We start from the raw sequence: 57,671 nt of genomic DNA on the forward strand, positions 1-57,671 counted from the left end.
GAACGCCGCCACAGCGCCCTGCGAGGTCACCCACCCGTCAGCCGACTGCAACCAACCTGATGGCTGGGTACACCTAGCGGGGCTGCCAGCCGGTGCGCTCGGCCCACGCGTTCGCCCGCTGCCACGCGCCCTCGAACCACGGTTCCTTGGCCACGACGTAGTCGGCGCTCGAGTCGTGCTGGGCCAGCAGCCTCCGCTTCTCTGCCGCGTAGGCGTCCCGCTCGGCCGGCTCGTGGCGCAGCCAGTCGCGGAAGAGCAGGGCGAACCGCCAGCCCGCAGAGCCGTGCTCGCGGACGTGGACGTGCACGTGGTTGCCCGGGTCGCACCCCCCGAGGAAGCGCTTGACCCAGTCGGACGCGGGCGCGCCCTGCGGGTGCGGCGTGTCGGAGTGGTTGCCGTGCGAGAACACGTAGCCGGCGTCGACGAGCGCCGCACGCACGTCCGGGCGGTCCACGTCGGCGAGCGCGCGCACCCCGACCTGCACGTCGATGACGTCCTTGGCGAGGAGCCCCGGCACCGACGTCGACCCGATGTGCGACACCTCGGTGACGACGCCGGTGGCTGCGAGGGCGGCGGCGAGCCGGGCGACGACGCGCTCGGCCCTGGCCTCCCAGTCCGCACGCGGCTCGACGACGCAGTCGCTCGCCCGGTCCGGGCGGCGGGAGCGGGCGCCGCGTGCGAGGTTGGCGGCATACGGCTGGAGGCGGTCGTGCCACAGTGCGTCGACCGCCCGCACGAGGTCGTTCGGGGTGCCGGCATTGTCCAGCACGACGTCTGCGGCGGCACGCCGCTGCTCGTCGGTGGCCTGCGCCGCGATGCGGTGGCGGACGTCGTCCTCACCGAGGCCGCGCTGCTCGACGAGCCGGCGCACCCGGGTCTCCACGTCGGTCTCGACGACGACCGCCAGGTGCTCGTGCACCCACAGGCTGCGCTCGACCAGCAGCGGCATGTCGTAGACCGAGACGCCGTCCCGGGGGACGGTGGCCCGCCGCTGCGCCACCCGCTCGGCGATCGCCGGCCCGGTGATGGCGTCGAGGGCGGCCAGGGCCTGCGGGTCGGGGAACACGACGGCAGCGAGCGCCGCGCGGTCGAGGCTGCCGTCCTGACGGATCACCGTGTCGCCGAAGCGCTCCCGGATCCGCCCGAGGGTCGGCTCCCCCGGCTCGACCACCTCGCGGGCCACGGCGTCGGCGTCCACGACGTGCGCCCCGAGCTCGCCCAGGCGGCGCGAGACGGTCGACTTGCCGGAGCCGATGCCGCCGGTGACCCCGATGCGCAGCACGCGCGTCAGGCCAGGCGGGCCGGGAAGCCGCCCCGGGCGACAGGGCCCCAGCGGGTCGGGGTGACGCGCAGCAGCGACTTGCCCTGGTCGACCATCGCCCGGCGGTACTCGTCCCAGTCGGGGTGCTCGCCGGAGATGGCCCGGAAGTAGTCGACGAGGGGCTCCACGGACTCGGGCAGGTCGATGACCTCGCAGTCGCCGTCGACCTGCACCCACTCGCCCCCGAAGTCGTCCGAGAGGACCAGGACGCTGACCTGCGGCCGGCGGCGGGCGTTCGTCGTCTTGGCGCGCTCGGGATAGGTCGAGATGACGATGCGCCCCTGCTCGTCCACACCACCGGTCACGGGCGACGCCTGCGGGCGGCCGTCGGAGCGCTGGGTGATGAGCACCATGGAGTGGCGCGGACTCACGAACTCGAGCAGGGCGTCACGGTCGACGTCGGTGTTGGTCGCGATCTGGCGGGGCATCGTCAGTCCTCCTCGGTTCCGGTGCTGGCGCGGTCGAAGATCGACACGAGCGCCTCGGCCAGCCAAGCGGCATACATCCGGTGTGTCCAGCCGCAGCGGCGCACAAAGCGGTCGTAGATCTCCGGGGCGGTCACGGTCCAGACGATGTCGATGAAGCGCTCGCGGTCCAGCCGGGGCGGCAGCCCGTGCGCCGCCTCGAGGGCGTCGAGCGCGTTGGTGTTGCCGACGCGGCGCTCGCGGTCGATGGTGGCGAGGAACTCCTGGAGGCCGGCGTCGCCGCCCCCGCCCTGGGCCAGCAGGACACCGAGCAACGGGCCGACCCGCTCGTAGATCGTGGCGCAGAGGGCGGCATACGCCCGCATGAAGGACTCTCGGTCGCCGGCCTGGGACATGGCACGGAACTCGGGGCGGTCCTGCATCGGGACGGGCGCGTCGTCCCCGACCAGCATGACGTCGTAGACGGCCTTGACCACGGCCGCCTTGCCACCGACGGCGTTGTAGACGGTCTGCGCGCTCACTCCCGCCGTCCGCGCGAGCTCACCGACGGACATGGCGTGGTAGCCGTCTCGGAGGAGCATCTCGCGGGCGGCGTCGATGATCCGGGCCCGGCGCTGGAGCGCGGCCTGCTCCCGTGAGGTGTTGTCGTACGAGCGGCCTGTTGACATCTGAGCCCTTCAAACGCATCATGAGTTCGCTGGAACGTGGTTCCAGCGAATGGGTGGGGTTCAGGGGTCCCCACCCATCTGTTGCACCCGGGCGGCAGGGCCGACCTCGACGTGTCCGACCCTGGTTCCGGACTCGCTCGTGTCGGCCCGCCGGCCGGTCTGTCGTTGCGCCCGAGTGTGCCACGGGCGGCTGCGGGCCCGACCGGGTGGGGCGGTCCGTGGCACCAGCGGCACCAATGGCACCAATGGCCCCGCGTGGCACCGGGCCGGTGCGCCGGCGCTCAGCTCCCGACCGGCGAGGACAGCGCCACCGCGCGGTCGGGGTAGTCCGACACCAGTCCGTCGACGCCCGCGGCGAGGAGCTCACTCATGCGCTCCGGGTCGTTGACCGTCCACGGCAGCACGGCGAGCCCCAGGCCATGGGCCCGCTCGACGAAGGCGGCGTCGACGAGGGCGTGCTGGGGCGAGATGACCTGGGCGCCCACCGCCGCAGCCCCCGCGCACACGTCGTCGTGCGACCCGTCGACCTGCACACTGCCGGTGAAGGGGCTTCCGGGGACCCAGGTCCGGGAAGGCTCCACCAGCGCCGAACGGGCGACGTCGGGGGCCAGCTGCGCCGACAGCTCCAGCACGGTCCAGTCGAACGAGTGCACGAAGCACTGCCGCTCCACCCCTGCCTCGTGCACGCCGGCCAGGACGCCCTCGAGGAGCTGCCGCCGACCCGCGGACTCCCCCTCGTGGAGCGGGTCGACCTTGAGCTCTATCGTCCACCACACGTCGGGAGCCCGCTCGCGCCCGTGGGCGAGCACCTCGTCCAAGGTCGAGATCCGGGCGCCGGGCGACGGGCGCTGGTCCGGGTAACCCGCCAGCGTCTGGCTGCCGACGTCGACGGTGCGCAGCTGCTCCAGGGTCAGCTCCTCGAGCCGGGCCCCGACGACGTCGGGGCCGGTGGCGAGGCACTTCTCCGGCAGCAGCACCGCGTCGTGCCACACCACGACCTGCCCGTCTGCCGTCAACCGGACGTCGAGCTCGACGCCCGTCGCGCCGGCGTCGAACGCCGCGGCGAAGCTCGCCAGCGTGTTCTCGACGACGAGGCCCTTGGCGCCTCGGTGTCCCTCGACGTCGAACCGGCCCGAGGCCCAGGGCCCGGGCGGTGCACCCACCTCAGGCCTCGATCCGGGCGCCCGACGCCGCGTCGAAGACGTGCACCTCACCGTGGTCGGGCTCGACGTGCACGAGGTCTCCCACCGTCAGGTGCGTGCGCCTGTCGAGGCGCACGGTGACCCGCTCGCCGCTCTCGCCGGAGCCGACCGGGCGGCCGTAGACGAACGACTCGGCCCCCAGCGACTCGACGAGGTCGACCTTGAGCGCGAGCGAGGTGCCGTGCGAGGAGCTCGAGCCGTTCTCTCCGGCCGGCCGCGGGTCGGGCGTCGCCACCACGTGCCAGGACTCGGGACGCAGGCCCACGACGACCTTCTCCCCCGCCCGTGCGGCGACGGCCCGGTCGAGGGGCACCGGGACCCCGTGGACCCGGGCGATGCCCTCCCGGACCTCGGACTCGACGAGCGTGATGGCGGGCGAGCCGATGAAGGAGGCGACGAAGGTGTTGACGGGGCGGTCGTAGAGCCGCTCCGGGGTGTCGACCTGCTGGAGCCTGCCGTCGCGCAGCACCGCGACGCGATGGCCCATCGTCATCGCCTCGACCTGGTCGTGCGTGACGTAGACGGTCGTGATGCCGAGGCGGCGCTGCAGCCCGGCGATCTGCGAGCGGGTCGAGACGCGCAGCTTGGCGTCGAGGTTGGACAGCGGCTCGTCCATGCAGAAGACCTTGGGGTTGCGCACGATGGCCCGGCCCATCGCCACGCGCTGGCGCTGTCCGCCCGACATCTGGCCCGGCTTGCGGTCGAGCAGCTGCTCGAGCTCGAGGATCTTGGCGGCCTCGGCGACCCGCTGCTTCGTCTCCGCCTTGCTCACCCTGGCGTTGTCGAGGGCGAAGGCCATGTTCTGGGCCGCCGTCATGTTCGGGTAGAGCGCATAGCTCTGGAACACCATGGCGATGTCGCGGTCGCGCGGCCGCACGCCGTTCTGGTCGTGGCCGTCCACGAGGACGCGGCCGCCGTCGACCGGTTCGAGACCGGCGAGCATCCGCAAGGTCGTCGACTTCCCGCAGCCGGACGGGCCGACGAGGACGAGGAACTCGCCGTCGGCGATGTCGAGGGTGATCCCGTCGACCGCCGGGGCCTCGTCCTTGGAGAACCGACGAGTCGCCTCGTCGAAGTACACGGTGGCCATGGCCGCCTCTCGGGTCGTTTCGTTCGGTGGGCTGGGGCCGGGGACGTGGGAGGCGCGAGCGTGCCCCGCCACCTCCCACGTCGGCCCGGTATGCCGTCCGCTCGCCCCCTGGGGACGGCGCGGACGGCATACGGCCGGGTCTGGCAGCGCGTCAGGCGCCGAGCTTGCTCTTGATCTGCGACGCGAAGACCTGCTTGCTCTGGTCGTCGAGGCTCTTGAAGACCGTCGCGACGTCCTGGCCGGAGACGATCTGGTCGAGCCCCTTGCCGATGCGGGCGCCGCCGCCGGGCAGCAGGACGCGCGCGTTGTCCTGCGAGCGCGTCTTCGGCAGCTGCTCGATGGCAGTCTTCGCGTTGGGGTTCTTCTCGAGGAACGCCTTCTCCTCGGGCAGGTCGACCGCCGACTTGCGCACCGGCATGTAGCCGGTGGCCTGCGTGAAGGTGACCGTGCTCTTGGCGTCGGTGAGGAACTGGACGAACTTGACGGCGTTCTTCTTCCGCGCGTCGGAGATGCTCGCCGGGATCCCGACGCCGGCTCCACCGGTCGGGCAGTTGCCCTCGCCGGGCAGGAAGGCGGTGCCGAAGGGGAACTTCGCGTCCTTGGCGACGCCGCCGAGGGAGCCGGTCGACATCATCGTGCAGGCCACGATCCCGGCCGTGAAGTCGGGAGCCGGGTCCTTGGACAGCTTGAGGAAGCCGTTCTTGGCGAGGTTCTGCAGGTAGGTGCCCGCCTTGATCGTGTTGGGGTCGGAGAAGGTGGGCGTCCACTCCTTGGAGTAGGCGCCGCCGTAGCCCCAGACCATGTTCTGGAACACCCAGTCGAGGTAGTTCGAGCCGTCCGGGAGCTCCATGACGATCTTGTCGGAGCCGGCGGCGGCCTTGAGCTTCGGCGCCCACGTCAGGAACTCGTCCCAGTCCTTGGGGCCACGGTCCTCGAGGCCGGCCGCCTTCCAGAGGTCCTTGTTGTAGTAGAAGAGCGGTGTCGACCGGGAGTAGGGCACCGCGTAGTGCTTGTCCTTGAGGTTGTAGTCGTTGTAGAGCGCGTCGACGTAGTCGGCGGTGTCGACCTTCGCCGCCGAGAGCAGGTCGTCGAGAGGCGCCAGCTGCTTGTTGAGGGCGAAGTTGAACCACGTGACGTCGGAGACGACGACGACGTCGGGGAGCTGGCCGCCGGCGAGGGAGGCGTTGAGCTTCTGCGCCACCTCCTCGTAGTTCTTGCCGGCGTCGACGAGCTTGACCTTCAGGCCCGGGTTGGCCGTCTCGAAGGCCTTGATCAGCGCCTGCTCGGTCGGCTTGCTGTTGCCCGGGTGGTTGCTCCAGAACTCGATGGTGTTGCTGGAGCCGCCCGCGTCGCCGGACGTGGCGGACGTGCCGGTGCCCGCGCAGGCCGCGAGGCTCGCCATGCCGGCAGCGCCGGCGAGGCCGAGGAAGCCGCGGCGTGAGAACTCGTTCATGGATGGTGCCTTCCCTGTGTCGTGTGTGGAGTCGTGGAGAGACGCGAATGAACCTGTCGCCGTTGGCTTCTCAGCTCTTGACGGCACCTGCGGTGAGGCCCTTGATCATCTGGCGCTGGAGGACGAGGAAGAGGACGAGGATCGGCAGCATCGCTAGCACCGTGCCCGCCATGACCGGCCCCCAGTTCGTCACGCCGTCGTTGTTCTGCAGGAAAGTCAGGCCGACGGGCAGCGGGGCGGTGGACTCGTCGTCGGACATCAGGAACGGCCAGAGGTACTCGTTCCACTCGTTGACGACCGTGATGAGCGCGAAGGCCACCAGCGTCGGCCAGGACATCGGCATGACGACCCGCCACAGCAGCTTCATCGGGCCGGCGCCGTCGAGGCGCGCGGCCTCGATGATCTCGCCGGGCAGGTTGAGGAACTGGTTGCGCATGAGGAAGGTGCCGAAGGCGACACCGGCCAGCGGGATGATGATGCCCTGGTAGGTGTTGCGCCAGTCGAGCTGCGCGACGAGGGCGTAGTTGCTGATGACGGTGATCTGGTTGGGCACCATGAGGGCCGCGATGACGACGAGGAAGACCACCGAACGGCCCGGGAAGCGCAGCAGCGACAGGGCGTACGCGCTCATGACGCCGAGGACGATCTTGGCGATGGAGGTGGCCGAGGTGATGATCAGCGAGTTGCGGACGTAGTCGAAGAACGGGATGCGGGTGGTCAGCTCGCTGTAGTTCTGGCCGGTCGCGGGGTCGGGCCACCACTTGGCGGGGCGGACGTAGATGTCGCCCCGCTCCTTGAAGGAGGTGATGAGGATCCAGAAGAGCGGGACCGCGACGACGAGGACGACCAGGACCATGCCGGCGTAGCCGGCTGCCGTCCAGACGGGCCCGCGGTGGTGGTCGGAGGCCTCCACGTTGTGGGCAACGCGGCGCCGCCGCCGCCCGGGCGCGGCAGGACCCGGCTGCGTCTCGTCGTCCCGGGCCTGGCCGAGCCGGCCCGCGCCGCCGACGGTGGTCGAGGTGGTCATGCCTGCTTCCCCCTGTCCATGAACCGCACCTGCACCACCGTCACGGCGAGCAGGATCACGAACATGACCGTGGCGACGGTGGCGCCGTAGCCGGCGCGCTGGTTGACGAAGGTCTCCTGGTAGACCTGGTAGACGAGCGTGGTGGTGCCGTTGCCCTGCGGACCACCGCGGGTCATGACGTTGATGATGTCGAACACCTGCACGGAGCTGAGCAGCACGGTGATGGACAGGAAGAACGTCGTCGGCCGCAGCTGCGGCATGAGGACCCGGCGGAACCGCGTCCACGCCGAGGCGCCGTCGATCTCGGCGGCCTCGTCGAGGTCGGCGCGCCTGCCCTGCAGGGCGGCGAGGTAGATGACGAAGGTGTAGCCGAGGTTCTTCCAGATGTAGGTGAAGGTCACCATGAACAGCGCCCAGCCCGGCTGCTGGTAGAAGTCCGGCGACTGCACGCCGATGCGGGCGAGCAGGTCGTTGACCAGGCCGAAGCGCGGGTCGAACACGAACTGGAAGGCGATGCCGATCGCCGCCCCGGAGATGACGAACGGCGCGAAGACGACCGACCGAACGAGGTTGCGGCCCTTGAGCTTCTGGTCGAGAAGCAGCGCGAGCGCCAGCCCCAGCGCCATCGAGATGCCCACGGTCGCCACCGTGAAGACCACGGTGTTGCGGACGATGACCCGCGTGTCGTCGCGCCCGAACCACTCGATGTAGTTGGAGAGGCCGACGGGGTTGGCGATGGGCGAGCTGATGTTCCAGTCCGTGAACGACAGCCGGATGTTGTCGAGCAGCGGCCGGTAGGTGAACACCACGAGCAGGACCAGGTTCGGCAGGAGGAGCAGGGCTGCCAGGGACCACTCCCAGGCCCGGCCGCTCGAACGGCGGGGAGCTGGCCCCACCTCCGGGGGCGGCCCGCCGGATCCCGGTGTGGCGCTGCGGTGTTCGGTCAGCGATGACTGCACCCGGCAAACCTAGCGGCGCAAATGCACCGAATGCGGCTTTGGAGCAGCGCGCTTTCGACGTGTCTCTGAACGGAGGATGAAGGCGCCCCCGGCTGCCACGACGCCCGCCGGAGCGCGTACGGCGCCTGCCGGGAAGACGGAAGAGCCCCGGACCCAACGGGTCCGGGGCTCCTCCGGGCGATCAGCCCTGAGCGTCGGGGCTCAGTTGCCGGTCAGCTTCTCGCGAAGCGCGGCGAGCGCCTCGTCGGAAGCCAGGGTGCCCTCGGCCGGGGCCGGGGCGTTGCGCGAACCGCGGTCGCCGCGGTCGGTGTCGCCCGCGTCGGCGACGTCACCGGTCGCGGACGAGTAGGACGTCGCGGAGCCGGCGCCCGCCGCAGCCTCGGCGTCGGCCTTCGTCGCGGCCTCGACCTGCGCCTTGTGGGCCTCCCAGCGAGCGTGGGCCTCGGCGTACTGACGCTCCCACTTCTCGCGCTGAGCCTCGAAGCCCTCGAGCCACTCGTTCGTCTCCGGGTCGAAGCCCTCGGGGTACTTGTAGTTGCCCTGCTCGTCGTACTCGGCGGCCATGCCGTAGAGGGTCGGGTCGAACTCCGACACCGGCACGGACGCGTCGTTGGCCTGCTTGAGCGACAGCGAGATGCGGCGACGCTCGAGGTCGATGTCGATGACCTTGACGAAGATCTCGTCACCGACGTTGACGACCTGCTCCGGCAGCTCCACGTGGCGCTCGGCCAGCTCGGAGATGTGCACGAGGCCCTCGATGCCGTCCTCGACGCGCACGAACGCACCGAAGGGGACGAGCTTGGTGACCTTGCCCGGGACGACCTGGCCGATGGCGTGGGTGCGGGCGAAGTGCTGCCACGGGTCCTCCTGGGTCGCCTTCAGCGACAGGGAGACACGCTCGCGGTCCATGTCGACGTCGAGCACCTCGACGGTGACCTCGGTGCCGACCTCGACGACCTCCGACGGGTGGTCGATGTGCTTCCACGACAGCTCGGAGACGTGGACGAGACCGTCGACGCCGCCGAGGTCCACGAACGCACCGAAGTTGACGATGGAGGACACGACGCCCGAACGGACCTGGCCCTTCTGGAGCTCCTTGAGGAACGTCGTGCGCACCTCGGACTGCGTCTGCTCGAGCCAGGCACGGCGCGACAGGACCACGTTGTTGCGGTTCTTGTCGAGCTCGATGATCTTGGCCTCGATCTCCTTGCCGACGTAGGGCTGGAGGTCACGGACACGACGCATCTCGACGAGCGAGGCGGGAAGGAAGCCGCGCAGGCCGATGTCGAGGATGAGGCCACCCTTGACGACCTCGATGACGGTGCCGGTGACGACGCCGTCCTCCTCCTTGATCTTCTCGATCGTGCCCCAGGCGCGCTCGTACTGCGCACGCTTCTTGGACAGGATCAGACGGCCTTCCTTGTCCTCCTTCTGGAGGACGAGGGCCTCGACCTCGTCACCGACCTTGACGATCTCGCCCGGGTCGACGTCGTGCTTGATGGACAGCTCTCGCGAGGGGATGACGCCCTCGGTCTTGTAGCCGATGTCGAGCAGGACCTCGTCCCGGTCGACCTTGACGATGCGACCCTCGACGATGTCGCCGTCGTTGAAGTCCTTGATGGTGGCGTCGATCGCCGCAAGGATGTCTTCCTGAGAGCCGATGTCGTTGATGGCGATCTCAGGCGCGGTCTTCTCGACCGTGTTGGCAGTCATGTAGTAGGAACTCCGATTGTGGACAGTTAGGTTGGGGACCTCGCGGCGGTGGACCTGACGGTCGGCGCCCCGATGCCTTGTGGACGGGTTCAACAGTGTTCGCGCACACGGATGTGCCCGGCAATCCTATCCGCGCCGTTCACACCCGGTCAAAAGAGATGACGTATGCCGTGAGCACGCCCCGTGAAGCCGTCCGCCGCCCCGCTCCCGCCACCGAGACGGCCACCGCCAACCGGACCTGGTGGGACGCCGAGGCCGACTCGTACTACCTCGAGCACGGCGCGTTCCTCGGCGACACCGACTTCGTCTGGGGTCCCGAGCGGCTGCGCGAGGCCGACGCGGGGCTGCTCGGTGACCCCCGTGGGCAGGTGGTCCTCGAGATCGGGGCCGGCTCCGGCCAGTGCTCGCGGTGGCTGGCCGGTCGCGGGGCCACCGTGGTGGCCACCGACCTGTCCGCCGGCATGGTGCGGACCGGCGTGGCCGTCAACCGGGCGCTGGAGGACGCGTCGGACCAGGCCGGGGACGCGGTCCGCGTGCCGTTCGTGCAGTGCGACGGACGGGCCCTCCCCTTCGCCGACGCCTCCTTCGACACGATCTTCACGGCATACGGCGTGGTGCCGTTCGTCGCCGACTCCGACGTCGTGATGGCCGAGGCCGCGCGCGTGCTGCGACCCGGGGGCCGCTTCGTCTTCTCGACGACCCATCCCATCCGGTGGGCCTTCCCGGACGACCCGGGGCCCGGTGGGCTCGAGGCGCGCCACTCGTACTTCGACCGCACCCCCTACGTGGAGCAGGACGGCGCGGGCCGGGCGGTCTACGTCGAGCACCACCGCACCGTCGGCGACCGGGTGCGCGAGATCTCCGCCGCAGGCCTCGTGCTCGTGGACCTCGTCGAGCCGGAGTGGCCCGAGGGGCACGAGGAGCCGTGGGGCGGCTGGTCGCCCCTGCGCGGCCGTCTGATCCCGGGCACGGCGATCTTCGTCTGCCGCAAGCCGGCCTGACACGAGCCGCCCGGCTCCGCGGACGACGACGGCCACGGACCCGTCGGGTCCGTGGCCGTCGCGCCCCGTCGGTCTCAGAGGAGGCGTCGTCGCAGGAGGACGGCACCTCCCGCCAGGCCGAAGACGCCGGCCGCTGCAGCCGTACGACCCAGGTTCGCCGAGCCCTGGCCGTCGACACCCGCGAGCTCGAAGGAGTACGCCGTGGCGCCGTCCGCCCCCTTCGGAGCGCCGTAGGCCATGCCCTCGGTCTTGGCGCGCTGGGCGCCGACCTCGATGAGGGCGTACTTCTCGCCGTAGTCGGCAGCCGTCGCCTTGCCGGCCGCGACGAGCTTCTTCGTGCCTTCGTCCGAGAGCTTCTGCGCCCCGTCGCGCAGCTGCGGAGCACCCGACGCCGCGTCGGTGAGGCCGGCCGAGATCTGACTCGCACCCGAGGCGGCGTCGCCCAGGCCGTCCGAGAGCTGGTCCGCGCCGTCCTTCAGCCTGCCCGCGCCGTCGTCGAGCTGCCCAGCGCCTGCCGCGAGCTGGCCGACACCGCTGTCGAGCTGGCCGGCGCCCGTCGCGAGGTCGCTGGACCCGGTCGCGAGCTTGTCGGCGCCTGCACCGAGGTCCTTGGCCCCGGCGGCGACCTGCCCGGTTCCCGCCTGGAGCTGAGCACTGCCCACGGCCAAGGCCTTCGTGCCGTCGTTCAGCGCCATGGCGCCGTCCGAGAGCTGACCCAGACCATCAAGCAGGTCCAGGCCTCCGGTGGTGAGCTGGTCGACACCTCCTTGCAGGGCGTGCACCCCACCTCGCAGGGTCCCGTCCTCGAGCTTGTCGGCGTCGCCTCCGATGCCCTTGATGACGCCGTTCGTCAGCGCGTCGAACCCGGCCATGATCCCGGGCTGGCCTCCCGCGCCCGCCAAGGCCTCCTTGAGCCCGGGCTTCCTCGGGTCGCAGGTCGCGAGCGAGGTCGCACTCAGTCCGCACTCGATCTTGGTGAGACCAGGGACCGCGCGTTCGAGGAGGCGGCCTCGAAGGTAGGCGAGGCCCTGTTGCAGCGTGGCATCGCCGGGCAGCGGGGCATCGAGGTCGGGACTCGTGCTACTGGGGTCGGCCAGCTTTGCCCGACCCGCCCCGAGCTCCTTGGCCAGCTCCGCGAGGACTGCCTTGTGATAGGGGTCGGTCGTGGGTGCGAGCGGCGGACGCACTCCGCCGGTGGCGGCGTAGCAGGGATCGGCGCCAGGTGTCGCGCCACCGTTGAGGTCGTTGATCACCTTGACGGCGCAGCCGAGCTGCTCATAGGCGCTCTTGCCCTGGGTGCCGTAGACGCCGGCCTCCATGGTGTCGATGCCCGGACCTGCGGCCTTCAGCTGCTGACGGAGCTGGTCCACTCCCCCGATGAGGGAGGCGTCGTTGTCCGTGCTTCCGAGGCCGGCAAGCATGGCGGCGAGTCCGCCACGGATCCGGGCGACGTCAGGACCGCCGACGGTCGACGACATCTTCGCCAGGCCCTTGTCGACATCCTCCAAGCCGCCGGCAACCTTCTCCAGGCCGACCAGGAGGGCCGGGGCCCGGCTGCCGGCTTCGAGCAGGCCGTCGGACAGCATGGTCGCTCCCGCGTTCACCTGACCGGCACCCTGGGCGAGTCGCCCCGCGCCATCGTGGACCTGTGTGGCACCACCACTCAGTCTGCCGGCACCGGCGTCGAGCTGGCCGGCGCCGGTCGCGAGCTGGCTGGCTCCTCCGGCGACCTTGGCGGACCCGTCCTTGGCCGCGCCTGCCCCCTCACTGAGTTTCGTCGTGCCGTCCTTGAGTTGACCGGCTCCGGTCGCGAGCTGGTGCGCCCCGGGCAGTGCCTGGGCGCCGAGGCCCGCGTCCAGCTTCTTCGCACCGTCGCGCAGCTGGATCAGGCCGGCGAGAAGGGTGCCCGCCCCGTCGCGGAGCTTGAGCAGGTTCGCGTCGATCTCCGTGGCGCCCGCCGTGAGCGTCGCGCCGGTCGTCGCGCCGCCCTGGTAGCTGGCCGCACCACCCTTGAAGGACGGGCTGTCCAGCGGGCTGACGGGCAGGGCCGAGACGTTGGCCCTGGGCACCGTGCCGTCGACGATGTCGGCGGCGTAGCCGAAGGTGGCCGTCGGGGTGCCGATGGGGCCGAAGAGCGTCATCGTGAAGGTCAGCTTCGTCCCGCCGTGGCCGTCGCCGGCGAGGGCGGCTTCCTTGGACCCGACGTTCGTGAAGGTGTCGGGCAGCGTGGTGGTGAGGGACCCGACCATGGGGATCACGACGCTCTGCGTCACGGACTGCTGTGCCCGGTGCCGTCGTCGAACGAGACGACCTGAGGTCGGCCGGTGACGTTCGCGACGGTGTAGCGGACCTCGAGGTGACCGCTGCGGCCGAGGACGTCGGCGGGTGCGACGGGCCTCCCGTCGAGCGTGTAGGTCACCGAGACCTCGAGCGGCAGCTTCTTCGTGTAGTCGCTGACCTGCGGAGGCGCTGCTCGCCGTCGACGGCGAAGGTCCCGACCATCTCGCCGTTCCGGACCTCGAACCCGCCGAAGCCGTCGAGGTTGCGCAGCCCCTTGGTCTCGACGGGGTTGCGGAGGTCGACCGTGCCGCGGCCCTTCATCGCGACCTGCTCGTAGACCCGGGCGACGTCGACCTTCCCCGAGGCGTCGAGGTACGCCTGGACCGTCTCGGTGTCGGAGACCTGCACCGCGCTGTCGGTGGCCGCGGAAGCGGGGCCGGCGGCGAGCACCAGGAGGGTCGGCATCGCCGCGAGGCCCGCGACGACGGTGGCCAGGGTTCGTGTGCTCACTGGGCTGCTCCGGTCACGAGGTCGTCGAGGTTGGTGGGCATGGTGGATCGCTTCGTCGGCTCCTCGCCCACCGCGGCGCGGCGCGGCCGACGCGAGCCGGCTGCCGCCGGGTCACCCTGCGGCGCAACGAGACTCGCTGCCAGGTAGCCGAGTCCGACGGCGAGGAGCACGGTGGTCGCTGCGGCCGGGGAGTCGCTGAGGAACTGCGACGGCGCGCTGGTGTAGACCGACTCGTAGGAGCCCACGATGGAGGCGGCTCCGACGAGGCCGCTCCACAACGGCAGCCGTCCGCCGCTCAGTGCCGCGACGACCGCGATGAGGGCGACGACGAGGAAGGCAGCGACCGCTCTGCCGCCGGACGAGTCCGGGAGCCAGGCGGCGCGCAGCGCGAACCCGAGCCAGGCGAGCAGGAACCCCGCGAGGAAGCCGACCGGCTTGCCCCACGCGGGACGGTGTGGGACGAGGCCCAGGACCCCGCCGAGAGCTGCGCCGACGAGGGCGACGTGCTCGAGGTCGAGACCGAGCAGGTTGCTCAGTCCGATGATGACCGCCGCGAAGACGGCGAGACACAGACCTGTGACCAGGCTTCTGACCATGTCCACCTCACAGTAAAAGCACCCGTCTCCGTCGACGGGTGCAAGTTACTGGTCAGTATGCGGTTGCTCGAGGCACACGTCAGGCAAACCGGACAAGCGACACGGTCGTTGCCGAACCGTGACCAACCGGGCAGGCGCCGTGGGTGTGCCTTCGACCCCTCAGTGGGCGGCGTCGTGCCACGAGCCGCCGACGCCGACATTGATGTCCAGGGGCACGTCGAGCTCGGCAGCGTGACCCATCTCGTGGCGGACGAGCTTGTCGAGGTCGTCACGCTCTCCGGGCGCCACCTCGAGCACGAGCTCGTCGTGGACCTGGAGCAGGATGCGCGACCTGGCGCCGGCAGCGGTGAGGGCGCGGTCGACTCCGATCATCGCCACCTTCATGATGTCGGCCGCCGAGCCCTGGATGGGGGCGTTGAGCGCCATGCGCTCGGCCATCTCGCGACGCTGGCGGTTGTCCGAGGTGAGGTCGGGCAGGTAGCGCCGGCGGCCGAACATCGTCGCCGTGTAGCCGGTGCCACGGGCCTCGGCGACGACCTCCTTGAGGTAGTCGCTGACGCCGCCGAAGCGCTCGAAGTACCCCTCCATCAGGCCCCGCGCCTCCTCGGTGCTGATGGTCAGCTGCTTGGAGAGGCCGAACGCCGACAGCCCGTAGGCAAGGCCGTAGGACATCGCCTTGACCTTGGACCGCATCGCCGGGGTCACCTGCTCCGGCTCGACACCGAAGACCTTGGAACCGACGAAGCTGTGGAGGTCCTCACCGGTGCGGAACGCCTCGATGAGGCCCTCGTCGCCGGACAGGTGAGCCATGACGCGCATCTCGATCTGGGAGTAGTCCGCGGACATGAGCGCCTCGTAGCCGTCGCCCACGACGAAGAGCTCGCGGATGCGACGCCCCTCCTCGGTGCGGATGGGGACGTTCTGCAGGTTGGGCTCGGTGGAGCTGAGGCGTCCCGTCGCGGCGATGGTCTGCAGGTAGGTGGTGTGGATGCGGCCGTCGTCGGCCACCGACTTCTGCAGCCCCTCCACGGTGACGCGCAAGCGGGCGGAGTCGCGGTGGCGCAGCAGCGCCTCGAGGAACGGGTGCTCCGTCTTGGTGAACAGGTCGCCCAGCGCGTCGGCGTCGGTCGTCCAGCCGGTCTTCGTCTTCTTGGTCTTCGGCATGCTGAGGGTGCCGAACAGCACCTCCTGCAGCTGCTTCGGAGAGCCGAGGTTGATCTGCTCGCCGCCGATCGCGTCCCAGGCGTCCTGCTGCGCCTGCGCCACCTTGGCCGCGAAGTCGCCCTCGAGCCGGTCGAGGCCCTCGACGTCGACGGCGATGCCGGTGCGCTCCATCCGGGCCAGCACGTCGACGAGCGGGATCTCGACCTCGGCCAGCAGCTGCTCGCCGCCCGTCGCGGCCACCTGCTCGTCGAGGACGTCGGCGAGGTCACGCACGGCGGTCGCGCGCACCATCTCCTTGTGGGCAGCCTGCTCATCGGCGTCGCCGCCGAAGTCGAGCATGCCCTGGCCGTCTGTCGGTGCAGCCCCGCTCAGCTCACGGCGCAGGTTGCGCAGCACGAGGTCGTCGAGGTGGTAGGTGCGCTGGTCGGGCTTGACGAGGTAGGCCGCGAGCTGCGTGTCGCTCGTCAGCCCACGCAGCCACCAGCCCCGCGCTCCGATCGCCTCGATCGGCCCCTTCGCGTCGTGCATGGCCTTGGGGCGTGAAGGGTCCTCGAGCCAGGCCCCGACGGCTGCCTCGGCCTCCGGCGTCAGGCTCTGCAGGTCGATCCAGGCAGCGCTGCCGTCGCCGGCCGCCACCGCGAGGGCCGTGGCGTCACCGGTGCCGCGAGCCCAGGTGCCCATGACGGACAGGCCGACGCGCTGGTCGGAGACGAGGTGCTCGGCGACCCAGGCGGGAACCTGCTCCGGCGTCAGCACCGCGCCGTCGACGTCGAAGCCCTCCTCGGCCTCGGGGGCGGCAGCCTCGACGGTGGCGAAGAGCCGGTCGCGCAGCACGCGGAACTCGAGCCCGTCGAAGACGGTGTGCACCTCCTCGCGGCTCCACTGCGTGCGGCGGAGGTCGTCGATCTCGAGCCCGACCGGGCTGTCCTTGACGAGCTGGTTGAGGCGGCGGTTGCGCAGCACCTGGTCGAGGTGGTCGCGCAGGGCCTGGCCGGCCTTGCCGGTGATCTTGTCGATGCTCGCCACGATGCCGTCGAGGTCGCCGTACTGGGTGATCCACTTCGCGGCCGTCTTGGGTCCCACGCCCGGCACGCCCGGCAGGTTGTCGGACGACTCCCCCACCATCGCCGCGAGGTCGCTGTAACGGACGGGCGGCACGCCGTACTTCTCCTGCACCTCGGCGGGGCCCATCCGCCACACCTCGGACACGCCGCGCACCGGGTAGAGGATCCTGACCCGGTCGGACACGAGCTGGAAGGTGTCGCGGTCGCCGGAGCAGATGAGCACGTCCACTCCCGCCGCCTCCGCCTGCGTTGCGATCGTGGCGATGATGTCGTCGGCCTCGTAGCCGTCGAGCTCGAGGTGCTTGATGCGCAGCGCGTCGAGCACCTCCTTGACCAAGGGGATCTGGCCCGCGAACTCGTCCGGCGTGCGGGCACGTCCCGCCTTGTACTCGGAGTACTCCTCTGTGCGGAAGGACTGGCGGGCCTTGTCGAAGGCCACGGCCACGTGCGTCGGCTCCTCGTCGCGCAGCATGTTGATCAGCATCGAGGTGAAGCCGTAGACCGCGTTGGTGTGCTGGCCGGTGCTGGTCGAGAAGTTCTCGGCAGGCAGGGCGAAGAAGGCGCGGTACGCCAGCGAGTGTCCGTCGAGGAGGAGAAGTCGGCTCACACCGGAAGCCTAGTGGCGCCCACGGACAGGCCCGACAGCCGAACACCCTGCCGGCCCGGCGGCATACGATCGCGGGCATGACTGACTCTTCGACGCAGACGTCCGGGCAGACTCTCGAGGGCATGCGCTCGATGGCGGAGGGAACCCTCATCGAGCGGATGGACATCCAGATCACCGAGGTCTCCCCCGAGCGTCTCGTGGCGACGATGCCGGTGGCCGGAAACACCCAGCCCTACGGCCTGCTCCACGGCGGCGCCAGCGTCGTGCTGGCGGAGACGCTCGGCTCCATCGGCGCGCAGCTGCACGCCGGACCGGGGCGCGTGGCGGTCGGCCTCGACATCAACGCGACGCACCACCGCGCGGCGCGCAGCGGCATCGTCACGGGGACCGCCACGCTGCTCAACGCCGGGCGCACGCTCGTCAGCTACGACATCGTGGTGACCGACGAGAACGGCAGGCGCATCTGCACCTCGCGGATCACCTGCCTGCTGCGCGACGCCGCTCCCGGCGCCTGACCCCAGGCCGCGGCACGTCTCAAGGGCGCACGAAGGGCCCGGGCCGCAGGCCCGGGGCAGTCGTCAGCCGGCGATCTTCGGGTCGTGCCGAGGTGTGCGGGCCCTCAGGTCGCGGCGCCGCTGGAGCAGGTCGAGCGAGACCCGCTGGGAGCGGGGCTCGCCCGCGAGCTTGCGCTGGAGGGTGGGGGCGGAGGCCACGCGGCGCACGGTCTCGGGCGCGAACCCCAGTCGGGCGAAGAAGCGGTTGGCGTCGCGGTCGCCTGCGGGAACCGCACTCGCCAGGTGCTCGCAGCCCTGACGGTCCGCGTAACGGCACGCGGCCGTGAGTAGGGCCCGACCGACGCCCTGACGACGCAGGTCGGAGTGGACGAAGAGCATGTCGATCGACACGCAGGGCGAGTCGACGAGAAGGCTTCGTGTGGAGTCCGCGAGGACGACATAGCCTGCAGGGCGATCGTCGACGAATGCCATGAACGCGCAGATGTCGTTGCGGCACAGGGCATTTCGCAACGTGCCGTCAAGCGCCAGACGCTGTGCCGCCTCGGGGGTCGTACCACCCTCGACCCGGTGCGCGATCCACAGCTCGATGAACTGCGGGTGCAGGCTCTCCTCGACCCGCTGCACCGACACCACTGCTCGACCCATCATCCCTCCTGTTCCAGCCCCGAGGTCACCCGGGGAACACTACGACCATAGAGGCCCGGGCGGAAGGGGAACCAACAGGTCTCCCCGACGAAGACGGGGCGCCTCGACACCGTCGAGACGCCCCACCTTCGGATTCCGAATGCCGGTGCCCTGCGCCGGCACCGACCCGGGTCCTACACGTCACCACCGAGGTAGGCGGCCTTGACGGCGGGGTCGGCGGCGAGCTCCTTGCCGGTGCCCTCCCGGACGATCTCGCCCGTTTCGAGGATGTACGCCCGGTGCGAGCGCTTGAGCGCCTGCGCGGCGTTCTGCTCGACGAGCAGCACCGTGGTGCCCTGGCTGTTGATCTCCGTGACGATGTCGAAGATCTGCTGGATCAACTTGGGGGCAAGCCCCATGGACGGCTCGTCGAGCAGCAGGAGCCTCGGCTTGGCCATCAGCGCCCGGCCCATCGCCAGCATCTGCTGCTCGCCGCCCGACATGGACCCGGCGGCCTGGTTGCTGCGCTCCTTCAGGCGCGGGAAGAGCTCGAAGACGCGCTCCAGGTCGTCCTTGACCGCCTTGGTCTTGCGGTCTGGACGCGCGTAGGTGCCCATCTCGAGGTTCTCCATCACCGTCATGCCGACGAAGCAGCCACGCCCTTCCGGCGACTGCGAGATGCCGAGGACGGGTCGCTCGTGCGACGGGGTGTGCGTGATGTCCTTGCCGTTGAACCTCACCGAGCCGGCTCGCACCGGGCGAAGGCCCGAGACCGTCTTCATCGTCGTGGTCTTGCCGGCCCCGTTGGCCCCGATGAGCGTGACGATCTCACCCTCCTCGACCGTGAAGCTGATGTCGCGGATGGCCTCGATGCGCCCGTAGTTCACGCACAGGCCGTTGACCTCAAGAAGCATCTTCCTCATCAACTCCCAGGTAGGCGGCGACGACCGCCGGGTTGTCGCGGATCTCGGCAGGCGAGCCCTCGGCGATCTTGCGGCCGAACTCGAGGACGACGATCCGGTCTGTCACGCCCATGACGAGCTTCATGTCGTGCTCGATGAGCAGGACGGTGTAGCCCTGGTCGCGGATGGTGCGGATGAGCTCCATCAGCTTGGCCTTCTCGGCCGGGTTGAACCCGGCTGCCGGCTCGTCGAGGCAGAGCAGCTGCGGGCTGGTGGCCAGGGCGCGCGCGATCTCGAGACGGCGCTGGTCACCGTAGGGCAGGTTGCGCGCCAGCTCGTCGGCCTTGCGGTCCAGACCCATGAAGGTGAGCAGCTCCATGGCCCGCTGGTAGCCCTGCGCCTCCTCGCGCCGGTGCTTGGGCAGGCGGAACATGGCCGACCCGACGCCGGTCGAGTGGTGCGCGTCGGCACCCACGAGGACGTTCTCGAGCGCCGTCATGTTGGCGAAGAGACGGATGTTCTGGAAGGTGCGGGCGATCCCGAGCTTGGTGATCTCGAACTTCTTGCGCTTGCCCAGCGGCTCGCCGAGGTAGCGCACGGCGCCCGACGTCGGCTGGTAGACGCCCGTCATCACGTTGAAGCAGGTCGTCTTGCCGGCGCCGTTGGGTCCGATCAGGCCGAGGATCTCGCCCTTGTTGATGTGGAAGCTCACCTCGTTGAGGGCGACCACACCGCCGAAGCGGAGCGTCACGTCGTCGACCTCGAGGAGGCGCTCCCCCGCCGGCACGACCGGCACGCCGATGTCGGCGGGCGCGATGTCGACGTCCGGGTTGATCTCGGTGGCCTCGTCGGCCTGCAGCGGCTGGCCGGGCTGCGTGGTGCGGATCGGCTCAGACATTGGCTTCTCCTTCCTCGAGGACGGCCTCGGTGGCATCCGCGCGCTTCGCACGGACGGTGCGACGCGGCGGCAACAGCCCCTGCGGCCGGAAGATCGCGAGCAGCATCAGGGCCAGACCGAAGACCAGCACCCGGAAGTCGGCGAACTCGCGGAAGCGCTCCGGGAAGTAGGCGACGACGATCGCGCCCACGATGACGCCCCACCGGTTGCCGGCGCCACCGACGACGACGGCGGCCAGGAACAGGATGGACAGGAGCAGGATGAAGCTGTCGGGCGAGATGAACCCGGACTTGGTGGCGAAGAGGGCTCCGGAGAGCCCACCGATCGCGGCACCGAGCGCGAAGGCGAGCAGCTTGAACCGGAACGTCGGCACGCCCATCAGCTCCGCCGCGTCCTCGTCCTCTCGCGTCGCCTCCCAGGCGCGCCCGACCCGGCTGTTCTTGACGAGGATGTCGAAGAGCAGGACGAGGGCGATCACGATCAGGGCGAGCCAGTAGTAGGGGACGAAGTCGCTGATCCCGAACTTCAGGAACGTCGACGTGGTGTCGAGGTCGACGACCGGGACACCGTTGCTCCAGTCGAGGCTCGGCACGCTGAAGACGATGACGCTCGGCGGCTTGGGGATGTCGGAGATGCCCTGCGCCCCACCGAGCCACTGCGAGTTGACGAGGCAGAGGCGCACGATCTCGCCGAAGCCGAGGGTGACGATGGCGAGGTAGTCACCGCGCACGCGAAGGGTCGGCGCGCCGAGGATGACGCCCGAGACCATCGCCGCCGCGATGGCGATGGGCAGGACCACGAGCCACGACAGGTTCGCGTGCTGCGAGCTCAGCACACCGACGGTGTAGGCGCCGATCGCGTAGAAGCCGACGTACCCGAGGTCGAGCAGGCCGGCATACCCGACGACGATGTTGAGGCCGAGCGCCACGAGGACGTACGTCGCGACGGTGAACAGCACACCGCCGAAGTCGGAGCCCTCGGTGGTGATCACCGGGATGTTGAGCATCGGCAGCAGGAACAGGAAGATCGCGAACAGCACCCAGAGGATGATCTTGGCGGCCCGGGGCAGCGAGTCCACACGCTGCTTGAAGCCAGGACGGCGGGTCTTGGCGGCGCCGGCTGCAGGGGTCGTGGCGGTGCTCATGCGCGGGCCTTTCCGAGGGACTCACCGAGCAGGCCGGTGGGCCGGAAGAGCAGGATGAGCACGAGCAGGACGAACGCGACGACGTCCTTCCACTGCGTGCCCACGAGGGCGGAGCCGTAGTTCTCGGCCAGACCCAGGACGAAGCCACCGAGCAGGGCGCCGCGCAGGTTGCCGATGCCGCCGAGGACGGCCGCCGTGAAGGCCTTGACGCCGAGGATGAAGCCGACGTCGAAGCGCGTGATGCCGATCTTCAGCATGTAGAAGACGGCTGCCGCGCCGGCCATGAGACCGCCGACGAGGAAGGTCACCTGGATGACGCGGTCGCGGTTGACGCCCATGAGCGCCGCGGCCTCGGGGTCCATCGCGACGGCGCGGATGCCGCGGCCGAGGCGGGAGCGACGCACGAACTGGTCGAGCAGGACCATGATCGCGACCGCACCGACGATGACGAAGATGTCGACGTTCGTCACCTGGTAGTCGAAGAGCGTGAAGACGGGCTGCGGCGAGACGACCTCGGGCATGCCGGTGTTGTTGCGCGAGTTGGCGACGTACGGGCGGACCGAGGCCTCGAAGCCCAGCAGCTGCGCGATCTTCTGGCGCAGGCCCATCAGCTCGGAGAGCACGAAGGAGGCGCCGATGGCGGAGATGAGGGCGATGAGCGGTGGCGCGTTGCGCTTGCGCAGTGGCCGGTACGCGAAGCGCTCGAGCAGCACCGCGATGAGCCCGGACATGGCCATCGCCGCCACGAACATCATGGCTATCCAGAAGATCACCTGCCCGACGCTCCCGCCACCCTTGGCGCCGAAGAGGGTGATGACCCACAACGCCGCGAAGGTGCCGTACATGAACACCTCGGAGTGCGCGAAGTTGATGAGGCGCAGCACGCCGTAGACGAGGGTGTAGCCGAGGGCGACGAGGGCGTAGATCGCACCGAGGGTCAGGCCGGTGACGGTCAGCGAGAAGAAGTTGTCGATCAGGTACTGCATCCAAGACCTCCTGGGCCGGGTGCGGTGGGCGGGATCAGGTCGACGGTGTCACTCGAACAGGGGCGGCCGGAGCATGGTGCTCCGACCGCCCCTGACGAAGACGCCGAACTACTTGATCTCGCCGACGGACACGAACTTGCCGTCCTCGACCTTGTAGGCGAAGACCTTGATGTCCGAGGACTCGCCCTTCGCGTCGAACTTCAGCTGCTTCGTGACGCCCTTCTTGTCGTAGGACTTGACGAAGTCGACCATGCTCGCGCGGTCCTTGCCGGCGGCGATGCCGTCGAGCAGGATCGTCGCGGCGTCGTAGCCCTCACCCGAGTAGGTGTTGGGGTCCTGGTTGTACTTGGCCTTGTACGCCTTGGCGAACTCGGGTGCGATGTCGGCCGGCACACAGGGGCAGGTCACGACGGCACCGACGGCCGCGGGGCCGGCGTTGTCGATGAACGACTGGTCCTTGACGCCGTCGGCAGCCACGAACGTGCCCTTCCAGCCGGCGTCGCGCAGCTGCTTGACCAGCGGCGCCGCCTCGGGGGCGTAGCCGCCGTAGAAGAGTGCGTCGGCGCCGGAGGCCTTCACCTTCGTGACGGAGGCGCTGAAGTCGGTCTGCTTCTGCTGCACCGTGTCGTTGCCGACCACGGCCGAGCCGAGGTCCTGACGCACGATGTCGGCCAGGCCCTTGCCGTACTCGGAGGCGTCGTCGATGACGAACGGCTTCGTCGCCTTGACGGTGTCCTTGATGTACTTCGCGGCGGCCGGGCCCTGCGTGGCGTCGTTGCCGAGGACGCGGAAGAAGGTCTTCCAGCCGTTGTCCGCGAGCTTGGGGTTGGTGGCCGACGGCGTGATCGTGACGAGGCCGGCCTCGTTGAAGGCCGGGTCGGCGGCCTTGGACTCACCGGAGAACGCGGGGCCGACGATGCCGACGACCTTCTTGTCGTCGATGGCCTTCTTCGCCAGCGCGGGCGCCTGGGTCGGGTCACCCTGCGAGTCGTAGTTCTCGAGGGTCACCTTGCAGTCGGCGTGCTTCTTGTTGTAGTCGTCGAGGGCGAGGTTCACGCCGTTCTGGATGTAGATGCCCAGGTTGGCGTTCGGACCGGTGAGGGCACCGAACATGCCGATCTTCTGGTCGCAGGCCTTCGCCCCGCCGCCGGAGCTGCCGGCCGTGGAGGTGTCGCCGCCCTTGGTGCCGCAGGCACCGAGTGCAAGTGCCGCGACCACGATCGGCACAGCGAGCTTGAGGGTAGAACGCACGGATGTCCTCCTGATGTCACACGTCCCTCGGATGAGGATTGAGACGGAGACTAGGCCGAAACTCGCACCATGGTCATCAGATACGCGGATCGGTGACCGTGTCGTGACCTGCGGGGGCCGCGGTCGCCGCAGGGCTCGGCCGCAGCCGGGGTCAGGACGCCGGGAAGCCGTTGATGACGGCCTCGGCGACCTCCTTCATCCCGAGGCGGCGGTCCATCGCGGTCTTCTGGATCCATCGGAAGGCGTCGGCCTCGGTGAGCTTGAGCTGGCTCATCAGCACGCCCTTGGCGCGGTCGACGAGCTTGCGCGTCTCGAGGCGCTCCCCGAGGTCGGCGATCTCCGCCTCGAGGGCCTTGAGCTCCTGCCAGCGCGACGTCGCGATGTCGATCGCGGGTCGCAGGTCGTCCGCCGTGAAGGGCTTGACGATGTAGGCCATGACACCGGCGTCACGGGCGCGCTCGACGAGCTCGGTCTGCGAGAAGGCGGTCAGCATGATCACGGGGCACAGCTTGGCCTCGTGCAGCTGCTCGGCCGCGGAGAGGCCGTCGAGCACCGGCATCTTGACGTCCATGATCACGAGGTCGGGCTTGACCTCCTTGGCGAGCTCGACGGCCTGCTCACCGTTGCTGGCCTGGCCGACGACGTCATAGCCCTGCTCGCCGAGCATCTCGACGAGGTCGAGGCGGATCAGGGTCTCGTCCTCGGCGACGAGGATCCGGGTGCCTCCCGACGCCGGGGCGCCGGCACCGGTCGGAGCGGGCTGCGGCGCTGCGGTGGCGGCGGAGGCCGCGGCGGCCGCGCTGGCGGGGGTCGGCTTCGGCGTGGTTCCTGCGTCGGTGCTCTCGTCGGTGCTCACGGGCAAAGCCTAGCCGGGGCCGCGTTTCCGGCGCGTTTCGGGATCGTCGATGCGGAACGCGGACGGGAGGGGGACGGGGCGAGCAGCGATCAGCCCTGCTGCTGGTGCCGAGGGCGGGACTCGAACCCGCACGACCTTGCGGCCAGAGCATTTTGAGTGCCCCGTGTCTGCCATTCCACCACCCCGGCAGGAGTGCCGCGCCAGCATACCTGCGCGCGCCGCCGCGGTCGGTCGGCCCCCGCCCTGCCCACGCCACCGGCAGGGGTATGCCGCCGGCCCCGGCCCGGCGGCATACGCACGCTCGTCGTTCGCTCGACTCCGACGAGCCTCAGCCGGTGACCTCCTCCGGCCGGTAGGCCGGGGCGGCACGGTTGACGGCGTCACCCACACGGTGGACGCGCAGCGCGTTGGTCGAGCCCGGGATGCCGGGAGGGGACCCCGCGACGATGACCACACGCTCGCCCTCGGTCACCCGGCCCTCCGGGATCAGCTTGAGGTCGACCTGCATCGCGAACTGGTCGGTGTGGTGCATGCGCGGAACGAGGTAGGTCTCGACGCCCCAGACGAGGGCCAGCCGGGAGCGGACGCGCGGCTCCGAGGTGAACGCCAGCATCGGCAGGCGGGGTCGGATGCGGGCCATGCGGGTGGCCGAGCCACCCGTCTCGGTGAAGGTGATGAGGAACCGGGCCCCCACGACCTCACCGATCTCGACGGCCGCCTTGGTGACCGCTCCCCCGACGGTCTTGGGGTTGGTGGGCATCGGCGCGATCTTGTCGTAGCCGTGCTCCTCGGTGGACTCGATGATCCGCGCCATCGTGCGCACCGCGTCGATGGGCCAGGCGCCGACCGACGTCTCGCCGGAGAGCATGAGGGCGTCGGCGCCGTCGAGGACGGCGTTGGCGGCGTCGGAGGCCTCTGCACGGGTGGGCCGGGGGTTCTCGATCATCGACTCGAGCACCTGGGTCGCAACGATGACCGGCTTGGCCTCGCGGCGCGACAGCTCGATGGCACGCTTCTGCACGAGCGGCACGTCCTCGAGCGGCATCTCGACGCCGAGGTCACCACGCGCCACCATGATGCCGTCGAAGGCCCGGACGATGCCCTCGAGGTTCTCGACCGCCTGCGGCTTCTCGACCTTGGCGATGACGGGGATGCGCTCGCCGAACTCGTCCATGATCTCGTGCACGTCGACGATGTCCTCGGCCGAGCGGACGAAGGACAGCGCGATCATGTCGACGCCGAGGCGCATCGCGAACCGCAGGTCCTCGCGGTCCTTGTCGGACAGGGCCGGCACGCTGACTGCGACACCGGGCAGGTTGATGCCCTTGTTGTTGCTGACCTGACCGCCGATGACGGTCTCGGTGAGCACGTCGGTGTCGGTGACCTCGACGGCGCGGAGCATGACCTTGCCGTCGTCGATGAGCAGGACGTCGCCGGGGCTGACGTCGCCCGGCAGGCCGGCATACGTGGTCCCGACGATCGTGTCGTCGCCGTCGACGTCGCGCGTGGTGATGGTGAAGCGCTGCCCGGGGCTCAGGGTCACCGGGCCGGACGAGAACCGCCCGGTGCGGATCTTGGGGCCCTGCAGGTCGACGAGGATGCCGACGGCGCGGCCGGAGGCGTCACCCGCGGCACGGATGTCGCGGTAGACCTGCTCGTGCACGGAGTGGTCACCGTGGGAGAGGTTGAGCCGGGCGACGTCCATCCCGGCGTCGACGAGGGCGCGCAGCTGGGAGGGTGAGGAGGTCTTGGGTCCGATGGTGCAGACGATCTTGGCGCGACGCATGCTTCAACCTTATGGGTGCTGTGACGTGGGTCACCACGCGGGTTCGCCCTCTGGGACGAGTGGGTTCGTACCGGGACGAGTTCGCTTGTCTCCGTGGGGAAATCATGGCCGTATGCCGTGTCGCCCAGGTGACGACACGGCATACGGCAGGTGCTGCGTGGGGTCTCAGGCGGTGAGCGGCCGGTCGGTGGGCGCGATCGGACGCGGCAGCGAGCTGCTGCCCGTCAGCCACGCATCCACCCCCGCTGCCGCGGCGCGGCCCTCGGCGATGGCCCACACGATGAGGGACTGCCCGCGGCCGGCGTCGCCGGCCACGAAGACGCCCGGGACGGAGCTCATGAACGTCTTGTCGCGCTCCACGTTGCCGCGCCCGTCGAGGGCGACCCCCAGCTGCTCGACGACGCCCGAGCGCTGCGGGCCGAGGAAGCCCATCGCGAAGAGCACGAGCTGGGCGGGGATCTCCCGCTCGGTGCCCGGCTTGGCGGTGGGCCTGCCGTCGACCATCTCGACCTCGGTGAGGCGCAGCGCAGCGACGTTGCCCTCGTCGTCGCCGACGAACTCGGTGGTGCTGACGGCGTAGATCCGCTCGCCGCCCTCCTCGTGCGCGCTCGCGACGCGGTAGAGCATCGGGTAGGTCGGCCACGGCTGGCCGGCGGGGCGGTCCTCACCCGGCTGCGGCATGATCTCGAGGCTCGTGACCGAGGCGGCGCCCTGGCGGTGCGCGGTACCGATGCAGTCGGCGCCGGTGTCGCCACCACCGATGACGACGACGTGCTTGCCGGTGGCGAGAATCTGGTCCTCGACCTGCTCGCCGAGCGCTGCCCGGTTGCCCTGCGGGAGGTAGTCCATCGCCTGGTGGATGCCGCCCAGCTTCCGACCCGGGACGTCGAGGTCGCGCGGGACCGTGGCGCCGAGCGCGAGGACGACGGCGTCGTAGCGGTCGCGCAGCTGGCGGCCGGTGATGTCGGCGCCGACGTCGACCCCGTTGCGGAAGCGGGTGCCCTCGGCGCCCATCTGCTCGAGGCGGCGGTCGAGGACCGACTTCTCCATCTTGAACTCGGGGATCCCGTAGCGCAGCAGGCCGCCCGGCTTGTCGGCCCGCTCGAAGACGGCCACGGTGTGACCGGCCCGCGTGAGCTGCTGCGCGGCAGCCAGTCCTGCGGGGCCCGAGCCGACGACCGCGACGGTCTTGCCGGAGAGGCGCTCCGGCGGCAGCGGCGTCACGAGCCCCTCGTCGAAGGCCCGCTCGATCGTCGTCACCTCGACCTGCTTGATCGTCACGGCCGGCTGGTTGATGCCGAGCACACAGGCCGTCTCGCAGGGCGCCGGGCACAGCCGTCCGGTGAACTCCGGGAAGTTGTTCGTCGCGTGGAGGCGCTCGATCGCGTCGGCCCAGTCGCCCTTCCAGGCGAAGTTGTTCCACTCGGGGATGAGGTTGCCGAGCGGGCAGCCGGAGTGGCAGAAGGGGATGCCGCAGTCCATGCAGCGGCCGGCCTGGCGCTGGAGCTGCCCGAGCTGCTGCTCCTCGTAGACCTCCTTCCAGTCCCGGATGCGCACGGGCACGGGTCGGCGGGCCGGGAGCTCGCGCTCGCGGGTGGTGAGAAAGCCCTGGGGGTCAGCCACGGGAAGCCTCCATGATCCGGTTCCACACGTCGGGTCCGTCGAGGTCGAGGCCCTGTTGCTCCGCCTGCGCCCGCACGTCGAGCACACGCTGGTAGTCGCGCGGCAGCACGAGCGTGAACCGCTCGCGCGCGCTCGCCCAGTCGTCGAGCAGCTTGCGGGCCACCGGCGACTCGGTCCACCGCACGTGGGCCTCGAGAAGGCCCCGCAGCGGCTCGTCGTCCTCCTCACGCAGCGGGAGGAGGTCGACCATCTCGGGGTTGACGAGGCGCGGGTCGAGGTCGAGGACGTACGCCACACCGCCGGACATGCCGGCGGCGAAGTTGCGCCCGGTCTGGCCGAGGACGACCGCGACGCCGCCGGTCATGTACTCGCAGCCGTGGTCGCCCACTCCCTCGACGACGGCCTCGGCGCCGGAGTTGCGCACGCAGAAGCGCTCGCCCACCACGCCGCGCAGGAAGAGCTGGCCGGTCGTGGCTCCGTAGGCGATGACGTTGCCGCCGATGACGTTCTCCTCGGCCACGAGCGCGGCGTCACGGTGGGGCCGCACGACGACCCGCCCACCGGAGAGGCCCTTGCCGACGTAGTCGTTGGCGTCGCCGAAGAGCTGCATCGTCACACCGGCCGGCAGGAACGCCCCGAAGGACTGCCCGCCCGAGCCGGTCATCGTCAGCTCGATGGTGTTGTCGGCCAGCCCGTGCGGGTGCGACTTGGTGACGTGGTGCCCGAGCATCGTGCCGACGGTGCGGTTGACGTTGCGCACGGCGATCTGGGTGCGCACCTGCTCCCCCGTCTCGATGGCCGGCAGCGCGCGGCTCAGCAGCTCGTTGTCGAGTGCCTTGTCCAGGGCGTGGTCCTGGGCGGCCGACTGGTGGAGGGTGCCGCCGGTCGGGTTGTCGGCGACGGCGAGGATCGGGCTGAGGTCGAGGCCGGAGGCCTTCCAGTGCGCGATCGCCTTGTCGAGGTCGAGGCTGCTGACCTGCCCGACGGCCTCCTCGATGGAGCGGAAGCCGAGGTAGGCGAGGTGCTCGCGGACCTCCTGGGCGATGTACTCGAAGAAGGTCTCGACGAACTCGGGCTTGCCGGAGAAGCGGGCGCGCAGCTCGGGGTTCTGGGTGGCGATGCCGACCGGACAGGTGTCGAGGTGGCAGACGCGCATCATGATGCAGCCCGAGACGACGAGCGGTGCGGTGGCGAAACCGAACTCCTCGGCGCCGAGGAGCGCCGCGATGACGACGTCGCGTCCCGTCTTGAGCTGGCCGTCGACCTGGACGACGATCCGGTCGCGCAGGCCGTTGAGGACGAGCGTCTGCTGGGCCTCGGCGAGGCCGAGCTCCCACGGGGCGCCGGCGTGCTTGAGCGAGGTGAGCGGGCTGGCACCGGTGCCGCCGTCGTGGCCCGAGACGAGCACGACGTCGGCGTGCGCCTTGGACACCCCGGCCGCGACGGTGCCCACGCCGATCTCGGAGACGAGCTTGACGTGGATGCGGGCGCCCGGGTTGGCGTTCTTGAGGTCGTGGATCAGCTGCGCCAGGTCCTCGATCGAGTAGATGTCGTGGTGCGGCGGCGGAGAGATGAGGCCGACGCCCGGGGTCGAGTGCCGGGTCTTGGCCACCCACGGGTAGACCTTGTGGCCGGGCAGCTGCCCGCCCTCGCCGGGCTTGGCCCCCTGGGCCATCTTGATCTGGATGTCGTCGGCGTGCGTCAGGTAGAGGCTCGTCACGCCGAAGCGGCCCGAGGCCACCTGCTTGACGGCCGAGCGGCGCTCGGGGTCGAGGAGGCGCTCGACGTCCTCGCCGCCCTCGCCGGTGTTGGAGCGGCCGCCGAGGCGGTTCATCGCGACGGCGAGCGTCTCGTGCGCCTCCTGCGAGATGGAGCCGTAGCTCATGGCACCGGTGTTGAAGCGCTTGACGATCTCGCTGACCGGCTCGACCTCCTCGATCGGCACGGGCAGGCGCCCGGTGACGCCGGTGGGCTTGAAGCCCATCAGGCCACGCAGCGTCATCAGCCGCGAGCTCTGGTCGTCGACGCGGTCGGTGTACTGCTTGAAGATGTCGTAGCGGCGCTGGCGGGTCGAGTGCTGCAGTCGGAAGACGGTCTCGGGGTCGAAGAGGTGCGGCTCGCCCTCGCGACGCCACTGGTACTCGCCGCCGACCTCGAGGGTGCGGTGCGGCTGGTGGACGCCGTCCAGGGGGTAGGCCCGGGCGTGGCGCTCGGCCGTCTCGCGGGCGATGACGTCGAGCCCGACACCGCCGAGCTGCGACACCGTGCCGGTGAAGTAGCGGTCGACGAGCGCCTGCGACAGGCCGATGGCCTCGAAGACCTGGGCGCCGCGGTAGGAGGCGACCGTGGAGATGCCCATCTTCGACATCACCTTCAGGACGCCCTTGCCGAGGGCCTTGATGAGGTTGGCGACGGCCTTCTCGGCCGTCACGCCCTCGATCTCGCCGGCGCGGACGAGGTCCTCGACGGTCTCCATGGCGAGGTACGGGTTGACCGCGGCCGCGCCGTAGCCGATGAGCAGCGCGACGTGGTGCACCTCGCGGACGTCGCCGGCCTCGACGAGCAGGCCCACCTGGGTGCGGGTCTTCTCGCGGATGAGGTGGTGGTGCACGGCTGCCGTCAGCAGCAGCGACGGGATGGGCGCGAGGTCGCGGCCCGAGTCGCGGTCGGACAGGACCACGAACCGCGCGCCGCGCGAGATCGCCTGGGACACCTCGGCGAAGATCTCCTCGAGGCGGTCGCGCATCGCGGCCGCGCCGCCGGAGACGTCGTAGAGGCCGCGCACGACGTGCGTCGCGTAGCCGGGGAGGTCACCGTCGGCGTTGATGTGCACGATCTTGGCGAGCTCGTCGTTGTCGATGACCGGGAAGTCGAGGACGAGCTGGCGGGCGTGGCTCGGCGAGGCCGACAGGGCGTTGCCCTCGGGGCCCATGTAGGTGCCGAGCGAGGTGACGAGCTCCTCGCGGATCGCGTCGAGGGGCGGGTTGGTCACCTGGGCGAAGAGCTGGGTGAAGTAGTCGAAGAGCAGCCGCGGCCGCGACGACAGGACGGCGATCGGGGTGTCGGTGCCCATCGAGCCGAGGGCCTCGCCGCCGGACTTCGCCATCGGCGTCAGCAGGATGCGCAGCTCCTCGGTGGTGTAGCCGAAGGTCTGCTGGCGACGGGCCACGGAGGCGGCGGTGTGCACGATGTGCTCGCGCTCGGGCAGGTCCTCGAGGCGGATCAGGCCCGCGTGCAGCCACTCGGCGTACGGCTTGGCGGCGGCGAGCTGGCTCTTGATCTCCTCGTCGCTGACGATCCGGCCGTGCTCGGTGTCGACGAGGAACATCTTGCCGGGCTGCAGGCGGCCCCGCTGGACGATGGTGCTCGGGTCGAGCTCGAGCACCCCGGACTCGGAGGCGAGCACGACGAGGCCGTCGTTCGTCACGGTGTAGCGGCCCGGGCGCAGGCCGTTGCGGTCGAGCACCGCACCGACGAGCGTGCCGTCGCTGAAGCAGACGTTGGCCGGCCCGTCCCACGGCTCCATGAAGGTCGAGTGGAACTCGTAGAACGCCTTGCGCGCCGGGTCCATCGTGGCGTGGTTCTCCCACGCCTCGGGGATCATCATGAGGACGGCGTGCGGGAGGGAGCGCCCACCGAGGTGGAGCAGCTCGAGCACCTCGTCGAAGCTCGCCGAGTCCGAGGCGTCCGGGGTGCAGACCGGGAAGATCCGCTCGAGGTCGCCCGGGATGATGTCGGAGGTCAGCAGGCTCTCGCGGGCGTGCATCCAGTTGCGGTTGCCCTTGACGGTGTTGATCTCGCCGTTGTGCGCGATGAACCGGTACGGGTGCGCGAGCGGCCACGACGGGAAGGTGTTGGTCGAGAAGCGCGAGTGCACGAGGGCCAGCTCGCTGGCGAACCGCGGGTCGGACAGGTCGGGGAAGAAGGGCTCGAGCTGACCGGTCGTGAGCATGCCCTTGTAGACGATGGTGCGCGAGCTCAGCGAGGCGAAGTAGACGTTCAGCTCGTGCTCGGCGCGCTTGCGGAGGCAGAAGGCGAGGCGGTCGAGGCCCAGGGCCACCTGGCGGCCGATGGAGCTGCTGACGAAGAGCTGCTCGAAGTGCGGCATGCACTGGCGGGCGACGGCGCCGACCAGCTCGGCCTCGACCGGGACCTCGCGCCAGCCGAGGACCTTGAGGTTCTCGGCCACGGCGAGCTCCTCGATGCGGGCCTTGGTCGTGGCCCGCTCCTCGGGGTCCCGGGGCAGGAAGGCCAGCCCGGCGGCATACGCCCCGTTGTTGGGCAGCGTGAACGGGACGGTCGCCCGGAAGAACTCGTCGGGGATCTGGACGAGGATGCCGGCGCCGTCGCCGACCGCCGGGTCGGCACCGGTGGCCCCCCGGTGGTCGAGGTTGCGCAGCGCGGTGAGGGCGTGGTCGACGATGTCGTGCCCCGCGCTCCCTCGCATCGTCGCGACCATCGCGACACCACAGGCGTCGTGCTCGAACTCGCGGCGGTACAGACCGGAGTTCTCCGGGTGTGCACTGAAGAGGGCGGGGGTGCGGGTGTGCGGCGGCATCTTCACCGTCCTTCTGCTGGGTCCCAGGCGGGCGACCGCGACAGGGCCACGCGACATGACTGAGGGCATGTGGACGGCACTGGCCACAGGCGTTGGCGACGACGATATCGGAGGGACCGCCCGTCCTACCTGTTGATACGGCGAATTCCGAATGCTGAGACATCGTGCTCATCCAGACGCTTCGGACGAGTCGGGCGGCGCCTCAGGACTGGGCCGGACGCTTCCCGGCCGACTCCTCCGACTCGGCGTCGTTCGGCCCGTCGTGGCCCGTCTCGACCGCAGGATCTTCGGTGCCGGCCTCCGGGCTCGAGGGCTCGGGGCTGCGACCGCCGGACGGTTCGGTGACGGGAGCGCCCTCCTCGTCGGTGCTTTCCGGTCCCGACGGCACGGCCGGCTGGCTCATCCGGCCGAACCGGCGCCAGAGATAGAGGCCGAGCAGGAAGACGAGGATCGAGACCCACGTGTTGACCCGCTGGCCGAGGATGTGGTTCGCGCTGTCGCTGCGCATGTTCTCGATGACGATGCGCCCCACGGGGTAGCCCATGACGTAGGCGGCGAAGACCTGACCGGACTTGAGAGGCCGGCGGTGCCCGAGCCAGATGAGGAAGGCTGCGAGCAGCAGGCACCACAGCGCCTCGTAGAGGAACGTCGGGTGGAAGTAGCCCTTGACCACGGGGTTGCCCTGGGCGTCCGTGACCGCGCGACCGAGCGAGCCGTCCCACTCGTAGATCCGCAGCTTCCACGGCAGGTCGGTCGGCGCGCCGTAGATCTCGTTGTTGAACCAGTTGCCGAAGCGCCCCATGGCCTGGGCGATCGCCAGGCCCGGGGCGGCGGCGTCGACGAAGTCACGGAACGCGACGCCGTTCTTGCGGCACCCGATCCAGGCCCCCACCGCCCCGAGCGCCACCGCGCCCCAGATGCCGAGGCCGCCCTCGTAGATGGCGAACGCCTTCCACGGGTCGCCGCCCTCGCCGAAGTACGGCTGCGGCGTGGTGATGAGGTGGTAGAGACGCCCGCCCAGGATGCCGAACGGCACGGCCCAGGCGGAGATGTCGATGGCCACGCCCTTGCGGTGCCCGCGCGCCTCGAGCCGCTTCTGCGTCAGCCACACGGCCACGACGATGCCGGCGAGGATGCACATGGCGTACCCGCGGATCGGCAGCGGACCCAGGTGCCACACGCCCACGCTCGGTGACGGGATCTCGGCCGGCAGGGCCGACCCGAGCACGCTGGGCAGGACGGCAGGTGCGCTGCCGATCAGGCTCACGACCGGCTCCGCCGGACGCCTTCGGCGAGCTCACGGGCGAGGGCGCCGAGGGCCTCGAGGCCCTCCTGCTCGGACGCGGCCTCGGTGAGGCAGCGCACGAGGGCGGAGCCGACGATGACACCGTCGGCGAACCGTCCCACCTCGGCAGCCTGGTCGCCGGTGGAGACACCGAGCCCCACGCACACCGGCAGGTCGGTGTGCTCTCGCGTGCGGGAGACGAGCGCGTCGGCGGCCTCGCCGACACTCGCACGTGCGCCCGTGACACCCATGACGGCGGTGGCGTAGACGAACCCGCGGCAGGCGGACGTGACGGCCTCGAGGCGCTCAGGGGTGGAGCTGGGAGCGACGAGGAAGACCTTGTCGAGGTCGTGCGCGTCGGCGGCCGCGATCCACTCGCCGGCCTCGTCGGGGATGAGGTCCGGCGTGATGAGGCCCGCTCCCCCGGCGGCCGCGAGATCGGCGGCGAAGTGCTCCACGCCGTAGCGCAGGACGGGGTTCCAGTACGTCATGACGAGGGCCCCCGCACCCGCTCCCGAGACCTCCCGAGCTGCGGTGAAGACGTCGCGCAGGTGCACGCCGGCGGACAGGGCGCGCACGGCGGCATCCTGGATGACCGGGCCGTCCATGACGGGGTCGCTGTAGGGCACGCCGATCTCGACGATGTCGACGCCGGAGTCGACGAGCACCCTCATCGCCGCGATCGAGCCCTCGACGGTGGGGAAGCCGACCGGGAGGTAGCCGATGAGCGCGGCGCGGCCGTCGGCACGGCACTTCTCGATGACCTCGGCGACGCTCACTGCTGGACCCCCATGCCCTTGGCGCCGTCGCCGGCCGGGCCGTCCAGGACGCCATCGACGGTGTCGACGGCGCCATCGGCGCTGTCGTCGGTCGGGAGGTTCGCCGGGGCGCCGTTCTCGTCGATGAGCCCGAACCACTGGGCGGCGGTGTGCACGTCCTTGTCGCCGCGACCGGAGAGGTTGACGAGCAGCACGGCGTCGGGGCCGAGCTCGCGGCCGACCTTCATCGCGCCGGCGAGGGCGTGCGCGCTCTCGATGGCGGGCAGGATGCCCTCGGTGCGCGAGAGCAGCGAGAACGCCTCCATGGCCTCCTCGTCGGTGACCGGGCGGTACTCCGCACGGCCGGACTCGAGCAGGTGCGCGTGCTCCGGCCCGACGCTGGGGTAGTCGAGGCCGGCGGACACGCTGTGGGACTCGACCGTCTGGCCGTCCTCGTCCTGCATCACGTAGGTGAAGGCGCCGTGGAGCACGCCCGGGATGCCCGCCGAGAAGCGCGCCGCGTGCTTGCCGGAGGCGACACCCTCGCCGCCCGCCTCGAAGCCGATGAGCCGCACCGACTCGTCGTCGATGAAGCGGTGGAAGATGCCGATGGCGTTGGAGCCACCACCGACGCAGGCCAGGACCGCGTCGGGCAGACGACCGACGAGGTCGAGCACCTGCTGGCGTGCCTCGACCCCGATGATCCGGTGGAAGTCGCGGACCATCTCGGGGAACGGGTGCGGCCCGGTGACGGTGCCGAGGACGTAGTGCGTCGTCGAGACGTTGGCGACCCAGTCGCGGAAGGCCTCGTTGACGGCGTCCTTGAGCGTCTTGCTGCCGTTGTCGACGGGCACGACCTCGGCGCCGAGCAGGCGCATCCGGGCGACGTTGAGCGCCTGGCGCTCGGTGTCCTTGCGGCCCATGTAGACGACGCAGTCGAGCCCGAGCAGGGCTGCGGCGGTGGCGGTGGCCACGCCGTGCTGGCCCGCGCCGGTCTCGGCGATGACGCGCGTCTTGCCCATGCGCTTGGTCAGCAGCGCCTGGCCCAGGACGTTGTTGATCTTGTGCGAGCCGGTGTGGTTGAGGTCCTCGCGCTTGAGGATGACCCGCGCGCCGCCGCAGTGCTCGGCGAAGCGGGGCACCTCGGTGATGATGCTGGGCCGGCCGGTGTAGGTGCGCTGGAGGCGCTCGAGCTCGCCGACGAACTCGGGGTCGACCACGGCCTTGCGCCACACCTCCTCGAGCTGCTCGAGCGCGGGGATGAGGGCCTCGGGGACGTAGCGTCCGCCGAAACCGCCGAAGCGACCGTATGCCGGCACGTTGGATGTCGTGGTCATGCTCACTCTCCTGCCGCGCCGGCCCGGGCGGCGGCCCGGACCTCGGACGCGGCGTCGATGAAGGCGCGGATCGCCGTCTCGGGCGCGCCGTCCTTGACGAGGGCCTCGCCCACGAGCACGGCCCCGGCCCCGGCCCGCACGTAGCGGGCGACGTCGGCGGGGCCTCCGACGCCGGACTCCGCCACCCCGACGATGTGGTCGGGGATGCGGGGCAGCAGGTCGGTGACGGTGCGGGGGTCGACCTCGAGGGTCTTGAGGTTGCGGGCGTTGACGCCGACCAGGGCGGGGTCGAGCGCGAGGGCGCGGTCGAGCTCGGCCGCGTCGTGCACCTCGACGAGGGTCGTCATGCCGAGCTCGCGGGCCTGGTCGGACAGGTCACGCAGGAGCGCGTCGTCGAGCGCCGCGACGATGAGCAGGACGAGGTCGGCACCGTGCACCCGGGCCTCGGTCACCTGGTAGGGGTCCACCATGAAGTCCTTGCGCAGCAAGGGGGTCCGCACGGCGGCGCGGACCTCGTCGAGGTCGGCCAGGCTGCCGGAGAACCGGCGCTCCTCGGTGAGCACGCTGATGGCGCTCGCTCCCCCGGCGGCATACGACCTCGCCAGCAGGCCGGGCTCGGGGATGTCGGCGAGCGCGCCCTTGCTGGGGCTCGACCGCTTGACCTCCGCGATGACGGCCACGCCCTCGGCGGACCGGATGCCGGGCATCGGGTCGAGCGCGGGCGCGACCTCGGACAGGCGCGACTCGAGCGCACCGACCGGCAGGGCGGCACGACGGCGCCCGAGATCCTCGCGGACGCCGCTGATGATCCCGTCGAGAACCGTGGGCACCGCTCTCAGCTCTTGCCGAGGGTCTGGGCGCCTGCCTCGTCGGGGGCGTCGATCGACGACCCGGCCTGGGCGTGGTGCGCATCCGCGCCGTAGCCGGCCATGGAGAGCACCTTGCCGGCGACGACGCCCGCGATGATGATGACGGCCCCGATGATGCCCAGGAGGACGCTCGGGATCGCGACTCCGACCGCGGCGACGGCAGCACCGACCAGGATGACGCCGACCCCCGTCCACGCGGCGGTGCTGTGGCCGTGGTCCTCGTGCTGCTCTTCCATGGCGTCCTCTCTCGTCAGGTCGGTCCGGCCGGGGCGAGCCGGCCCGGACCATTCTGTCAGGTCTCGTCGGAGTCGTTGTCCAGGGTCGGGTCCCGGCCCTCGGACAGCTCGTCCCAGGTCGTGCGCACCTCTCCGCGGGGACCGCTGGCCGGCTTCTCGCCGCGCTCGTAACGGCTCGAGAGCCCCGCCCAGGAGCGACTCGACAGGGCGGTGGCGACGGCACCAGCGGCCAGCAGCAGCGCCGCCCCGACCGCGAGCCACGCCCAGATCGTGGTCGAGCCGGTGGCCGCAGGAGCGGTCGTGCGGGCCAGCTCACGCGCGACGGCCTCGGCGACCGTGGCGACCGGCCGGAGCGCCACGAGCACCGTCATGACGAGGGCCCCGAGCGACGCGAGCACCAGCACGACCGCCGCGACCGCCCGGATGACGCGCCCGCCGGTCATGAGACCGAGGAGGGCGACGACGCATACGGCCAGCAGGCCCACGACGCCTGGGGCGGCGGTGCTGCCGCTGACCTCCGTGACGGCCTGGCTGAGGACGTCCCTCGACTCCCCGCTCGCCCACGGCCGGGTGGTGAGGGCGAGGAGCACGGCTGCCGGGACGAGGACGGCGAGGGCGGCGCGCTTCTTGTCGAGCGCCCTCCCCCGCGTCGGCCCGACGGTCGCGGCCGTCACGAGCCGTCACCGCGCAGGGGCCGCAACCCCGCGGCCGCGGCGACCGCGCGCAGGGCGGCGGCGGCCTTGTTGACCGTCTCCTCGTACTCGAGGTGCGGGACCGAGTCGGCGACGATGCCCGCGCCGGCCTGCACGTGGGCGAGGCCGTCCTTGATGAGGGCGGTGCGGATCGCGATGGCCATGTCGAGGTCGCCGGCGAAGTCGAGGTAGCCGACCACGCCGCCGTAGAGCCCGCGGCGCAGGCCCTCGTAGGCGTCGATGAGCGCCATGGCGCGCGGCTTCGGCGCCCCGCTCAGGGTGCCGGCCGGGAAGGTCGCCACGAGCGCGTCGTAGGCGCTCCGGTCGTCGCGCAGGTCGCCCACGACGGTGGACTCGATGTGCATGATGTGGCTGTAGCGGCGGATCGACATGAAGTCGACGGTGTCCACCGTGCCGGCGCGGCAGATGCGCTGCAGGTCGTTGCGGGCGAGGTCGACGAGCATGAGGTGCTCCGCCCGCTCCTTCGCGTCGCCGAGCAGCTCCTCGGCCAGGTGGTGGTCGTGGTCGGGCGTCTTGCCGCGCGGCCGCGAGCCGGCAATCGGGTGGGTGATGGCCTGACGGCCGGTGACCTTGATGAGCGCCTCGGGGCTCGAGCCGACGATGTCGTAGGCCGTGCCGTCGGGGTGCGGCAGCCGCAGGAGGTACATGTAGGGGCTGGGATTGCTGACGCGCAGGGCCCGGTAGACGTCGAGGGCGTCGGCCTCGCACGGCACGGTGAAGCGCTGCGAGACGACGATCTGGAAGGCCTCCCCGGCGCGGATCGCCTCCTTGGCCTCCTCGACCATCTCCTCGAACTGCGGCTGGGTGTGGCTGCTCGTCGGGGTGCTCTCGATGGGCTCGATGGTGGCCACGGTGCTCGGGGCGGGCGCGGCGAGCTCCTCGGTCATCCGGTCGAGCCGGCTGACGGCGTCGGCCCAGGCCTCCTCGATGCGCTCGTCGGTGGCGTCGTGGTTGACGGCGTTGGCGACGAGCAGCAGCGAGCCGTCGCTGTGGTCGAAGACGGCGAGGTCCGTGGCGAGCATCATCGCCACCTCCGGCAGGTCGAGGTCGTCACGGCCACCGTCGGGGACCCTCTCCCAGCGCCGGACCGCGTCGTAGGTGATCGCGCCGACGAGGCCGCCGGTGAGCGGCGGGAGCCCGGGGGTGCGCGGCGTCGCCAGGGCCGCGACGGTGTCGCGCACCGCCTCGGTGGGGTCGCCGTCGGTGGGCAGCCCGACCGGCGGCTCGCCGATCCAGTACGCCTGCCCGTCCTTCTCCGTCAGCGTCGCGGCGCTCCGGGCGCCCACGATGGAGTAGCGCGACCAGACACCGCCGTGCTCCGCGGACTCGAGCAGGAAGGTCCCCGGCTCGTCCTTGGCGAGCTTGCGGTAGACCCCGACGGGCGTCTCGGCGTCCGCGAGGAGGCGGCGCACGACGGGGATGACGCGGCGGTGCTCCAGGGCGAGCTCGGTGAAGACCTCGAGGCTCGGCCAGGTCTGCCCCCACGCGAGATCGGCGTGCGGGGCGGGCGCGGCGGCGAGCGAGGTGTTCGAGTCGGGCACCGAGCCATTCTGGCCCACCGGGTCGTATGCCGTGTCGCCGGCTCGGCCGTCGAGAGGCCACGTGTGGCCGCCCCATCACCGTCGAAAGGCCACGTGTTGCCGCTCCTTCACCGTCGAAAGGCCAGTTGTGGCCGCTTCTTCACCGTCGAAAGGCCACGTGTGGCCGCTTCTTCGCCGTCGAAAGGCCACGTGTGGCCGCTTCTTCGCCGTCGAAAGGCCAGGCGGCCCCGGGCAGCGACTCATCTCTCTCGAGAACGTTCGGCCACAACCGGCCTTTCGACGCTCCTGAGGCGGCCGAACATGGCCTCTCGACGGTCAGCAGGCGGCCGAACGTGGCCTTTCGACGGTCAGCAGGCGGCCGAATATGGCCTTTCGACGGTCAGGAGGCGGCCGAACGTGGCCTTTCGACGGTCAGGGGGTGGTGGCGGGGGTGCCGACGGTGGCAGGCAGGACCCGCGCGTCGAAGCAGGTGCGGTCACCGGTGTGGCAGGCGGCTCCCACCTGGTCGACGGACACGAGCAGCGCGTCCCCGTCGCAGTCGAGGCGAACGCCCTTGACCCACTGGACGTGGCCGCTCGTGTCGCCCTTGCGCCAGTACTCCTGCCGGCTGCGCGACCAGAACGTCACCCGGCCCTCTGAGAGCGTGCGGCGCAGCGCCTCGTCGTCCATCCAGCCGACCATGAGCACGTCACCGGAGTCGTGCTGCTGCACGACCGCGGCAACGAGTCCGTGCTCGTCGCGCTTGAGCAGCCCGGCGATCTGCGGGTCGAGGGCGGTCGGGTCGGGGATGAGGTTGCTGGCGTCGGTCACCCGAACATTCTGCCGTGGACTCTCAGACGGCTTGCTGCTGGGCGACCCACGACTCGTGCAGCTTCGCGTAGACGCCGCCCTGCCTGACGAGCTCGCTGTGCGGCCCGCGCTCGACGATGCGGCCGGCGTCGACGACGATCACCTCGTCGGCGGCCTGGGCCGTGGACAGGCGGTGCGCGATGGCGATGGACGTGCGACCGCGGGTCAGCGAGTCGAGGGCCCGCTGGAGGCGGACCTCGGTGCTCGGGTCGACCGCCGAGGTGGCCTCGTCGAGGACGAGGAGGTCGGGGTCGGCGAGGTAGGCGCGCGCGAGGGCGACGAGCTGGCGCTCGCCGGCCGACAGCGACTCGCCCCGCTGCCCGACGTCGGTCCCGAGGCCGAGCGGGAGCGTCGCCACCCAGGCGTCGAGGCCGAGCTCGGTCAGCGTGAGCCGGACGTCCTCCTCGCTCGCCTGCGGCCGGCCGAAGCGGATGTTGTCGAGCAGGGTGCCGTCGAAGAGGAAGCCCTCCTGCGGCACGAGCACGACCCGGGACCGCAACGACGAGAAGCGGATGGTGCGCAGGTCGACGCCGTCGAGCCGCACGGTGCCGCTGCTCGCGTCCATGAGGCGCGTCAACAGCTTGGCCAAGGTGGACTTGCCCGACCCGGTCTCGCCGACGATCGCCACCCGGCTGCGCGGCGCGATGGTCAGGTCGATGTCGTGCAGCACCGGCGCACCACCGGGGTAGGCGAACCCCACGCCGTCGAACTGCACGGTGATGGGACCGCGTGGCAGCGTCACCCCCTCGTCGCCCGGGTCGGCGACGTCGGCGGGGGTGTCGATGATGCCGATGACGCGGCGCCATCCGGCGACGGCGTTCTGCATCTCGTTGAGGATCTCGGTGGCCTGCTGGACCGGCTGCGTGAAGAGGTTGACGAGGAAGAGGAAGGCAAGCAGCTCGCCGAGGGTCAGGCTGCCGCCCGTCGCGAGCACCGTGCCGACCACGAGGACGACGGCAGTCGTCAGGCCCGACACCAGCTGACCCGACGTGAAGGCCACGACCGAGCGCGCCTGGGCGCCGATGGCGGCCTTGCGGTGGGACTCGACCGCGGCGTCGATGCGCTCGGCGGTGCGGTCCTCAACGGCATACGCCCGGATGGCCTGGGCACCGACGACGGCCTCGGAGATGGCGCCCAGCATGTCGCCGACCCGCTCGCGCACCTTCGTGTAGGCGCGGCCGACGATGCCCTGGAACCGTCGGATGATGACGAAGAGCGGCACGAAGCAGACCCACACCACCAGCCCGAGGAGCGGGCTATAGACGAACATCAGCACCGTCGCGAGCGAGATCTGCGCGATGTTGATCATCAGCATGAGGCCGCCGAACTGCACGAACATCGAGATCGTGTCGACGTCGCTCGTCACCCGGGAGACGAGGGAGCCGCGCCGCTCGGAGTTCTGCGTCAGCATCGCCAGGTCGTGGATGTGCCGGAACGCCTTGAGCCGCAACGTCGCCAGGCCGGTCTCGGACGAGCGGAACAGCCGGACGTTGACGAGGTAGGCCGACAGCGCGGTCACCACGACCCCCACCAGGGCGATCGCGATGTAGGTCGCCACGACCTGCATGTCCGGACCGCCGGCGGCGAGGATGCCGTCGTCGGTGATGCGCTGGACGACGAAGGGCACGAGCACCCGCCCGACGGTGGAGAGCACCGCGAGCAGCATGGTGACCCAGATGCCCTTGCGTAGCTCGGGCGAGAGCTGGACGCCGCGGCGCAGCGTCTGCCACGTGGTCAGCCCGGCGCCGGTCGCGAGCCCGTGGTGCTCGACGAGGACCTGCGAACGCGTGCTCATCGGGAGACCTCCTCGGGCGCGTCGGCGCCCAGCGTGCCGTCGGCGAGCTCCGCGTCAGCGGCGATCGCCTCGCGTTCCGCGGCTTCGCGGGCGTATGCCGTCACGAGCCGCTCGTAGCCGGGGCACCGGCCGAGCAGCTGCTCGTGCGAGCCGTGGTCGACGACGCGGCCGCCCTCGAGGTAGACGACCTCGTCGGCGAGCAGGATGGTGGCCATGCGGTAGGCGACGACGAGCACGGTCGTGCCCGAGCTCGCCTCGCGCAGCCCGGCGAGGATGGCCTGCTCGACGCTGGGGTCGACCGCCGAGGTGGCGTCGTCGAGGATCAGCAGCTGTGGCTGTCGGATGACCGCCCGGGCCAGGGCGATCCGCTGCCGCTGCCCCCCGGACAGGCTCGCGCCCCGCTCGCCGACGTGGGTGTCGAGGCCCTGGGGCAGCTTCTCGACGAAGGCCGCGCCCTGCGCGACCTGCAGCGCCCGCCAGACGCTCTCGTCGTCGTGGTCGGCCCCGAGGGTGATGTTGCCGCGGACGCTGTCGTCGAACATGAACGTCTGCTGGGCCACGAGGGCGGCCACCTCGCTGACGCCGCCACGGCGCACCTGGCGCAGGTCGGTGCCGTCGATGAGCACCGCCCCCGAGTCGGGGTCGACGAGGCGCATGACGAGGTTGGTGAGGGTCGACTTGCCGCTTCCGGTCGGACCGACGATCGCCACCGTCGAGCCGGGGGCCACGTCGAGGTCGACGTCGACGACGGCCGGGTTGCGGGCGGCCTCACCCGACTCGGACTCGATCTCGTAGGAGTAGCTGAGGCGCTCGGCCTGCAGGTGGCTGGCCGTGCCGGAGGGCAGGGACCGGTCGCCGTAGGTCATGCTGCCCTCGGCGTCGAGGACGGCCGAGACGCGGTTCCACCCCACCACGGCGCGCGGCAGCTCGGCGAGCACCCAGCCGAGCGCCCGCACGGGGAAGGCGAGGATGGAGAAGAGGTAGGCGATCTGCACGACCTGGGCCGCCGTCAGCTGCCCGCTGCTGACACGGAGGGTGCCGACGAAGAGCACGGCCAGCGTGCCGACCGTCGGGATCGCCTCGATGGCAGGGTCGAAGCGACCGCGGGTGCGACCGACCTCGATGTTGGCGTCGCGCAGCTCGTGCGTGACGGCCCGGAAGCGCTCGGTCTCCTGGTCCTCGCGGCCGAGGGACTTGACGATCAGCGCCGCCTCGAAGCTCTCGTGGGCCACCTCGGAGACGTCGGCGCGCAGCTGCTGGGCCCGGGTGACCCGCGGGGACATGGCGCGCTGGAAGGCGACGTTGGCCAGGAACAGCATGGGGAAGACGGTGAGACCGACGACGGCGAGCCATGGATCGACGACGACCATCTGGATGATGCCGAAGACGAGCATGACGACGACGCCGAGCGCCATGGGCAGCGGCGCGAAGATGTTCCACGTCGCCTCGACGTCCGCGTTGGCATTGGAGAGAAGCTGCCCTGAAGGGTGCTTGTGGTGCCAGCTGAGCGGGAGCCGGAGGTACTGGCGGGTGACCTTTCGGCGGTACATCGCGCCGAGGTTGTACATCGCCACGCCCCCGGCGATGCGGCGGCCGATGACCCCGACGATCGTGGTGAGCACGACGGCTGCCATGACCCCGCCGATGAACCACAGCTGCGACGCGGTCACGTGGTGCGCCGCGATGGCCGGCGCCACGGCCCGCTGCACGACGAAGCCGATGGCAGCCGCCGTGAGGCTCGTCATCACGCCGTAGACGACGCTGCCGAGCACGGCCAGGGCGAACCAGCGGGGCTGGCCCTTGATGCCCCGGCCGATGACGGCGAGACCCTCCCGAAGGGTCGATCTGGTCGGGACGTTCACGGTGCGCTGCTCCCCTGCTGACGTGCTCTGCTGCGTGCTCTGCTTTGCCTGCCCTGTGGTCGACCCCTCAGCCTCTCACGGCGTGCCGACACCGCTCGTACCCGGCAGCCCGTCCGGGACGGTGGGGACCCAGTACCGGAGGATGCCGTCGCGCTCGTCGGCGAGCACCCCTCCGCAGGAGGCGATGGTCCTCGCCGACGCCACGTTGGCCACGTCGCAGGTCACGAGCGCCCGCTCGATCCCACGGACGGCTGCGAGCCGGAGCCCCAGGACCAGCGCCGCGCGCGCCACGCCCTGGCGCCGGAACCGCGGCGACACGGCATACCCGATGTGTCCGCCCTCGACGAGCAGCGACGGGGTGAGCGCGTGGCGCACCGCGATGGTGCCCACGACGCATCCGTCGCGGACGACCCAGCGGTTCGACGACGGCACGCGGCCCACGGGTAGCGCCTCGTCGGCGCGCTCCAGGCGACCGAGCCAGTCGACCCACTCCTCGAAGACGTCCGGGTCGCGCAGGACCTCCCGCTGGTCGGGGCGGTAGCCGGAGCCGTGGATCGTCTCACCGGCGAAGTCGTCGACCATCTCCCACCACGACCGCGTCAGGTCGACGGTGGGGCGCACGAGCTCGATCACCGTCCGACCCTAGGCACGACCCGCCTCCCCGGGCCACTGCACTCGGACACGGCACCCGTGCTGCGAGGATGGGCCCATGACCCGCCACGCCCAGTCCGAACGCCTCCGGCTCAGCGACGAGCTCGACCGGCTCGGTCCCGACCTGCCGACTCTCTGCGAGGGCTGGAACACCCGTGACCTCGCTGCGCACCTGGTCATCCGCGAGCGGCGGCCCGACCTCGTGGTCGGGCTCTTCATCCCGTTCCTGTCGGACCGTGCCGAGCGCGAGCAGCGCGCGATCGCCCAGGGCGACTATCCCGCGCTCGTCGACACCTTCCGCCGGGGCGCGCCCGCGTGGAACCCGATGTCACGACCGAAGGTCGACGAGCTGGCCAACCTCGTCGAGTTCTTCGTGCACCACGAGGACGTGCGCCGCGCCCAGCCGGGGTGGGAGCCCCGCGACCTGCCGGCCGCGCTCCAGGGCAAGCTGTGGACCGCGCTCAAGCGCTCGGCCCGGCTCATGTTCCGCAAGTCCGCGACCGGGATCGTGCTCATAGCCGAGGGTCACGGACGGTATGCCGCCAAGCTGCCCGACCACCACGGCACCGTCGTCCTTCGCGGGACTCCCGCCGAGCTGGTGCTGTACGCCTACGGCCGCAAGTCGGTGGCGAGGGTCGAGCTCGGCGGGCACGCCGACGACGTCGCGGCCCTCCAGGAGGCCGAGCTCGGTCTCGGCTGACCCGCGGTGTGACGGCGTGACCGTGCGGCCCGAGCTGACCCGGTTGGCGGTGCTCGGCTGGACGCTGCGACGCCAGCACCTGGCAGAGGGAACCAGCGGCGACGACGTCCTCTCCGTGATCGAGGACCTCCTGGGCCTGCACGCGACGATGACGCTGAGCTCGTACCTGCAGCTGCACGCTCGGACGACGGGTTTCGTTGCAGCGCAGCTCGACTCGCTGCTCGACGAGGGGCGCGCGGCGCGGGTCGGCTGCATGCGGCGCACGTTGTTCATCGAGACCGCCGAGCTCGTCCCGCTGGTCCTGGCTGCCACCCGCTCCCTGTCGCTGCGTGCAGTCCGCTACCTCGAGGCGAACGGACTGACGACCGAGCAGTACTCGTCGCTGGCGGAGCGCATCGTGTCGGCGCTGACCGGACGCGCCATGACGGTGCGCCAGCTGACCGCGGCGATCGGGGCAGACCAGCGACTGTCGCCCGTCGTGACAGTGCTGTGCGACGAGTCGAGGCTGCTGCGCTGGAGGGGCCGGCAGGGATGGCGCAGCGGCCAGCCGGCCTACCGGCGGTTCGACGAGGTGCTCCCCGGCGCGGTGCCCGGCGCCCGGGAGACACCGGGCGCGGTGCGAGAGCTCGTCGCGCGCTACGTCGCGCGCTACGGCCCGGTGACCGAGTCGGACATCACCTGGTGGAGCGGGCTCCGCCGCGTCACCGTGCGCGAAGCCGTTGACGTGTCGACCTCCGCAGGAACCCTCGTCCCCGTGACGGTCCAGGACCTCGACGGCGCCTTCCTGGTCGCGGCGACCGACCTCGAGACGGCCGTGGCCGCTCCCCCGCCGGCCGACGAGGTCTCACTGCTGCCGGTGCTCGACCCGTACCTGCAGAGCCATGCCGACCGGACCCGCTTCGCCGGGCCGGCGCACCTGCCCTACGTCGTCGACCGCGGCGGCAACGCCACGTCGGTGGTGCTCGCCGGTGGGCGGGTCGTCGGCGTCTGGGACCACGTGCGTGAGCCGACGCCCGAGGCCCGGCTCCTGTTCTTCGAGCCACCCGCCGGCGGGCTGCGGCGCCGCGTCGTGCGGGCCGCGGGCGAGCTCGCTGCGTTCCTCACCGGGACCGAGCTCCCGGTGGTCGAGTGCACCCACATGGAGCCCCTGGCGCGGAGCACCGGCGCGTTCCTGTCGCCACTGCGCCATGCGCGCTGACCCGACTGACCCGACTGACCCGACTGACCCGACTGACCCGACTGACCTGACTGACCCGGCGACCCCGGCGTCTGACAGGGCGAGCGCCCTCAGCGGACGGTGACCCCCGCCGCGCGCAGCGCGTCCTTGACCTCACCGACCGTGAGCTCGCCGAAGTGGAAGACGCTCGCGGCCAGCACCGCATCCGCGCCGGCCTCGACGGCCGGCGCGAAGTGCTCGACCCGGCCCGCGCCGCCGCTCGCGATCACCGGCACCGAGACGGCCTCGCGCACGCGGCGGATCAGCTCGAGGTCGAAGCCCTCCTTGGTCCCGTCCGCATCCATCGAGTTGAGCAGGATCTCGCCGGCACCGAGCTCGGCGGCCCGGGCGCACCACTCGACGGCGTCGAGGTCGACGGGCGTGCGTCCGCCGTGGGTCGTCATGACGAACTCGTCGACGGGCCTGCCGTCGTCGCCGATGCGCCGGCGGACGTCTGCCGACAGGACGAGCACCTGGGCGCCGAACCGGCCGGCGATCTCGGAGATGAGCTCCGGCCGCGCGATGGCGGCGGTGTTGACCCCGACCTTGTCGGCGCCGGCCCGCAGCAGTCGGTCGACGTCGTCGACGGTGCGGACACCGCCACCGACGGTGAGCGGGATGAAGACCTGCTCGGCCGTGCGGCGCACGACGTCGTAGGTGGTCTCGCGGTCACCACTGCTCGCGGTGACGTCGAGGAAGGTCAGCTCGTCGACCCCCTGGTCGTCGTAGAGCTTGGCCAGCTCGACCGGGTCGCCGGCGTCACGCAGGTTCTCGAAGTTGACGCCCTTGACGACGCGTCCGGCGTCGACGTCGAGGCAGGCGATGACTCTGGTGGCGACCGGCATGGCGACAAATCTAGGCCAGCGCGCCCCATGCTCCCGCCTCGGTAGGGTCACGCCCATGTGGGACGAGGTGAAGCAGCCGGCGCGGCAGGAGCACGTGGCCGCCGTCGTCGCGCTCGCCCTCGCCGCCCAGCCCGCCTGCGGCCCCGTCGTCGTCGCGCTCGACGGCCCGAGCGGAGCCGGCAAGACGACCCTGGCGCGCGGGGTCGCGAGCGCGCTCGAGCCGGCCGGCCCGGTGGCCGTCCTGCACCTGGACCACCTCTACCCGGGCTGGGACGGGCTCGCGCAGGCGCCCGCCCTCCTCGCCACACAGGTGCTCGAGCCCCTCGCCCGAGGGCAGCGGGCGGCATACCGGATCTGGAGCTGGGTGCGCGACGAGTGGGCGGGCACCCGCGAGGTGCCGCCGTGCCGCTACCTCGTCGTCGACGGGTGCGGTTCCAGCGTCGGGCCGGCGAGGGCGTATGCCGCCGTGACCGTCTTCGTGGATGCCGACCCCGCGCAGCGGATGCGTCGCGGGCTCGAGCGCGACGGGGAGACCTACCGGCCGCACTGGCAGCGCTGGGCCGACCAGGAGGCCGCGCTGTTCGCGGCGGACCGGACCAGGGAGCGTGCAGACCTGCTCCTCGACACATCTACCCTCTGACGGTGCCCGAACGCGACCGTGTGATCCGACCGCTCCCGCCCGTCTGGGTCATGGCGGTGGCCCTCGTGGCCGTCGCAGCGAACCTGCGGATCGCGATCACGAGCATCCCGCCGCTGCTCGACGCGATCTCCGCCGACCTCGGCCTCAGCCACGCCGCCGCCGGTGCCCTGACCACCCTGCCGGTCCTGTGCATGGGGCTCTTCGCGCCCGTCGCCAGTCGGATCGCCCACCACCTCGGAGCCGCCGGCGCGGTCCTCGGCGCCGTCCTCGCCATCCTCGTCGGCACGGCCAGCCGGCTGGCCGGTGGCAACGTCGTCGTGCTCTACGTCGGCACCTTCGTCTGCGGCGTCGGCATCGCGGTTGCGGGCACCCTGCTCCCCCGGCTCGTCAAGACGTTCTTCCCGCCGGAGCGGACCGGGCTCATCACCGGTCTCTACATGCTGGCCATGATGGGCGGAGCCGCCCTCAGCTCGGCGGTCGCCGTGCCGCTCGCCGACCTGCTCGGCAGCTGGCAGGCCTCGCTCGCCTCGTGGTCGGTGGTCGCCCTCGTCGGCGTCCTCGCGTGGGCGCCCTTCACCGCGCGGGCCAACCCCCACCACACGCCGGACGAGGAAGGACCCGGCCGGCTGCCGTGGCGGCACCCGACAGCCTGGCTCGTCGCCACCTACCTCGCACTGCAGTCCTGGTGCTTCTACTCGGCCGTGACGTGGCTGGCCCCCACCTACGTCGAGAACGGCTGGTCCCGCAGCTCGGCCGGCTACCTCGCCGCAGCCTTCAGCGGCGCCCAGCTCGTCTCCGGGATGCTCGGCCCGGTCCTCAGCGACCGTGCCGACGACATGCGCCGGCTGCTCCTGCCCGCGGCGGCACTCAGCGTCGTCGGATCCCTCGGCATCTGGCTCGTACCGCTCACGGCACCCTGGCTCTGGGCCGTCGTCGCGGGGCTCGGCCAGGGCGCGGCCTTCTCGCTCGCCCTCGTCCTGCTCGTGCGCTACGCCCGCACCCCCGAGGCGAGCGGCCGGCTGACCGGCATGGCCTTCCTCATCTCCTACGGCATCGCCTCCATCGGCCCCCTCGCGATGGGGTTCGTGCGCGACGTCGGCGGTGGACTGCCCATCGTGTGGGCCATCCTCGCAGCGGTCGGCGTGCTCCAGGGCCTCGTCGTGCTGCGCCTCAGGCCCGACCTGCGTCGCGTCGACTGACACCTTCGGCCACACCTGGCTCGGGGCGGGCCGCCGCCGATGCCGCTCGCGCCGTCACACCTCGCCCGGCTCCCGGAGCGCCCTCCTGCGAATTGCTCTGCCTCCGACCAATTGGGGCAAACCGCGTACAAAGTCCGGTTTGTCTGGGCAAGATGCTCGGCGGACGTGCTGACTGCAAGGAGATCGACCAATGCTGCCTGGGCCCACCCCCGCCGATACCCGTGACCATCGTGCGCAAGGACCCGGCGCAGGGAGGGTCGTGGCAGCACTCGTCGCCCTCGCCCTGCTCGCTGGCGTGCCGGGGCTGACGGCGGCGTCCACGGCCACGGCAGCCGCGCTCCCCGTCCCCACCACCGTCAGCCTCTCGGTCGTCGCCGGGCCCATCCGGGGCGGGACCACGGTCGACCTCAGCGGCACGGGAGTGGGCGCCACGACGAAGGTGTGGTTCGGCACGACTGCCGTCACCCGGATCACGAAGGTCTCCACCACCAGGGTCCGCGTCGTCACCCCGGCCCATCCCGCAGGTGTCACCGACGTCCGGGTCACGACCCCTGCCGGTACCTCACCGGTCTCGTCGCGCTCCACGTTCGCGTTCGACCCCGTCCCGTCCGTGTCGGGGCTGTCGGTGCGCAGCGCGACGACCCGCGGCGGTGTCGCCGTGACGATCACCGGCACGGCCCTCTCACGGGCGACCGCGGCGCTGTTCGGCACCACTCCCGCGACGAACCTGACCCGCCTGTCCTCGACCCAGCTGCGGGTCACGGCGCCCGCCCACGCGGCCGGCGCCGTGGACCTCCGGGTGACCACACCCGGCGGCACCTCCGCCGTCACCGCGGCCGACCGGTTCACCTTCACCGTGCCGCCGGTGGTCGCGCCGCCCACCCTCACGGCTCTCTCGGCCACCGCCGGACCCGCCGCCGGCGGCGCCGTCGTCACGATCACAGGGACCCGCCTGACGGGCGCCAGCTCCGTCTACTTCGGCACGACGGCGACGACGCGCTTCACCGTGCTCTCGGCCACACAGATGCGAGTGACCACGCCGGCCCACCCGACCGGCGTCGTGGACGTGCGCGTACGCACGGCAGGCGGCACCTCCGCCGTCAGCACCGCGGACCGGTATGCGTATGAAGCGGTTCCGACCGTGACCCGCGTCTCCCCCGCGTCCGGGTCCACCGCCGGCGGCACGGTGGTCACGCTGACCGGGACGTCGCTGAGCCGCGCCACGACGGTCCGGTTCGGTGCCGCCACCGCGACCGGTCTCGTCCGCGTCTCGCCGACCACGCTTCGTGTCACCAGCCCGACCGGCCTCGTCGGCACGGTGGACGTGCGGGTGGTCACGCCCGGCGGTACCTCGCCGACCACCGCCGCCCGCTTCACCTACCAGGCGCCCCCGGCCGTCACCTCGCTGTCGACCCCCGCCGGGCCGGTCCAGGGCGGCACCGTCGTGACCGTCACCGGTTCCGGCTTCGGCGGCGCGAGCCGAGTGACCTTCGGCGCCACCCCGGCCACCTTCACGGTGCTCTCGCCGACGACGATCCGTGCCGTCGCCCCGGCGCACGCGGCCGGTGGCGTCCCAGTGACCGTGACGACGCCCTACGGGACCTCCCTCGCGAGCGGCGCCAGCGCGTACGCCTACGACGCGGTCCCCACGATCACCTCGCTCTCGCCCGCGACCGGACCGCGCACTGGAGGCACCGTCGTCACGCTGACGGGCACGGGCCTCACCCGCGCGTCCGCGGTCCGCTTCGGCGCGACGACGACGACCGACGTCGTGCGGGTGTCTTCGACGACGCTGCGCGTCACGGCCCCGGCCCACGCCACGGGTCCCGTCGACGTCGTGGTGACGACGCCGGGCGGCACCTCCGCCGCCACCCCCGCCACGCGCTACGCCTACGGCCGTCCGCCGGTCGTGTCCGGGCTGTCCGTGACGGCGGGACCCGTGACCGGCGGCACCGTGGTCACCATCACCGGCACCGACCTCGCGGAGGCGACCCAGGTCCGCTTCGGCTCGGTGCCCGCCACCGGCATCGTGCGGGTGTCGGACACCACCCTGCGGGTCACCGCGCCCGCCCAGCCCGAGGGCACCGTGGCGGTCCGCGTGACGAACGCCAACGGCACGAGCCCCGAGGCCACCGTCGGCCGCTACACCTACGTCGGCGTCCCCGCGGTGACCTCCCTCTCGACGCCGGCCGGCCCGCTCGGCGGCACCGTCGTCACCGTGACGGGCACGCGCCTCGGGCTCGCCACGGTCGTCACCTTCGGCGGGGTCCCCGCCACCGGCCTGGTCCGCGTCTCCGACACGAGCCTGCGCGTGACGGCGCCCGCCCACGTGGCCGGCTCCGTCGACGTACGCGTGACCACGCCCGGCGGCATCTCACCCGTCGTCGCCGGAGGGCAGTTCACCTACCAGCCGGTGCCCACGCTGACGGCGATCTCGCCGACGCTCGCCCCCACCAAGGGCGGTGGCGTCGTGACCCTGACCGGCACGGCATACGACCGCGTGGCGTCGGTGACCTTCGGCGGCGTCCCCGCGACGGCCGTCACGCGACTCTCGGCCACCCAGCTGCGGGTCACCCTGCCGGCCCACGCCGAGGGCGACGTCGACGTCCGGGTGACGACGCCCGGTGGCACCTCCGCCGTCGTGCCGGCGGGGCGCTTCACCTTCCAGGACGCCCCGGTGGTCGCCTCGGTCTCGCCGGCCTCCGGCCCTCTCGCCGGCGGCACCGTCGTCACGCTGAGGGGCACCTCGTTCACGTCGGTCTCCGCGGTCAGGATCGGGGGTGTGGCCGCCACGTCGTTCACCCGCGTGTCGGCGACCCAGCTGACGGCCGTCGTGCCCGCCCGCGCGGCCACCGGCGTGGTCTCGGTCCAGGTCACCACCCGGGCGGGCACCGGGACCAACGCCACCGGCTTCACGTACCTCGCCGGCGCCGTGCTCCGGCCCGGGCAGACGCTCTCGCCCGCGACCGCCCTTCGCTCGCCCGCCGGCGGCTACACCGCCACGATGCAGTCGGACGGCAACCTCGTCGTCGCGACCTCCGCGGGCACCCGTCTCTGGGCCAGCGGCACGGCCGGCGCCGGCAACCGCCTGGGCGTTCGGCCGGACGGCAACCTCGTCATCCTGCGCGTCGACGGCACCGTGGCCTGGTCGAGTGGCACGAACGGCTGGACCGGCGCGGTGGCCACGCTCGCCGACTCGGGCCAGCTCCAGGTGCGACAGGGCGCGACGACGGTGTGGGACCACCGCGGCGTGCGCTACGACCGCCTGCTCCCGGGCCAGGCGCTGCGGCCGGGTGAGTCGCTCGTCGCCGCAGGCTCCGCCGGGATCCTGCTCATGCGCACCGACGGCAACCTCGTCCTCAGCTCCTCCTCGGGGGTGCGCCAGTGGGCGACGTTCACGTCCGGGGCCGGCAACACGGCGACCATGCAGACCGACGGCAACTTCGTCGTGCGCAGCTCGGCCGGTGCGGTGAGATGGGCGACGTGGACCAGCGGCTCGGGGTCCGTGGTGCGCGTCCTCGGGACCGCCAACTTCGCGGTCTACTCGGGCTCGACCGTCACGTGGGCCATCACCGGCGGCCCGGCCCCCACCGGCTGGGGCTGCTACTCGCGCGCGACGCAGGACTGCATCACGCGGTTCGGCTACTACGGACAGCGGGTGTGGGGCTACCCCGTCGACGCCTGGGGCAACAACTGCACGAACTTCTCCGCCTACCGCCTGGCCCGGGACGGCGTGGCCAACCCCGGCAACCTCGGCAACGCGGCTACCTGGGACGACTACGCGCGGGCCAAGGGCTTCGTCGTCGACCAGCGACCGCGCGTCGGTGACGTCGCGCAGTGGAACTCCAACCACGTGGCCTACGTCGACTGGGTCAGCTCCGACGGCAACACCATCGCGATCTCCGAGAGCGGCTACGGCGGCACCGTGCTGGGCAAGACCTACACCTCGATGAGCGGTCGTCGGATCCTGGCGCGCGGCAGCTACTCCTGGCCGTCGAACTTCATCCACTTCCGCTGAGGGCGGCCCCACTGGGGCGGGGCGGCGGAGCGTGCGCCGCTCAGCCCCAGTAGTCGTCCATGGGCTCGGCGCCGGCCTCGCCGTCGTCGGCTCCCGAGGGCGTACGTCGTTCGGTGACGGTGAACCGGCCACGGTAGAAGAGCATGGGACGCCCCGACTCGCCGTCCTCCAGGTCGAGGACGCGCCCGACGACGACGTCGTGGTCCCCTGCGACGTGGACCTGCTCGACGGAGCAGTGGATGCGCATGAGGACTCCCGGCAGACTCGGGCCGCCGTGCGCGGAGCCGGCCCACTCCAGTCCCTCGAAGCGCGCACCGCCTGAGGAGCCGAACCGGGCGATCAGCTCACGCTGGTCGTGCCGGAGCACGTTGACGGTGAAGCGGCCCTGCTCGCGCATGCGCGGCCACGAGCGGCCCCGGTGGTCGGCGCAGAACAGCACGAGCGGCGGGTGCAGCGACACCGAGGCGAAGGACTGGCACGCGAACCCGACCGGTGCGCCGTCCTCGGCGAAGCCCGTCACGATGGTCACGCCGGTCGCGAAGTGGCCGAGGGCGTGGCGCATGCGCTCCGGCGTCGGCTCGCCCGTCACCCGAGGCCCTGCCGGTCGTCGGGCTCGGCCGCCTCGCCGAAGGCCTGGACGAGTGCCGCCAGCCGCGAGGCCTCACGGCCCGCGACGGGCCCGTCCGCCTTCTGGATGGCCATGACCGCGACGGTGTCGCCGTCCTCGAGGTCGAGGCTCACCCAGGGCTCGCCCCCACCGAACTGGATCCGCACGATCTCGGGCCACTGCAGGGTCCGGGTCAGCACGAGGTTGCGCACGACGAGACCGGACCGGCTGGGCACGGCCACGATGGAGGCGTAGCGCCACGCGATGAAGGCGATGACCACCCCGAGGCCGAAGAACATCAGCCCGTCGCCCGGGCCCCACCCCGCCTCGCCCTGCGTCGACATGACGACGGCGATGGCACCGAAGACGACCAGTGACGCCCACATCGCCCCGAGGGCGACGGCCCGGCCGCGGCGCGACCGGAAGGGCGCGAGCGCGTCGGGGGCCGACGTGGCACCCGACCCCGCTGCCGGGCTCCGGCTCACCACGTCACCGCCGTGACCCGAGGTCGGGGCCTCACAGGCGGCAGGCCGCGATGTCGGTGACGAGGATCGCCCGGGCACCGAGGTCGTAGAGCTCGTCCATGAGCCGGTTGCGGCCGATCCTCGGGACCATCGCGCGCACGGCGACCCACGCCTCGTCCTGCATCGGCGACACGGTCGGCGACTCCAGGCCCGGCGTCAGCTCGCACGCCTTGTCGACGAGGTCCTTCGGGCAGTCGTAGTCGAGCATGACGTAGGTCCGGGCGGTGATGACGCCCGCGATGCGGCGCTGGAGCACCTCGATGGCCAGGTCCTCACCGGGCCGGTCGCCACGGATGAGAACGGCCTCCGAGCGCAGGATGGGCTCGCCGAAGACCTCGAGCCCCTGCTGGCGCAGGGTGGTGCCGGTCTCGACGACGTCGGCGATGCAGTCGGCGACACCCAGGGTGATCGCCGTCTCGACGGCGCCGTCGAGACGGACGACCTCCGCCGACAGCCCACGCGATGCGAGGTCGGCGCGGACGAGACCGGCATACGACGTGGCGACCCGCTTGCCGGCGATGTCCTCGACGGTGCCCACGTGGCCGGGCTTGCCGGCATACCGGAAGGTGGACGCGCCGTAGCCGAGGGTCATGACCTCGACGGCGCCCGAACCGGAGTCGAGCAGCAGGTCCCGCCCGGTGACGCCGGCGTCGACGGTGCCCGAGCCGACGTAGACGGCGATGTCGCGGGGGCGCAGGTAGAAGAACTCGACCTCGTTCTCGGCGTCGGTGACGACGAGCTCCTTGCTGTCGCGACGGGTGCGGTAGCCCGCCTCACGCAGCAGCTCGACGGTGGCGTCGGACAGGGAACCCTTGTTGGGCACGGCGATTCGCAGCATGGCGGTGGAGGTCCTCAGAGGTGGGAGTAGACGTCGTCGAGCGAGATGCCCTTGGCGAGCATGAGGACCTGCAGATGGTAGAGCAGCTGGCTGATCTCCTCGGCGGCCTCGTCGTTCGACTGGTACTCGGCGGCCATCCACACCTCGGCCGCCTCCTCCACGATCTTCTTGCCGATCGCGTGGACACCGGCGTCGAGCTGCGCGACGGTCCCCGATCCCTCGGGTCGCGTCCGGGCCTTCTCGGCCAGCTCGGCATACAGCTGCTCAAAGCTCTTCACGGTGCCACAGCCTACGGGCCGCGCGTCTGCGACCCCGACGGTGCTCACGAGGCGGCTGGTCAGCGGGCTCACGAGGCGGCTGGTCAGCGGGCTCACGGGGTGGGGACGCCGCGGAGTGCGACGACGGTGGCGACGGCAGCCGACGCCGCCTCGTGCCCCTTGTCCTCGGCCGATCCCGGCAGCCCGGCGCGGTCGAGCGCCTGGGCCTCGTCGTCGCACGTGAGCACCCCGAAGCCGATGGGTGTGGCGGTGCGCACCGACACGTCGGTGATCCCGACGGTTGCCGCCTGGCAGACGTAGTCGAAGTGCGGGGTGCCGCCGCGGATGACGACGCCGAGCGCCACCAGGGCGTCGTAGTGCTGCGCCAGCGAGGCGCACGCGACCGGGAGCTCGAAGGTGCCGGGCACGCGGACGACGTCGACCGACGTCACGCCCGCGTCGGCGAGGCCGCGTCGGGCTCCGTCGAGCAGGCCGTCCATGACCTGCTGGTGCCAGCTCGCCGCGACGACCGCGACCCGCAGCCCCGTGCCGTCGGTGGTGATGGTGGGTGCGCCGTCCTTCATGCCGTCTCCTTGCTGCCGTGCTGCTCGCTCGTCGCCGGGAGGTCGTGGCCCATCCGGTCGCGCTTGGTCGTGAGGTAGTGCTCGTTGTGCTCGCCCACCGGTCCGTGCAGCCGCTCGACGGCGACGACGTCGAGACCGAGGCTGCGCAGCGCCGAGACCTTTGTGGGGTTGTTCGTCAGCAGGACCACCTGCGACGCGCCGAGGTCGTGCAGGATCGCTGCTCCGGCGGCGTACTCCCTGGCGTCGACCGGCAGCCCGAGCGCCGTCTGCGCGTCGACGGTGTCGGCTCCCTCGTCCTGCCGGGCGTACGCGCGGAGCTTGTCGACGAGCCCGACGCCGCGGCCCTCGTGCCCGCCGAGGTAGACGACGACGCCGCCGTCGCGGCCCACGCGCGCCAGCGACGCCTGCAGCTGGGGGCCGCAGTCGCAGCGCAGTGAGCCGAAGGCGTCACCGGTCAGGCACTCGGAGTGCAGTCGCGTCACGACCGGCCCGCCGCGGCCGTGCAGCCCGCGGGGGCTGACCAGCGCGACGTGCTCGTCACCCGTCAGGGTGTCGCGGTAGCCGTGCGCCGTGAAGGTGCCGTGCACCGTGGGGATGCGGGTCGTGGCGAGCCGCTCGACCCGGTCGAGCCGCTGGCGGTGGTCGATGAGCTGCTCGATCGTGATGACCGGCAGGCCGGACTCGCGCCCGAGCGCCACGACGGCGTCGAAGCGCATCATCGTGCCGTCGTCGTGGACGAGCTCGCCGATGACTCCGACGGGCGAGAGGCCCGCGAGCCGGGTGAGGTCGACGGCGGCCTCGGTGTGGCCGGGACGGGTGAGCACCCCGCCCGCGCGGGCGCGCAGCGGCAGGATGTGCCCGGGCCGGATGAGGTCGGCCGGGACGGAGTCCGGGTGGGCGAGCACCTGCACGGTGCGCAGTCGGTCGGCCGCGCTGATGCCGGTGGTGATGCCGGAGGCGGCGTCGACAGAGACGGTGTAGGCGGTGCGCAGCGGGTCGCGGTTCTCGGCGACCATGAGCGGGAGCTCGAGCCGGTCCGCCACGTCGCCGGGCATCGGCGCGCAGAGGTAGCCGGAGGAGTGCCGGATGGTCCAGGCCATCCACTCCTCGGTGGCAGTCTCGGCTGCGAGCACGAGGTCTCCCTCGTTCTCGCGGTCCTCGTCGTCGAGGACGAGGACCGGCCGGCCCGACCGGAGGGCCTCGAACGCCTCCTCGACGGTCGAGAGCCTGCTCATGACAGGGCCTCCTGACGGTGGCTCAGCAGCCGCTCGACGTACTTGGCGATGACGTCGACCTCGAGGTTGACGACGTCACCGACTCCCTTGTGTCCCAAGGTCGTCAGGTCGAGCGTGGTCGGGATGAGGGAGACTCCGAAGGAGTCGTCGCCTACGTGGGCGACCGTCAGCGACACCCCGTCCACCGTGATGGAGCCCTTCTCGACGACGTATGCCGCGAGGCCGGCCGGGAGGGTGAAGTCCACCGTCTCCCAGCGGTCCCCCGGAGTGCGGGCCGTGATCGTTGCGGTGCCGTCCACGTGGCCCTGGACGACGTGGCCGCCGAACCGGCCGTCCGCGGGCATCGCCCGTTCGAGGTTGACCCGGTCCCCGGGCGAGAGAGCACCGAGGCTGCTGCGCTCGAGCGTCTCGGCCATGACGTCGACGGTGAACGCGGTCGCATCGTGGTCGGTCACGGTGAGGCACACGCCGTTGACGGCGATGGAGGCGCCGTGTGTCGCGTCGGAGACGACCAGCGGCCCCTCGATGCGCAGCACCGCCGAGGCGGGGCCGTGCTCGATGCCCGCGACGGTGCCCAGTTCTTCGACGATTCCGGTGAACATGACTGTCTCCTCAGGGTTGTGCAGGCAGGCGAGGGTCGGTGGTGGCGTCGTCGCGGACGGGGACGGCGTGGATGCGGACGTCCTGCCCCACGACGGCGACGTCGACGAGCCGAAGCCGTCGGGCGTCCGAGATGGTCCCGATGCCGAGGTCGGCGACCGCGGCGCGGCCGGCGCCCAGCAGCGCGGGCGCGACGTACGCGTAGACGTCGTCGACGAGCCCGCCGCGGACGAACGCGGCGGCCAGGGTCGGGCCGCCCTCGAGCCACACGTCGCGGACACCCCTGAGC

General features: G+C 71.4%; 51 protein-coding genes and 1 tRNA gene (1 of these 52 running past the window's edge). 7 read left to right on the forward strand and 45 right to left on the reverse strand.

Translation table 11 applies throughout. The annotated features are described in order from the left end of the window. Positions 1-73 precede the first annotated feature (73 nt). From coaE to rpsA, 9 genes are all read right to left on the reverse strand, one after another. A complete protein-coding gene (gene coaE, locus ABD241_RS16935; RefSeq protein ID WP_344065356.1) occupies positions 74-1,282 on the reverse strand; it encodes a dephospho-CoA kinase in 1,209 nt (402 codons plus the stop codon). A 5-nt stretch (positions 1,283-1,287) separates the two neighbouring features. Further along, complete coding sequence (locus ABD241_RS16940) at positions 1,288-1,749, reverse strand: PPOX class F420-dependent oxidoreductase (RefSeq protein ID WP_344065360.1); 462 nt, start codon at positions 1,747-1,749, stop codon at positions 1,288-1,290. 2 nt (positions 1,750-1,751) lie between these two features. After that, positions 1,752-2,414: a TetR/AcrR family transcriptional regulator gene (locus ABD241_RS16945; RefSeq protein ID WP_344065363.1), complete on the reverse strand. Its 663-nt coding sequence runs from the start codon at positions 2,412-2,414 to the stop codon at positions 1,752-1,754. Positions 2,415-2,695: 281 nt separating this feature from the next. Beyond that, the gene (locus tag ABD241_RS16950; RefSeq protein WP_344065366.1) at positions 2,696-3,577 is read right to left on the reverse strand and encodes a glycerophosphodiester phosphodiesterase family protein; all 882 of its coding nucleotides are present in this window, start codon (positions 3,575-3,577) and stop codon (positions 2,696-2,698) included. A gap of 1 nt (position 3,578) precedes the next feature. Next, positions 3,579-4,706: an ABC transporter ATP-binding protein gene (locus ABD241_RS16955; protein WP_344065369.1), complete on the reverse strand. Its 1,128-nt coding sequence runs from the start codon at positions 4,704-4,706 to the stop codon at positions 3,579-3,581. Positions 4,707-4,857: 151 nt separating this feature from the next. Beyond that, positions 4,858-6,159, reverse strand: coding sequence for an ABC transporter substrate-binding protein (locus ABD241_RS16960; RefSeq protein ID WP_344065372.1), 1,302 nt, complete (start codon positions 6,157-6,159; stop codon positions 4,858-4,860). A gap of 70 nt (positions 6,160-6,229) precedes the next feature. Beyond that, on the reverse strand, positions 6,230-7,186 hold the full coding sequence (locus ABD241_RS16965) for a carbohydrate ABC transporter permease (RefSeq protein ID WP_344065375.1): 957 nt from the start codon (positions 7,184-7,186) through the stop codon (positions 6,230-6,232). Continuing rightward, the gene (locus tag ABD241_RS16970; RefSeq protein WP_425580818.1) at positions 7,183-8,082 is read right to left on the reverse strand and encodes a carbohydrate ABC transporter permease; all 900 of its coding nucleotides are present in this window, start codon (positions 8,080-8,082) and stop codon (positions 7,183-7,185) included. Before ABD241_RS16970 ends, ABD241_RS16965 begins: the two co-directional genes overlap by 4 nt. Before the next feature lie 264 nt (positions 8,083-8,346). After that, positions 8,347-9,858 carry a 30S ribosomal protein S1 gene (gene rpsA / locus ABD241_RS16975; protein WP_344065381.1) on the reverse strand — a complete coding sequence of 504 codons (1,512 nt, stop codon included), beginning with the start codon at positions 9,856-9,858 and terminating at the stop codon, positions 8,347-8,349. Between the two features lie 170 nt (positions 9,859-10,028). Between rpsA and ABD241_RS16980 the strand changes: the two genes are divergently transcribed. After that, the gene (locus tag ABD241_RS16980; RefSeq protein ID WP_344065384.1) at positions 10,029-10,859 is read left to right on the forward strand and encodes a class I SAM-dependent methyltransferase; all 831 of its coding nucleotides are present in this window, start codon (positions 10,029-10,031) and stop codon (positions 10,857-10,859) included. 74 nt (positions 10,860-10,933) lie between these two features. On the opposite strand, the gene ABD241_RS16985 is transcribed toward ABD241_RS16980, so the two are convergent. The 5 genes from ABD241_RS16985 to polA all read right to left on the reverse strand — a co-directional run bounded on the left by ABD241_RS16985 (position 10,934) and on the right by polA (position 17,080). Continuing rightward, positions 10,934-13,132, reverse strand: a complete 2,199-nt coding sequence (locus ABD241_RS16985; protein WP_344065387.1) for a hypothetical protein — start codon at positions 13,130-13,132, stop codon at positions 10,934-10,936. Next, complete coding sequence (locus ABD241_RS16990) at positions 13,129-13,278, reverse strand: hypothetical protein (RefSeq protein ID WP_344065391.1); 150 nt, start codon at positions 13,276-13,278, stop codon at positions 13,129-13,131. The genes ABD241_RS16985 and ABD241_RS16990 overlap by 4 nt, the downstream gene beginning before the upstream one ends. Further along, complete coding sequence (locus tag ABD241_RS16995) at positions 13,275-13,649, reverse strand: hypothetical protein (RefSeq protein ID WP_344065394.1); 375 nt, start codon at positions 13,647-13,649, stop codon at positions 13,275-13,277. Before ABD241_RS16995 ends, ABD241_RS16990 begins: the two co-directional genes overlap by 4 nt. Next, positions 13,646-14,245 (reverse strand): hypothetical protein, encoded by a 600-nt coding sequence (locus ABD241_RS17000; RefSeq protein ID WP_344065397.1) that lies wholly within the window; start codon positions 14,243-14,245, stop codon positions 13,646-13,648. The genes ABD241_RS16995 and ABD241_RS17000 overlap by 4 nt, the downstream gene beginning before the upstream one ends. Before the next feature lie 159 nt (positions 14,246-14,404). Then, a complete protein-coding gene (polA, locus tag ABD241_RS17005; RefSeq protein ID WP_344065400.1) occupies positions 14,405-17,080 on the reverse strand; it encodes a DNA polymerase I in 2,676 nt (891 codons plus the stop codon). Positions 17,081-17,157: 77 nt separating this feature from the next. Between polA and ABD241_RS17010 the strand changes: the two genes are divergently transcribed. Further along, positions 17,158-17,595, forward strand: coding sequence for a hotdog fold thioesterase (locus ABD241_RS17010; protein ID WP_344065403.1), 438 nt, complete (start codon positions 17,158-17,160; stop codon positions 17,593-17,595). A gap of 63 nt (positions 17,596-17,658) precedes the next feature. Here the strand turns inward: ABD241_RS17010 and ABD241_RS17015 are convergent, their stop codons facing one another. The 22 genes from ABD241_RS17015 to ABD241_RS17120 all read right to left on the reverse strand — a co-directional run bounded on the left by ABD241_RS17015 (position 17,659) and on the right by ABD241_RS17120 (position 44,101). Continuing rightward, a complete protein-coding gene (locus tag ABD241_RS17015; protein WP_344065405.1) occupies positions 17,659-18,240 on the reverse strand; it encodes a GNAT family N-acetyltransferase in 582 nt (193 codons plus the stop codon). Positions 18,241-18,413: 173 nt separating this feature from the next. Continuing rightward, a complete protein-coding gene (locus tag ABD241_RS17020) occupies positions 18,414-19,133 on the reverse strand; it encodes an ABC transporter ATP-binding protein (protein ID WP_344065689.1) in 720 nt (239 codons plus the stop codon). Further along, entirely contained in the window at positions 19,123-20,019 is an 897-nt protein-coding gene (locus tag ABD241_RS17025) for an ABC transporter ATP-binding protein (protein WP_344065408.1), read from the reverse strand. The genes ABD241_RS17020 and ABD241_RS17025 overlap by 11 nt, the downstream gene beginning before the upstream one ends. Next, a complete protein-coding gene (locus ABD241_RS17030; protein ID WP_344065411.1) occupies positions 20,012-21,163 on the reverse strand; it encodes a branched-chain amino acid ABC transporter permease in 1,152 nt (383 codons plus the stop codon). The genes ABD241_RS17025 and ABD241_RS17030 overlap by 8 nt, the downstream gene beginning before the upstream one ends. Continuing rightward, positions 21,160-22,149, reverse strand: a complete 990-nt coding sequence (locus ABD241_RS17035; RefSeq protein ID WP_344065414.1) for a branched-chain amino acid ABC transporter permease — start codon at positions 22,147-22,149, stop codon at positions 21,160-21,162. Before ABD241_RS17035 ends, ABD241_RS17030 begins: the two co-directional genes overlap by 4 nt. A 108-nt stretch (positions 22,150-22,257) precedes the next feature. Beyond that, entirely contained in the window at positions 22,258-23,400 is a 1,143-nt protein-coding gene (locus tag ABD241_RS17040) for a branched-chain amino acid ABC transporter substrate-binding protein (RefSeq protein ID WP_344065417.1), read from the reverse strand. A gap of 151 nt (positions 23,401-23,551) precedes the next feature. After that, positions 23,552-24,256 (reverse strand): ANTAR domain-containing response regulator, encoded by a 705-nt coding sequence (locus tag ABD241_RS17045; protein WP_425580811.1) that lies wholly within the window; start codon positions 24,254-24,256, stop codon positions 23,552-23,554. Between the two features lie 102 nt (positions 24,257-24,358). After that, positions 24,359-24,444: transfer RNA gene (locus ABD241_RS17050), tRNA-Leu, on the reverse strand. A gap of 140 nt (positions 24,445-24,584) precedes the next feature. Next, a complete protein-coding gene (gene pyk, locus ABD241_RS17055; protein WP_344065420.1) occupies positions 24,585-26,042 on the reverse strand; it encodes a pyruvate kinase in 1,458 nt (485 codons plus the stop codon). A gap of 165 nt (positions 26,043-26,207) precedes the next feature. Then, on the reverse strand, positions 26,208-27,665 hold the full coding sequence (locus tag ABD241_RS17060; RefSeq protein ID WP_344065423.1) for a glutamate synthase subunit beta: 1,458 nt from the start codon (positions 27,663-27,665) through the stop codon (positions 26,208-26,210). Then, positions 27,658-32,223: a glutamate synthase large subunit gene (gltB, locus tag ABD241_RS17065; RefSeq protein ID WP_344065425.1), complete on the reverse strand. Its 4,566-nt coding sequence runs from the start codon at positions 32,221-32,223 to the stop codon at positions 27,658-27,660. The genes ABD241_RS17060 and gltB overlap by 8 nt, the downstream gene beginning before the upstream one ends. 202 nt (positions 32,224-32,425) lie before the next feature. Then, positions 32,426-33,484, reverse strand: a complete 1,059-nt coding sequence (lgt, locus tag ABD241_RS17070) for a prolipoprotein diacylglyceryl transferase (RefSeq protein WP_425580819.1) — start codon at positions 33,482-33,484, stop codon at positions 32,426-32,428. A gap of 2 nt (positions 33,485-33,486) precedes the next feature. Further along, on the reverse strand, positions 33,487-34,287 hold the full coding sequence (gene trpA, locus ABD241_RS17075) for a tryptophan synthase subunit alpha (RefSeq protein WP_344065431.1): 801 nt from the start codon (positions 34,285-34,287) through the stop codon (positions 33,487-33,489). Beyond that, on the reverse strand, positions 34,284-35,603 hold the full coding sequence (trpB, locus tag ABD241_RS17080; protein WP_344065435.1) for a tryptophan synthase subunit beta: 1,320 nt from the start codon (positions 35,601-35,603) through the stop codon (positions 34,284-34,286). Before trpB ends, trpA begins: the two co-directional genes overlap by 4 nt. Positions 35,604-35,605: 2 nt before the next feature. Continuing rightward, complete coding sequence (gene trpC, locus ABD241_RS17085) at positions 35,606-36,433, reverse strand: indole-3-glycerol phosphate synthase TrpC (protein ID WP_344065438.1); 828 nt, start codon at positions 36,431-36,433, stop codon at positions 35,606-35,608. A gap of 5 nt (positions 36,434-36,438) precedes the next feature. Next, positions 36,439-36,708, reverse strand: a complete 270-nt coding sequence (locus ABD241_RS17090; RefSeq protein ID WP_344065441.1) for an HGxxPAAW family protein — start codon at positions 36,706-36,708, stop codon at positions 36,439-36,441. A 56-nt stretch (positions 36,709-36,764) separates the two neighbouring features. Further along, the gene (locus ABD241_RS17095) at positions 36,765-37,382 is read right to left on the reverse strand and encodes a Trp biosynthesis-associated membrane protein (RefSeq protein WP_344065444.1); all 618 of its coding nucleotides are present in this window, start codon (positions 37,380-37,382) and stop codon (positions 36,765-36,767) included. Continuing rightward, on the reverse strand, positions 37,379-38,962 hold the full coding sequence (locus ABD241_RS17100; RefSeq protein ID WP_344065447.1) for an anthranilate synthase component I: 1,584 nt from the start codon (positions 38,960-38,962) through the stop codon (positions 37,379-37,381). The genes ABD241_RS17095 and ABD241_RS17100 overlap by 4 nt, the downstream gene beginning before the upstream one ends. 411 nt (positions 38,963-39,373) lie before the next feature. Next, complete coding sequence (hisI, locus tag ABD241_RS17105; RefSeq protein ID WP_344065450.1) at positions 39,374-39,772, reverse strand: phosphoribosyl-AMP cyclohydrolase; 399 nt, start codon at positions 39,770-39,772, stop codon at positions 39,374-39,376. Positions 39,773-39,794: 22 nt separating this feature from the next. Then, complete coding sequence (locus ABD241_RS17110; RefSeq protein ID WP_344065453.1) at positions 39,795-41,606, reverse strand: ABC transporter ATP-binding protein; 1,812 nt, start codon at positions 41,604-41,606, stop codon at positions 39,795-39,797. Then, positions 41,603-43,468 (reverse strand): ABC transporter ATP-binding protein, encoded by a 1,866-nt coding sequence (locus tag ABD241_RS17115; protein ID WP_344065456.1) that lies wholly within the window; start codon positions 43,466-43,468, stop codon positions 41,603-41,605. The genes ABD241_RS17110 and ABD241_RS17115 overlap by 4 nt, the downstream gene beginning before the upstream one ends. 75 nt (positions 43,469-43,543) lie before the next feature. Beyond that, positions 43,544-44,101, reverse strand: a complete 558-nt coding sequence (locus ABD241_RS17120; protein WP_344065459.1) for a GNAT family N-acetyltransferase — start codon at positions 44,099-44,101, stop codon at positions 43,544-43,546. Positions 44,102-44,177: 76 nt separating this feature from the next. On the opposite strand from ABD241_RS17120, the gene ABD241_RS17125 reads away from it, so the two are divergent. Both ABD241_RS17125 and ABD241_RS17130 read left to right on the forward strand, forming a co-directional pair. Further along, the gene (locus tag ABD241_RS17125; protein WP_344065462.1) at positions 44,178-44,819 is read left to right on the forward strand and encodes a TIGR03085 family metal-binding protein; all 642 of its coding nucleotides are present in this window, start codon (positions 44,178-44,180) and stop codon (positions 44,817-44,819) included. A gap of 16 nt (positions 44,820-44,835) precedes the next feature. Beyond that, positions 44,836-46,017: a winged helix DNA-binding domain-containing protein gene (locus tag ABD241_RS17130; protein ID WP_344065465.1), complete on the forward strand. Its 1,182-nt coding sequence runs from the start codon at positions 44,836-44,838 to the stop codon at positions 46,015-46,017. Between the two features lie 89 nt (positions 46,018-46,106). On the opposite strand, the gene hisF is transcribed toward ABD241_RS17130, so the two are convergent. After that, positions 46,107-46,880 carry an imidazole glycerol phosphate synthase subunit HisF gene (gene hisF, locus ABD241_RS17135; protein ID WP_344065468.1) on the reverse strand — a complete coding sequence of 258 codons (774 nt, stop codon included), beginning with the start codon at positions 46,878-46,880 and terminating at the stop codon, positions 46,107-46,109. Between the two features lie 55 nt (positions 46,881-46,935). Between hisF and ABD241_RS17140 the strand changes: the two genes are divergently transcribed. The 3 genes from ABD241_RS17140 (at position 46,936) to ABD241_RS17150 (ending at position 52,737) form a co-directional block, all read left to right on the forward strand. After that, positions 46,936-47,520 (forward strand): uridine kinase family protein, encoded by a 585-nt coding sequence (locus tag ABD241_RS17140; protein ID WP_344065471.1) that lies wholly within the window; start codon positions 46,936-46,938, stop codon positions 47,518-47,520. A gap of 2 nt (positions 47,521-47,522) precedes the next feature. Further along, complete coding sequence (locus tag ABD241_RS17145) at positions 47,523-48,719, forward strand: MFS transporter (protein ID WP_344065474.1); 1,197 nt, start codon at positions 47,523-47,525, stop codon at positions 48,717-48,719. Between the two features lie 259 nt (positions 48,720-48,978). After that, on the forward strand, positions 48,979-52,737 hold the full coding sequence (locus tag ABD241_RS17150) for an IPT/TIG domain-containing protein (RefSeq protein WP_344065477.1): 3,759 nt from the start codon (positions 48,979-48,981) through the stop codon (positions 52,735-52,737). A 40-nt stretch (positions 52,738-52,777) separates the two neighbouring features. On the opposite strand, the gene ABD241_RS17155 is transcribed toward ABD241_RS17150, so the two are convergent. The 8 genes from ABD241_RS17155 to ribD form a co-directional block, all read right to left on the reverse strand. After that, positions 52,778-53,299 carry a flavin reductase family protein gene (locus tag ABD241_RS17155; protein ID WP_344065480.1) on the reverse strand — a complete coding sequence of 174 codons (522 nt, stop codon included), beginning with the start codon at positions 53,297-53,299 and terminating at the stop codon, positions 52,778-52,780. Between the two features lie 23 nt (positions 53,300-53,322). Continuing rightward, the gene (locus ABD241_RS17160) at positions 53,323-53,829 is read right to left on the reverse strand and encodes a PH domain-containing protein (protein WP_344065482.1); all 507 of its coding nucleotides are present in this window, start codon (positions 53,827-53,829) and stop codon (positions 53,323-53,325) included. A 31-nt stretch (positions 53,830-53,860) separates the two neighbouring features. Next, positions 53,861-54,706: an ATP phosphoribosyltransferase gene (gene hisG / locus ABD241_RS17165; RefSeq protein WP_344065485.1), complete on the reverse strand. Its 846-nt coding sequence runs from the start codon at positions 54,704-54,706 to the stop codon at positions 53,861-53,863. Between the two features lie 14 nt (positions 54,707-54,720). Further along, a complete protein-coding gene (locus ABD241_RS17170) occupies positions 54,721-54,984 on the reverse strand; it encodes a phosphoribosyl-ATP diphosphatase (protein ID WP_344065489.1) in 264 nt (87 codons plus the stop codon). Between the two features lie 92 nt (positions 54,985-55,076). After that, positions 55,077-55,547: a 6,7-dimethyl-8-ribityllumazine synthase gene (gene ribH, locus ABD241_RS17175; RefSeq protein ID WP_142221662.1), complete on the reverse strand. Its 471-nt coding sequence runs from the start codon at positions 55,545-55,547 to the stop codon at positions 55,077-55,079. After that, positions 55,544-56,782, reverse strand: coding sequence for a 3,4-dihydroxy-2-butanone-4-phosphate synthase (gene ribB / locus ABD241_RS17180; RefSeq protein WP_344065493.1), 1,239 nt, complete (start codon positions 56,780-56,782; stop codon positions 55,544-55,546). The genes ribH and ribB overlap by 4 nt, the downstream gene beginning before the upstream one ends. After that, positions 56,779-57,384, reverse strand: coding sequence for a riboflavin synthase (locus ABD241_RS17185; protein WP_344065496.1), 606 nt, complete (start codon positions 57,382-57,384; stop codon positions 56,779-56,781). The genes ribB and ABD241_RS17185 overlap by 4 nt, the downstream gene beginning before the upstream one ends. Before the next feature lie 10 nt (positions 57,385-57,394). Beyond that, positions 57,395-57,671: the 3' end of a bifunctional diaminohydroxyphosphoribosylaminopyrimidine deaminase/5-amino-6-(5-phosphoribosylamino)uracil reductase RibD gene (gene ribD / locus ABD241_RS17190; protein ID WP_344065499.1), read on the reverse strand. 776 nt of this gene lie beyond the right edge of the window; only the last 277 of its 1,053 coding nucleotides appear in the window; its start codon lies off the right edge, out of view; its stop codon occupies positions 57,395-57,397.

The sequence above is a fragment of the Terrabacter lapilli genome (assembly GCF_039531305.1).
Taxonomy (GTDB): domain Bacteria; phylum Actinomycetota; class Actinomycetes; order Actinomycetales; family Dermatophilaceae; genus Terrabacter; species Terrabacter lapilli.

What these genes read in the sequence shown, in the direction of transcription:
- ABD241_RS17090 (WP_344065441.1), bottom strand. Translation starts at nt 36,708, where the DNA reads ATGGAAGAGCAGCACGAGGACCACGGCCACAGCACCGCCGCGTGGACG.
- ABD241_RS17010 (WP_344065403.1), top strand. Translation starts at nt 17,158, where the DNA reads ATGACTGACTCTTCGACGCAGACGTCCGGGCAGACTCTCGAGGGCATG.
- ABD241_RS17185 (WP_344065496.1), bottom strand. Translation starts at nt 57,384, where the DNA reads ATGTTCACCGGAATCGTCGAAGAACTGGGCACCGTCGCGGGCATCGAG.
- ABD241_RS17025 (WP_344065408.1), bottom strand. Translation starts at nt 20,019, where the DNA reads ATGTCTGAGCCGATCCGCACCACGCAGCCCGGCCAGCCGCTGCAGGCC.
- ABD241_RS17020 (WP_344065689.1), bottom strand. Translation starts at nt 19,133, where the DNA reads ATGCTTCTTGAGGTCAACGGCCTGTGCGTGAACTACGGGCGCATCGAG.
- trpB (WP_344065435.1), bottom strand. Translation starts at nt 35,603, where the DNA reads ATGACCACGACATCCAACGTGCCGGCATACGGTCGCTTCGGCGGTTTC.
- ABD241_RS17030 (WP_344065411.1), bottom strand. Translation starts at nt 21,163, where the DNA reads ATGAGCACCGCCACGACCCCTGCAGCCGGCGCCGCCAAGACCCGCCGT.
- gltB (WP_344065425.1), bottom strand. Translation starts at nt 32,223, where the DNA reads ATGCCGCCGCACACCCGCACCCCCGCCCTCTTCAGTGCACACCCGGAG.
- ABD241_RS16960 (WP_344065372.1), bottom strand. Translation starts at nt 6,159, where the DNA reads ATGAACGAGTTCTCACGCCGCGGCTTCCTCGGCCTCGCCGGCGCTGCC.
- ABD241_RS17155 (WP_344065480.1), bottom strand. Translation starts at nt 53,299, where the DNA reads ATGCGCCACGCCCTCGGCCACTTCGCGACCGGCGTGACCATCGTGACG.
- ABD241_RS17015 (WP_344065405.1), bottom strand. Translation starts at nt 18,240, where the DNA reads ATGGGTCGAGCAGTGGTGTCGGTGCAGCGGGTCGAGGAGAGCCTGCAC.
- ribB (WP_344065493.1), bottom strand. Translation starts at nt 56,782, where the DNA reads ATGAGCAGGCTCTCGACCGTCGAGGAGGCGTTCGAGGCCCTCCGGTCG.
- ABD241_RS17000 (WP_344065397.1), bottom strand. Translation starts at nt 14,245, where the DNA reads ATGGTCAGAAGCCTGGTCACAGGTCTGTGTCTCGCCGTCTTCGCGGCG.
- rpsA (WP_344065381.1), bottom strand. Translation starts at nt 9,858, where the DNA reads ATGACTGCCAACACGGTCGAGAAGACCGCGCCTGAGATCGCCATCAAC.
- hisG (WP_344065485.1), bottom strand. Translation starts at nt 54,706, where the DNA reads ATGCTGCGAATCGCCGTGCCCAACAAGGGTTCCCTGTCCGACGCCACC.
- ABD241_RS16945 (WP_344065363.1), bottom strand. Translation starts at nt 2,414, where the DNA reads ATGTCAACAGGCCGCTCGTACGACAACACCTCACGGGAGCAGGCCGCG.
- pyk (WP_344065420.1), bottom strand. Translation starts at nt 26,042, where the DNA reads ATGCGTCGCGCCAAGATCGTCTGCACCATCGGACCCAAGACCTCCTCA.
- ABD241_RS17110 (WP_344065453.1), bottom strand. Translation starts at nt 41,606, where the DNA reads ATGAGCACGCGTTCGCAGGTCCTCGTCGAGCACCACGGGCTCGCGACC.
- ABD241_RS17140 (WP_344065471.1), top strand. Translation starts at nt 46,936, where the DNA reads ATGTGGGACGAGGTGAAGCAGCCGGCGCGGCAGGAGCACGTGGCCGCC.
- ABD241_RS16940 (WP_344065360.1), bottom strand. Translation starts at nt 1,749, where the DNA reads ATGCCCCGCCAGATCGCGACCAACACCGACGTCGACCGTGACGCCCTG.
- ABD241_RS17035 (WP_344065414.1), bottom strand. Translation starts at nt 22,149, where the DNA reads ATGCAGTACCTGATCGACAACTTCTTCTCGCTGACCGTCACCGGCCTG.
- ribH (WP_142221662.1), bottom strand. Translation starts at nt 55,547, where the DNA reads ATGAAGGACGGCGCACCCACCATCACCACCGACGGCACGGGGCTGCGG.
- ABD241_RS17125 (WP_344065462.1), top strand. Translation starts at nt 44,178, where the DNA reads ATGACCCGCCACGCCCAGTCCGAACGCCTCCGGCTCAGCGACGAGCTC.
- ABD241_RS16955 (WP_344065369.1), bottom strand. Translation starts at nt 4,706, where the DNA reads ATGGCCACCGTGTACTTCGACGAGGCGACTCGTCGGTTCTCCAAGGAC.
- hisF (WP_344065468.1), bottom strand. Translation starts at nt 46,880, where the DNA reads ATGCCGGTCGCCACCAGAGTCATCGCCTGCCTCGACGTCGACGCCGGA.
- ABD241_RS16965 (WP_344065375.1), bottom strand. Translation starts at nt 7,186, where the DNA reads ATGACCACCTCGACCACCGTCGGCGGCGCGGGCCGGCTCGGCCAGGCC.